The organism is Peptacetobacter hominis (genome assembly GCF_006861675.1).
Taxonomy (GTDB): Bacteria; Bacillota; Clostridia; order Peptostreptococcales; family Peptostreptococcaceae; genus Peptacetobacter; species Peptacetobacter hominis.
Genome location: NZ_SGJB01000001.1, coordinates 1 through 57,671 on the forward strand (window position 1 = coordinate 1; position 57,671 = coordinate 57,671).

Consider the following 57,671-nt stretch of genomic DNA (forward strand, 5'->3'; position numbering starts at 1 on the left):
GTGGCGGATCGACATACGCTTTTAAGCGTAGCTGGAAGTTGAGCCTTATAGGCGTCAAATGAAGAACCCCCAGTTTTACTGGGGGGTTCCTTTTTCTATTGGAAAATAATAAACAAAAGCTGCCGTAAAATACGGTAAAGGTATTTATACGACAGCTGTATATACATATTATTTTAAGTTAAGATTTTTTGCAAAGTTTACACCGAATTCGAAGCAATCCTCGAAAGTCTCTTCTGATGGGAAGAATTTCTTTTTAAGTGGATCTATAGGCATTTTAAATCCTACAGCTTTTGCGTTTGCTTCAGCTATTGTTATACCTTCACCACTCCATCCGTAAGAACCGAATATACCAGCTATCTTACCGGCATTTGCTATAGGGTCTATAACAGAGAAGAAATCCCACATAGGTTTAACCATTGCTTTATTTATTGTTGGAGAACCAAGAAGAACTCCTTTTGAAGAAACAAGAGCATCGTGAACATCATGTAGAGATGTTTTTTCAAGATCATATTTATGAACTTCAACACCTTCAGACTCAAGACCTTTAACTATCTCATCACACATAGCAAGTGTGTTTCCGTAAGCTGAAAGATAGAATATAGAAACTTTGTCTTTATTTGTACTTTCAACGGCATCCTTAGACCATTTAGTATACATTGATATAATGTGTCCAAGATTTCTATCAAGTATAGGACCATGAGAAGTAAGTATTGTATCGAAATCAAGATTTAATGCAGTTACCTTGTCTATTGCACTAAGAACATGTTTTGCAAATGGTTTTACTATGCAGTCGTAGTAAAGTTTATTTGCTTTATGGTAATCAGCATGATTTATATCGTCAAGTTTAACGCATGCATAGTGAGCTCCGAATGCATCACATGTGAATAGAACTTTGTCATATTCATCATAAGTAAACATTGTATCAACCCAGTGAAGGAAAGGAGCTGGTATGAATTTAAGAGTTCTCTTACCGATGTTAAGAGTTTCTCCATCTGCTATTACATGACATTTAAACTCTCTATTTATCTGACTGTCAAGATAAAGTTTTGCAGCTCTTGTACAGTATATTTCTATATTTGGGTTTAAATCTAAAAGAGCTTTTATACTTCCTGAATGGTCTGGTTCTGTATGATGAACTACAAGATAATCTATATCTTCTATAGCAGTAACCTCTTTAAGATTAGCTATAAACTCATCACAGAATTCTCTTTTAACTGTATCAAAAAGAACAGTTTTTTCGTCCTTTATAAGATATGAGTTGTAAGTTGTTCCAAATTCAGTTTCCATTATTATGTCGAAAACTTTAAGATCTTTGTCTGTTACACCAGTGTAATAAAGATCTTTTTTGATTTCAAAAACGTTTGACATTTATTATTCCCCCTTTGATTTTGTATACATATATTATTATATCATAAATACAATTAGACATTGTTATATTTTATTCATTTAATAAACCTATTTTATTATACCCGAAATACAGATGATTAAACAAAATATATTAAAGATATATGATAATTTTTTCTGATATAAAAACTGATGATATTAAAAAAATAATAGACTTTGGATATAAAAGTGGTAGCTGATATATGATATAATATTTTTTTATGGAAAGAAATTGTATATGTATTGTATAATATATTATAGAATATTATACATTTGTACGAAATCAGCAATAATAATAAATAAAGAAAGAGATTCGGAGGTTAGATATATAAATGGAAAAAATTAATCTGAAGAAAATACTTAAAAAGGTTGAAAAACCTGCCAGATATCTTGGAAATGAAATAAATTCAATACACAAGGATACGAGTAGAGAAGATATTATAAGATATGCTCATTGTTTCCCGGATCTTTATGAGGTTGGAATGAGTCATCTTGGAAGCCATATACTTTACGATGTTATAAACTCTGAAGAAGATGTGTTCTGTGAAAGAGTTTATGCTCCACGGGTTGATATGGAAGAAAAAATGAGAGAAAACAATATACCACTGTTTGGTCTTGAGTCAAGGGAATCTATAAGGGACTTCGATATAGTTGCATTCACACTTCAGTACGAGCTATGCTATACAAATATACTTAATATGCTTGATCTTGCAGGAATACCACTTCTTATGAAAGATAGAAAAGAAGGAGATCCTTTTGTACTTGTAGGTGGTTCCTGTGCATACAACAGTGAACCGATGTCTGATTTTATAGATGCCGCACTTCTTGGTGAAGGAGAGGAAATGAACCTTGAAGTTGTAAGAGAATACAAAGAATGGAAAAAATCAGGTGAACCAAGAGAAAAATTCCTTGAAAGAATAGCAAAGATAGAAGGAGTATATGTACCGTCTTTCTATGATGTTGAATACAATGAAGATCAGACAATAAAATCTGTAAAACCAAACAGAGAATGTGCTGCGGAAAAACCAAGAAAAAGAATAATATCTGATATGAATGAAGTAAGATATCCTGAAAGATTTGTGGTTCCATACATAGATACTGTACACGACAGAATAGTTCTTGAAATATTCAGAGGATGTACAAGAGGATGCAGATTCTGTCAGGCAGGTATGATATACAGACCTATAAGAGAGAAGAACTTTGCAAGACTTAAGGAAATACTTGAAAAACTTGTAAAGACAACTGGATACGACGAGATATCTCTGGTATCACTTAGTACAAGTGATTACAGTGAACTTGCTGAACTTACTGACTACCTTGTAGATGAATACGCATCTAAGAACATAGGAATATCACTTCCATCACTAAGACTTGACAACTTCTCTATGGAGATAGCAAATAAAATACAGAAGGTAAGAAAAAGCGGTCTTACTTTTGCTCCAGAGGCAGGCTCTCAGAGACTTAGAGATGTTATAAATAAAGGTATAACAGAAGATGACCTTAGAAGAGCTTCAAGACAGGCTTTTGAAATGGGATGGAACAGTCTTAAACTTTACTTCATGATAGGACTTCCTACAGAAACTTATGATGATCTTGATGGAATAGCTGATCTTGCATATGAGGTTGTTGATATATACAGAGATGTTCACAATGGCAAGCTAAAAGGAAAATTCGGTGTAACAGTAAGTACATCTACTTTTGTACCTAAGCCATTTACTCCATTCCAGTGGAATCCACAGGACAAAAAAGAAAATGTTGTTGAAAAACAGAAACACCTTGTGAAGAAAATGAGAAATGGAAATATAAAATACAACTATCACGATTCAGATACAAGTCTTATGGAGGCTGTATTTGCAAGAGGAGATAGAAGACTTGGAAAAGTTCTTTTAGATGCACATAAAATGGGTGCAAAATTCGATGGATGGGACGAGTACTTCGACCTTGAAATATGGAAAAAGGCTATGGAAATAAACAACCTTGATATATCATTCTATGCACATAGAACGAGAGATTTTGATGAGGTATTCCCATGGGATCATATAGATGTAGGAGTAAGTAAAAAATTCCTTATAAGAGAAGCAGAAAATGCAGTAAAAGAAGTTGTTACTCCAGACTGCAGAAAAAGATGTAATGGATGTGGAATAAACGTCCACGATATTGGAAGGGGGCTTTGTTAATGAAAATCATCAGAGTAAAATTCAAAAAAGAGGGAGATATGATATATGTATCACACCTTGACCTTCAGAGAACACTACAGAGAGCATTCAGAAGAGCTGAAATACAGCTTTCATACTCTCAGGGATTCAACCCTCATCCTAAAATGAGTTATGGAAATGCTCTTGCACTTGGAACTGAAAGCCAGGGAGAGTATGTGGATATAGAAATAGAAGACGATATAACAGTAGACGAATTTCTTGAAAAAATAAGAAAAGAACTTCCTGCTGGAATAGAATTTGTAAAAGCAAAAGAAATAGATAAAACAGAAAAATCACTTTCTTCAATAATAGAATGGGGTGAATATCTATTTACTATACCTCTGGAGAGAAGACTTTCTAAAGAGTTTGTAAAAGGTAAAGTAATAGAATTTATGTCCAGAAAAGAGATAATAATAACAAAAAGAAACAAAAAAGGAAAACTGGTAGAATCAGATATAAGACCTATGATAAAATCATTTGATTTACTGGATATAGAAGAAAGCAGTATGACATTTAATGCAGTAATAGCAACAGGATCTATACAGAACCTTAATACAAATATATTTATACCTCAGATACTGGATTTATTCGGACTGGAAATGGATCCTCTTGATGTGGATATACTTAGAAGAGACCTTTACTTTGTAGAGGACGGAGAGCTTGTAACTCCTATGTAATATATGGCCTCTGCCGGTTGGCAGGGGCTATTTTGATGTGAAAGAGGTGATAAATTGAAAACTATAATAGTAGAAAGACTAGTGACCTCTGTAAAAACAGTACTTATGGAGGAAAATAGAATAAAGGATATTGTTATAGATAATAATATATCCAAAAGTATTGTTTCAGATATATACAGAGGGAGAGTTGAAAAAGTTTTAAAAGGTATGTCCGCATGTTTTGTAGATATAGGAAGAGAAAAAAACGGATATCTAAAACTGGATAAAGATACAAAAGTAAAAACAGGTGATGATATAATAGTTCAGGTAATAAAAGACGAGGTTGGAGATAAGGGTGCAAGATTATCTACAGAAATAAGTATATCTGGAAGATATGCAGTCTATATACCTTCAAATGATAGAATAACCATATCAAACAGGATCAAGGATGAACAGGAAAGAATGAGATTAAAAAAAGAATTCTATTCTGTATGCGGCGAAAAAAGAGGATATATAATAAGAACGGAAGCGGTTGGATGCAGTGGTGAAGATTTCAGGAAGGATATAGAAAAACTGGAATATGAATACGAAGATGTATTAAAGGAATCAAGAAGAGGAATTGGGCCAAGACTTCTAAAAGGTAAAAGAGATTCTGCGCACAAATATATAACCGACAACATGAATGAAGATGTAGATAAAATAGTTGTAAATAATAGAAATGATTACGAAGCAGTAAAGAAAATAGTTAAAAGAATAAATCCGGAGTATATGAAAAAGGTAGTTCTTGAAGAAAACAGGGATATATTTAATCTTTATGGTGTAGAAAAGGAAATAAAAAAGGCGTTATCAAAAAAAGTATGGTTGAAAAGCGGGGGATACCTGGTAATAGAGAAGACCGAGGCAATGACTATTATAGATGTCAATTCTGGTAAATTTACAGGAATTGGCGATATGGAAGAAACTGCAGTCAAAATAAATCTTGATGCAGCAAATGAGGTTGTATATCAGGTAATGCTTAGGGATATATCGGGTATAATAATAGTTGATTTTGTAGAAATGAAAAGCAGAAAGAATAAGGAAATACTTGTAAAAGAATTAAAAGAGTTGTTCAGTAGAGATAGAAAAAAAACACAGATAACAGGACCTACATCTCTTGGACTTATAGAAATAGCCAGAAGAAGGGACAGAGAGTCGATGGAAAACTATTATCTGAAAAAATGCAGCAGATGTGGAAGTGAAAAAGGAGAAATGTCTGAATATGCAATAATAGATGAAATAGAAAAAGAGATTATGAGAACTACAGAAAATACTGTTTATAGAAACTTTGATGTATATATACACAATACTGTATCAGAGATTATAGAATCTGACTACAGAAATCTGATAGAGGAGATAGAAAAAAAATACTCGGTATCTCTGAAAATAAAAGGAACAAATCTGGGTAATAGACCTGAAATAAGAATTTCTAAATAGTATTATTATAGCAGCAAAAATAAATTTCTTTTTTGCAAAAAAGAAGTTGACACAGATAGAGGTCTCCAGTATAATAAATAAATGTAATGCCGCACAGAGAGGGTCTAAAATTCTCACTTGTGAGATACCTTTAATGGCGAGTTTGTGACCGAGGAGGTGTATTTAATGTACGCTATAGTAAAAACTGGTGGAAAACAGTATAAAGTTTCAGAAGGTGACGTATTATTCGTTGAAAAGTTAGAAGCTAATGCTGGTGACGTAGTTACTTTAAACGAAGTATTAGCTTGTTCTAAAGACGGAGAGCTAGTAGTAGGAAGCCCAGTAGTTGAAGGAGCATCTGTTCAGGCTAAAGTTGTTGAGCAGGGAAAAGCTAAGAAAGTTGTAGTTTTCAAATACAAGGCTAAAAAAGACTACAGAAGAAAGCAGGGACATCGTCAGCCTTACACTAAGATAGTAGTTGAAAAAATAAACGCTTAATTACCATGATTAAGGTCGATTATTTCTACGATGACGAATTTAGACTGAAGGGATTTTCAGTGAAAGGACATGCCGAGTATGCTGAATACGGCAGAGACATAGTATGTGCTGCTGTAACTACACATGCTGTAGGTGTTATAAATTCACTAGATGTACTTCAGAAAGTTGAGTTCGAGCGAGTTATAGCCAAAGAAGGGCATATAGAATGCTGTGTTAAGGATGAATATCTTGATAAGGCACAGTTGCTGCTTGAACATTTTAAATTAGCAATAAGCGAAATCAAAAGGGAATACCCAAAAAATATAAAAATCTTAAAAAATAGGGGGTGACTTCCAAATGTTAAAGATGAATTTACAGTTATTAGCATCTAAGAAAGGGGTAGGTTCTTCAAAGAACGGTAGAGACTCTATATCAAAAAGATTAGGTGTTAAGAGATATGACGGTCAGGTTGTTACTTCTGGAAGTATATTAGTTAGACAGAGAGGAACTAAAATACATCCAGGAAATAATGTTGGAAAAGGTGGAGATGACACTTTATTCGCATTAATAGACGGAACTGTTAAGTTTGAGAGAAAAGACAAGAAAAGAAAAAAAGTTTCTGTATACCCAATAGCTGAGTAATTACAGAATTGAAACGACAGACAAAAGGAGTGTATGAAACACTCCTTTTATTATATCCATGTAAATAATGGTACGGGATAATTTACATGAATAGATAAGAGATATATAATAATGATAATGAATGGGAACGAACGGAAATATTAAAAAGAAGAAGGTGAAAATATGTTTATAGATAAAGCCAGAATATTTGTCAAAGCCGGAAACGGAGGAAATGGAGCTGTATCTTTCAGAAGAGAAAAATACGTTCCAGCGGGTGGTCCAGACGGTGGAGACGGTGGACGAGGAGCCAGTGTAATATTTGAAGTTGATACAGGGCTTAGAACACTTATGGATTTCAAATATAAGAGAAAGTATGCAGCTGAAAACGGTGGAGATGGTTCTAAAAAGAGAAGAGCCGGTAAAAATGGAGAAGATCTTATACTAAAGGTTCCTCAGGGAACAATAGTAAGAGATGAGGCCACTGGTCTTATAATAGCTGACCTTAAAAATGAGGGAGACAGAGCTGTAATAGCAAAAGGTGGATTTGGTGGAAAAGGTAACATGAACTTCGCCAATGCTGTAAGACAGGCTCCTGCATTTGCAAAATCAGGAACTGATGGTGAAGAAAGATGGGTTGTACTTGAGCTTAAAATGATAGCTGACGTAGGACTTCTTGGATTCCCTAATGTTGGAAAATCAACATTCCTTTCAGTTGTTACAAAAGCAAAACCAAAGATAGCAAACTATCACTTCACAACACTTACTCCTAACCTGGGAGTTGTTCAGACAAACTTCGGTGAAAGTTTTGTACTTGCAGATATACCTGGAATAATAGAAGGTGCATCTGAAGGTGTAGGACTTGGACACGAGTTCTTAAGACATGTAGAGAGAACAAAAGTGCTTATACATATAGTCGATATATCAGGCGTTGAGGGAAGAGATCCTCTTGAAGATTTCGACAAGATAAATGACGAGCTTAAACTTTACAATGAAAGACTTGCGACAAGACCACAGGTGGTTGTTGCGAACAAGGCGGATATGCTTTGGGATGAAAGTATATACGAAAACTTCAAAAGTGAACTTGAAGGAAGAGGATACAAGGTATTCAAAATGTCTGCCATAACAAGACAGGGTATAGACGACGTAATAAAATACGTAACTCAGATGCTTGCAGAGGCAGAAGAGATAGAACTTGTTTCTGAAAATGAAATGTACAGACCTGAACTTGATATAAAAGAGGAAGAAGGTCTTCATATAGAGATAGACGAAGATGGAGTATATGTTGTAACAGGAAAATCACTGAGAAGAATAATGTACTCTGTAAACTTCGATGATATGGAATCTCTTCAGTATTTCCAGAAGGCTATGGAAAATCAGGGTGTATTTGATAGACTTAGAGAGATGGGAATAGAAGATGGAGACGTAGTAAGAATATACGAACTTGAATTTGAGTTCTACAACTAGAATAAATAAGGAGGAGAAGAAATGCTAAAAGGAAAACAGAGAGCTTACCTTAGATCTCTTGCAAATACACTTAAACCTACTACACAGATAGGTAAAGAAGGTGTTACAGAAGCTTTTTTAGAGCAGCTTAACGACCAGCTTAGAGCAAGAGAATTGGTAAAGGTTACTATACTTGAAAATGCCGGACTTGATGCAAAAGAAACTGCAAATGCCGTATGTGAGGCTCTTAGAGCTGAGTTCGTACAGGCTATAGGATATAAGTTCACTATATACAAAAAGAACAACGAAAATCCTAAAATACAGTTCCCTGGATATCAGCAGGCAAAAGCAAAATCTAAAAACACAGGAAAGAAAAGACCGACAAAAAAATCTTTCCAGTAATAAAAGAGTCTGTATGCGATAAATATCAGCATACAGACTTTTTATATATGGTGTAAAGGTGATGAATAATGAAAAAGATATTTTTAATAGTTGTTTTATGTTTAGTTTCTATAAATTTTGTGGGAAGCAGCTCTAAATCTGATGAAAACAATAAAAATACTGTATCTGAAAATATAAAAAGTGAAAAAAATGTAGATTACAGTAAATATTTTGATGGAATAAATGGATGTGCAGTATTCTATGATGATAGTAATCGAAGATACGATATATACAATAGAGATATTATAAACGAGCGGGTATCTCCATATTCAACTTTTAAAATAGTTATGTCGTTAATGGGATTGGAAGAAAATATAGTAGATTCCCCGGATACAAAGCTAGGATATGATGGAACGATATATTGGAATGAAAAATGGAATAAGAATATAACATTTGAGGAAGCTTTCAGAGAATCATGTGTATGGTATTATGAAAAGATGATGGATTTCATGGATAAAGAATATGTAAAAAATAAATTGGAAGATCTAAATTATGGCAATTGTGATATAAGTGCGTGGGATAAAAATGGACATAATACATTCTGGCTAGGTTCTTCTCTTAAAATATCTGCAATGGAACAAGTGAAGATACTTGAAAGCATATTTGAGGAGAATAATATATTTGAAAAAGAGGATATCGAAACAGTTAAGAACTTTATGATTACAAAATCAGAAGAAACTTACACCGTTTATGGAAAGACGGGAAGTGCAAGAGATACTGACGCATGGTTTGTCGGATTTGTTGAAAAGAACGATAGAAATATATACTTTGCAGTGAGAATAGACGATGAAAGTCAAAAATTAGCTGGAAGCATAGCTAAACAAATAGCACTTGAAATTATAAAAGAAAATTATAATTAGAAAATAAGGCAACTCGAAATAATCGGGTTGCCTTTAAATTTATATTTTTTATTCAGTAAATCCAAGGCTCGTAGACAATCTATCATATCCGATAATAGTATTTGGGAAGATAGATGTGGCATTTTCTAAAAATCTCTCAGGATCTTCAATAGAGGGACTGAAATGAGTCAGAAGCATCTTTGATACATTTCCTGATGCAGCAAGACAGGCAGCCTCTCTAAATGTCATATGTCTGTTTTTAACAGCTTTTGATATATCAATATCATCTCCATACATTCCCTCACATATAAATAAATCGGCACCAGCTATAAATTCAGGAATTGTTTCAATAGGTCTTGTATCCGTAATCATGGAAATTTTTATTCCTTTTCTCGTCTCTCCAAGAACCATATCCGGAGTATATTTAATATCTCCATCTATAATATGGGTGCCTTTTTGAAGTATGTTCCAGTATTTTTTAGGAACACAGTTTTTCTCGGCTTTTTCTACGCTGAATCTGGGACGTCTTGAAAAATATAAATTATATCCGATGCACTCAGTTGAGTGATAAAGATCTATAGTTTCTATTTCAAGCTGAGCAAGTTCTTTGTTATTCAGGCTGAATCTGCCATCAGGATTTTCTATAATATTAAGCTGATAGGGAAGGTCTATAAGCATTTTTACAGCTTTTATGGCATCCTTTATACCATAAGGACCTATAATTGTAACAGGGGCTTTTCTCTCGCTGTTGCCCATAGTTGAAAGAAGTCCGATAAGTCCGATTATATGGTCTCCATGAGTATGTGTAATACATATCAAATCTATATCTTTAAATCCGCATCTTTTCATCCTCATGGACACCTGTGTGCCCTCACCGCAGTCTATAAGGATTTTTCTTCCGTTAAAGTTTATGAAAACAGATGATAAAAATCTGTTTGGAAGTGGAATATTTCCGCCACATCCCAAAAGAGTCAAATCAATCATAACTACCTCCATATTTAAAATATTTATATAATTCGAAATTGTAACCGATTTGTATTTTCAATTCTCTCTAAAAAGTAATATAATAATTGTAACATCAAAATAGTCTAAAATGACACATTATGGGAAAAATATAATAGAAATATTTTTCAGGCAGATTAGGGGGGAGAATTATGATGAATAAAAAGCTGATTTTATCTATTGCAGTATCTGTTTGCATGTTTATGAACACAGCGGCAATATTTGCAGAGACTGCGACGAATACTGGAAGCAATGTACAGACACAGCAGACTTCTGAAACAAAATCTGATAATGAAACAAAGGACGCAAACAAAGACAGTAATAAATCAACAGAAAAAGAAGAAAATAAAAACTCAGAAAAAAATACTTCGAAAAGGACTGAAGAAGATTCTGATAGAAAAGACTCAGAATATTCACGGGAGGATGTACTTGGAGAGTCTAAAACAGACCTGGAAGGTGGATACAGTCTTGTAGGTGCTAAAGAAAGTAATTATGCAAATCTTATAAACGATGCAGTTCTTTCAAAAACAAAAGCGGATGTATCGCTTATAAATGCAGGTACAATATTAAAATCAATAAAAGCCGGAACAATAAAGTATGAAGATGTTTCATCATCTCTTATGTTTGGAACAATAGTAGTTACAAAGGAACTTACAGGCAAAGAAATAAAAAGTATTCTTGAACAGGGGGCTGAGATATATCCTGAGTCAAATTCAAGATTTATACAACCTGGAAAACTTTCATATACTATAGATCCTAATAAAAAAGCCGGAGAAAGAATAACTTCAATAAAAGTAAACGGAAGTAATATAAATTCTTCAAAAAAATATACTGTAGCGGTTAATGATTATATGCTATCTGATTACAGAGAACTTTCAAATGCAAAAACAGTAAAAGAATATGAATCTCTTGATAAAATAACAGCAGATTATATAAAAGAAAAGAAAACTATAAATTATAAAGCTGATGGAAGAATAAAAGCTGAAAAAATCCAAGCTGCAGATGAATCAAAGATAAAGAAACTTATTTCTGATATAAATGCACTTACATATGATAAGACAGAAAGTAATATAAAAAAGGTGAATGAGGCAGTAAAGGCATACAATGCACTTAGTGATAGCGATCAGAAAAAGATAACAAATGTATCAAGACTAAAAGATATAGTCAAAAAGCTTAACTCAAGTGGAAGTAATGTAAGTAAACCATCATCATCAACTTCAACTTCTTCATCAAAATCATCTACTGCAACTCAGAAATCTCCAAAAACAGGAGATCCATCTATAGCAGTTCCACTTGCAGTATTTGCAGTTTCAGGTATGGGACTTTTTGCGATAAGAAAAAATAACAGATAGAAATTAAATATTCAATAAAAAAGCTTTCGGTTGAAATTATAACCGAAAGCTTTTATTTTATTATCTCATAGTATCCTGTTTTTTTAATCTTAGATAATTGTATATACCAAGAGCAACACATAAAATTGTTATAACGTATTTCATAGAAAAACCTCCAATCAGTAGTTATCAAAATCACATGAATTGAAAAATCTATTCATTACTTTTTTTATAGTATCATATCCAAAACCTTTGTATGAAAGATGCTGATAAAGTTTTCTGTATGCTTTGTCCCTGCTTTCATTTTCAAGTCTCTTCATTCTTTTTTCAGCGAGATACATCGCATTTTCAAATTCGGTATCAGAATCTATATCAGAAACAACATTTTCTATTATATTGCTGTCTATCCCTTTCATATATAAGTTCTGCCTTACTTTGTTTCTTCCAAATTTTGAAAGGTTTATATTATCGTTGGCTATTCTTTCAGCAAGAGATGAATCATCTATCAGTTTATGTTTTTTCAGAAATTCCATTACCTTTTCGACGATGGGTTCATCAAAATTTTTCATAAGTTTTTCATATATTATTTTTTCTGACTGATCAGCTTTTGAAAGTATAGAAAGAGCTTTTTCCTTTGCTTTCAGATACATTTCGGCTTCTAAAATGGAATTCAGTGAATCCTTATCTATTTCCATACCTTTTTTAAGGGAATGGGTAAAGACAAGTTCTGTATATACAGACATAAAATATTCATCATCTACATAAATATTTACTCTATCGCTGTTTCTCTTTTGAGCTTCAATTTTTGTTATAATAGACATTTTTACCATCCTTAAAAAACTATTTAACTAGATTCTAAATGATACCATAGTTATTGTCAAATTAATATAAAAAATATTGACATAAGTTTAATAACAATGTATTATTGTATCAATAGAGTAATACAATGATACATTAATACAAAGGGGGAGAAAATTGATGTTAGAAATGAATAATATATATATAAATTATGGAAAGGCACAGATCTTAAAAGGTGTCAATATAAAAGTCAATAAGGGTGATATATATGGACTTGTAGGGAAAAATGGGGCTGGAAAAACAACAATATTCAAAATTATATTAGGGCTTACTTCTTATGAAGATGGAACATTAAGCATAAATGGAAGTAAAAATCCTGAAGAATTAAAAAATGGAAGAAGAAAGACAGGTTTCTTTATAGGACATAACTTTTTTGAATATATGACTGCCAGAGAGAATCTTGAGTATTACAGAATGATGAAAGGAATAAAAGATAAAAATGAAGTAGATAGAGTACTTAAAATAGTTGATCTTGACAAAACAGATAAAAAGTATTCAAATTTTTCACTGGGTATGAAACAGAGACTTGGAATTGCAAATGCTATACTTGGAAACCCGGAATTTTTAATACTTGATGAACCTACAAATGGGCTTGATCCTCAGGGGATAGCTGACATAAGAAATCTTGTAATAAAATTAAACGAAGAATACGGAATGACAGTTATCATATCATCTCACATACTTGGAGAGCTGGAACATACAGCTAAAAGATTTGGTATTGTGCACAATGGTGTTATAGTAAATGAACTTGAAAGAGAAGATTTAAAAAAGGACAATGATATAGTACAGATAAAAGTTTCTGATAAAGAGAAAGTAGAACGTATATTAAAAGAAAATGGTATAGAAATAATTGAAAGTACAATTGCATCAAAAAGTCTGGAGGATTATTATTTTGAAATGGTAGGAGGTAGCAAAAATGCTTAATTACATAAAAGCCGATATGAAACGTATATTAAAGAAGAAAAATTTCCTGGTGGTAAATATAGTATTTTTATTATTATTTGCGTTAGTGAATCTGTTCACAAGAGGAAATACAAACTCATTGGAAGTATATACATTAAAAGTAGAGATATTCTTAAGTGTATTTGTTTTCATAGAAGGTATGAATATATTCCTTTCAGTGTACAATGATAATTTCAAAGCCAAAAGTATGCAGGTTGAGATCGGAAGAGGAGTAGAAAGAAAAAATGTCGTTATATTAAAATTAATAGAAACAAGTATTATTGCGTTAATAGCATCGATTGTGGTTGTTGTATTTATATCTGCAATGGCATTTATTATGGGACTTTCACCAACTTTCGCTGAAATGAAAGAATGGTTTGTAAGTATAATATTTGCATCGATTAAAATAATAGGATATACAGCAATGGCGTCTATATTTGTATATCATAAACAGAATGCAGTAAACGGTATAATTGCATTTGTACTTCTGGCATCAAATGTAGCATCATCTTTCGCATCAATTGCACTTAGTCAATCTTTTGTGACAAATATATTCGGAAACCTTTCTGATTATTTATTTTCATCAGCTATATCAAGTGTAAGAAGTGAAATAAATATCACTATGACTATAATTGTATTGGCTTATATAGTTATATCTACACTTATATCAATATTAATATTTAATAAAAAAGAGCTTGAGTTCTAATGTTTAATAAGCAATATTTACCGATTTTCAAATATAATACATTTGAAAATCGGTATTTTATATTTAAATTAAAAAATGTCTATATAAATAAATTACCAAAGAAATTCAAGCCAAAATATTTAAGAAATTACGCATAGATGATACAATATATAGTAAGCAACAAAATTGAAAGGAGAATATTTTATGGGAATAGAGGAAGCTGTGGCGGCTGCGTCCAAGAAAAACTCTATAAAAAAGAAACAGCTTTTAGAAGAAAATAAACCACTCAAGATAGGGATACTTGGTGGAACATTCGATCCTATTCACTATGCTCATCTTGCAACGGCTGAATTTATAAGAGATAAATACAAAATAGATAAAATTCTTTTTATACCAACGGGAAATCCACCACATAAACTGGGGATAAAAACAGATAAATACGATAGATATAATATGGTTCTACTGGCAACACGGAGCAATGATAATTTTATAACTTTGGATTTAGAGGTTGAGAGACATAAGAGTACATATACAGTAGATACTTTAAAAGATTTAAAGAAAATTTATCCTAAAGCAGAGTTGTATTTTATAACTGGTGCAGATGCAATTTGTGAAGTTGAAACATGGAAGGATGTAGAGGACAATTTCAGACTTGCGACATTTATAGCGGCTACAAGACCAGGGATAAGTCTTTTAAAGGCTCAGGAGAAGATAGAGCAGCTTGAAAAAAGATATGGTACGAAGATAATAAGCGTATATGTTCCGTCTCTTGATATATCATCGACATATATAAGGGAACAATTAGAAGATGGAAAAACAGTGAAATATCTTATACCAGAAGAAGTTGATCTATACCTAAAAGAAAACAATTTATATAGAATGGAGCATGGGGATGAAATTTAATGATATATGCGAAAGACTAAAAGTTCTTCTTACAGAAAAAAGATACATTCATTCTGTAAACGTAGCAAATTGTGCAAAGGAAATGGCAAAATTATATGGAGCTGATGAGGAAAAAGCATACATTGCTGGTATGGTTCATGACTGCGCAAAATATTTTAACAAGGAAAAGAGAGACTATTACGTTGATAAATATCATATAGAAATGGATGATATGGAAAAAAGAAGCGGTGCTTTGGCACACAGTGTAATAGGGGCATATGTTACTAAATATATATTTGAAATAGACGATGAAGAGATATTGGGAGCTGTAAGATATCATACTACAGGTAATGTAAATATGAGCCTTATGGAGAAAATAATATATCTTGCAGACGTAATAGAAGTAGGAAGAGATTATCCGGGTGTGGATGAACTTAGAGAACTTGTATATTCAGGAAAACTGGATGAGGCTCTTTTAAAATCATTTGACAATACGATATCTCTTATGATAAAAAAGGGAAATACAATACATCCTCGTTCAGTTGCTGCCAGAAACTTTATAATAGAAGAGATGCAGAAAAAATAATAATTTTGTATTAAAAATATACTTATGTGATATAATAAAAATCATATACTTTATGGGAGGTAAAAAATGACAGTAGAATTAACTGTAGAGCAGATGGTAAAACATATACATCATGCAATTGATGATAAACTTGGAAAAGATACAATAATACTTAATATAGGGAAACTTTCAAGCCTTGCAGATTATTTTGTAATAACTTCAGGATCTTCAGCAAGACAGGTTAAGGCAATAGCAGACAGTGTTGAAGATGAAATGACAAAATTTGACCTTGAACCAAGAGGAAAAGAAGGTACTGATACTCAGGAATGGGTACTTCTTGATTACGGCGATATAATAGTGCATGTATTCAGCGAGGACAGCAGAGATTTCTATAATCTTGAAAAACTTTGGAGAGATGCTCCAATAGTTGATGTAGATACATTATAATTAATATTTATTGATATTGACACATTATGTCAAACATGATAGAATATCGGTATTGACAGATAAATTCTAAATATTAAAAAAATTTAAAAGAGATTTGAATAGACTGGAGTATTAAGAAAAGAAACTTTTACAGAGAGCCGGGTTGCTGGAAGCCGGTATAGGGACTTTTCCGAACTTGCCGGATGAATTCTATTCAGCTGTGGTTGGCATATAAACCGTCTAAGAGAGATTTTTATAAATCTAATTAGGGTGGTACCGCGAGAGATATCCTCGTCCCTAAACGTTTGTTTAGGCGACGAGGTTTTTTTATTTTTATAATCATATAGAAAAATCCTGAGACAGGATAACAAGCTTTTATAAGGAATTATCATAAAATAAAAAGATGGAGGTATAATATGAGCGTATATGATTTCAAAGCCATTGAGAAAAAATGGCAGGACACATGGAGAGAAAAAGGTCAGTACAAGATGGATACTAGACAGACTGAAAAACCAAACTACTATACACTAGAAATGTTCCCTTATCCATCAGGGAAAATACATATGGGTCACGTAAGAAACTATTCTATAGGTGACGTTGTTGCAAGATTCAAGAAAATGGAAGGATATAACGTACTTCATCCAATGGGATGGGACTCATTCGGTCTTCCAGCAGAAAATGCAGCTATAAAAAATGGAATACATCCTCATAAATGGACAATGTCAAACATAGAGGATATGAAACAGCAGTTCAATCTTCTTGGATTAAGCTATGACTGGGATAAAGAGGTTGCAACTTCAACTCCAGAATACTACAAGTTTACTCAGGAAATATTCCTGAAATTCCTTGAGGCAGGACTTGCATACAAGAAAAAATCATATGTAAACTGGTGTCCATCATGCGAGACAGTTCTTGCAAATGAGCAGGTAGTACAGGGTGAATGTGAAAGATGTGGAGCAACTGTAATAAAGAAAGATCTTGAGCAATGGTATTTCAAGACTACAGCATTTGCAGAAGAGCTTCTTAACGGACTTGATACACTAGATGGATGGCCTGAAAAAGTAAAAACAATGCAGAGAAACTGGATAGGAAAGAGTACTGGTGCAAACCTTACTTTCCAGATAGATGGTTCAGATGAGACTATAACAGTTTATACAACAAGACCTGATACTGCATATGGAGTTACATTTATGGTTCTTGCTCCAGAAAGCGAACTTGTAAAAGAACTTGTTGCAGGAACTGAGTACGAGGCTCCTGTAGATGAATTCCTTCTAAAAATGCACAAGATGACAGAAATAGAAAGAACTGCTACAGACCTTGAAAAAGAAGGTATGTTTATAGGAAAATATGTAATAAACCCTGTAAACGGAAGAAAAGTGCCTATATGGATAGCAAACTATGTTTTAGCTGACTACGGTACAGGTGCTGTAATGGCTGTTCCAGCTCACGATGAAAGAGATGAGGACTTTGCTAAGAAATACAACCTTGAAATAATACCTGTAATAGATGAAGATGGTATAATGATAAACTCTGAAGAGTTCAACGGAATGCCTTCTAAAGAAGCTTTCGATAAAATAATAGATAAGATGGAAGAAGAAGGAAAAGGAAAGAGAACTGTAAACTACAGATTAAGAGACTGGCTTGTATCAAGACAGAGATACTGGGGATGTCCTATACCAGTTGTTTATTGTGATGACTGTGGAATAGTTCCAGAAAAAAAAGAAAATCTTCCAGTACTTCTTCCAACAGATGTTGAGTTTACAGGTAAGGGAGAATCTCCACTTACAACTTCAAAAACATTCTGTGAGACAGTTTGTCCAAAATGTGGAAAACCAGCTAGAAGAGAAGTAGATACAATGGATACATTCGTGGATTCATCTTGGTACTTCCTAAGATATACAGACAATAAAAATACAGAAAAACCATTTGACAGCGAAATAGCAAACAGATGGCATCCGGTAGATCAGTATATAGGTGGTGTAGAACACGCTATAATGCATCTTCTATATGCAAGATGGTTTGTAAAAGCATTCAAGAGTCTTGGAATGGTAGATTTTGATGAGCCATTCAAAAACCTTCTTACTCAGGGAATGGTTCTTAAAGAAGGATCTAAGATGAGTAAATCAAAAGGAAACATAGTATCTCCTCTTAAGATAATAGAAGAATACGGTGCAGATACTGCAAGACTTTTCATACTTTTCGCAGCTCCACCAGAAAGAGACCTTGACTGGTCAGATCAGGGAGTTGAAGGATGCTTCAAGTTCCTTAACAGGGTATACAGACTTGTAGATGAACTTGCAGATGTTGCAAAATCTTCAAATGGAGAATTTGGAAAACTTACATCAGCAGATAAGGATATGAGATTTGCTATACATACATCACTTAAGAAAGTAACTGGAGATTTAAGTGAAAAATTCGGATTCAATACATCAATAGCTTCTCTTATGGAACTTATAAATGAGATGTACAAATATAAAGAGCTTGAAAACAGAAATGATGCTGTAATAAAAGAAGGTATAGAAACAATAGTAACTATACTTGCTCCATTTGCTCCTCACCTTGGTGAAGAATTATGGCAGATGATAGGAAAAGAAGGTAGTGTATTTGATATAAGCTGGCCTAAATACGATGAAAAAGCTCTTGTAAAAGATGAGATAGAAGTAGTCGTACAGATAAACGGAAAAGTTAAAGGAAGAATGAATATACCTGCTGAAATATCAAGAGAAGATATGCAGGCTGCGGCAATGGAAGATGAAAAAATAAAAGCCCTTGTAGAAGGTAAAGAAATTGTTAAAGTTATCGCAGTTCCTAAAAAACTTATAAATATAGTTGTAAAATAGTCTCGGAGGTATTACTATATAAGTTGAGACTGGAAAAGAGGTGGAATTTTTCCACCTCTTTTATATTCATGAAAATATATAAAAACAGTCTATAAATACTTTGATACAGGTAATGATTTCGAGGAGGAATTTTATGGATTTGACGAACAGGGTACTTGAATTCGCATCTGATGTGGGAGTTCTCCTTCTTCAGAGTGGAGGTGAAACATATAGAGTTGAAGAAACAATAGAAAGAATATGCGAGGCATATAATATAAAAAAGGCAGGTGTATTTGCAACACCTACAGCTGTTATAGTTTCGGCAACCGTGGATGGAGATATAAAATCAGTTGTAAAAAGGATAAAGAGCAGAAAAACTGATTTAAACAAAGTATATGAGATAAACTCTCTTTCAAGAAGAATAGTACGGGATAAAATAACAATAGATGAAAGTGAAAAAAGATTAAAAGAGATAGAAGATGGTGAGTTTTATTCTGATAGAAAAATAATTTTCTTTTCCGGTGTGGCAACAGCAGTTCTTACCGTTTTGTTTGGCGGAACATTAGCTGATATGGCTGCAAGTTTTTTGATTGGCTGTATGGTAAGATGTATAATATTTGCACTGGGTAAACTTTCACTAAATGATTTTTTTATAAATATGATTTCTGCAGGAGCAATAGCATCAGCTGCTATAATATTTAAGGAAACTGAAATAATAAAAAGTATAGACAAGGTCATTATGGGATCTATAATGTTACTTGTTCCAGGACTTCCTTTGACAAATGCCATAAGGGATATACTTGATGGAGAACTTCTTTCCGGTGGAATGAAAATAGAAGAGGTTGCGATAATCGGAGTTGCAGTTACAATCGGAATGTGTTTTGTTCTTAATCTTTATATAAAATATGGAGGTGCATAATGAGACTTATAATAGAAATACTTATGTGTATGATAGCTGCGTACAGTTTTGGCGTTATTTTCAATATAAAGGGAAAATTTCTGAATATATCTGCTGTAGGTGGCGGGATAGCATGGCTTTCATATAAGATGATGATAGTGTCTGGCGCTGGAAATGGTATATCTTTTTTTGTCGCGACTATATGCTTTGGTATATATGTAGAACTTTGTGCAAGAATATATAGTGCTCCTTCGACAATGATGAGTGTATGTGCAATGATTATTCTTGTTCCTGGATATGGGGTTTATAATACTCTTTATGGATTTATGACGAATAATTATACAGAGGCTGTAAAAAATGGAATAGATACCCTTTTAATAGCAGGTGCAATATCTCTCGGACTTGTCTTTATAACTACAATATTCCGAAATAAAAGAGTTAATAAAATTATACACAAGGTTCTTTATAAATATAGAACAATAGAACATTTTATTGAAAAGAATAGATAATTACTATGCAAAATCAAATATTTATTTGGACAAAGACACCAATGATTAATTTCTAAATATCAGGTGTCTTTTTGTGTATAAAAAATAATTTTGAATAAATATGACTAAAAAAGAATGAAAATGACCTTATATAATTGACCGTATTTTCCTGTATTGATATACTGAAATTATAAAATAATACCACATATTTTTATTTAAAAATTAATAAAAATATATGCAGGGGGGAAATTATGGCTAGAATAAATATAGATGGAGCGCAGAATGTGGAGGTAAGTAAAAAGATTCCATGCGAAAAAACTCCACTTGAGCAGCTTGAAATAATGGAAAAATATACTGAAATGCATAAGAAATATAAAGATGCAGATAAATCTAAAAGAGAAATAGAGTGTATAAAGACTATATTTCCAGTGCTTTTTAGAAGTATAGAAGATACAGACCTTATAGCAGGAAGACTTGATTTTCTTCCAATAGGTTTTGGAAGTGTTACAAGTATAGGGGGAGTTGGACATTATTGTGTATTTCATAAACTGAGAAAGTTCAAAAACCTTCTTGAAACTGAAGAACAGAAAAAAAGAGTTGATGAACTTTATGATTATTGGCAGGACAACGATGTAAAAGCTATCTATTGTCAGGATGTGTTAAATGATACAACTACAGGTAGATTTATAGACTGCAGATATCCGTTTATGGCTACTGCGAGACTTAGTGGAATGATGTTAAACTATAGAAAACTTATGAATAATGGTATAAACGGACTTATAGAAATCATAGAAAATCAGGAAAAAAATGAATTTCTGGAAGCATCTGTAGAAGCGTTAAATCTATTAAAAGATGTTATAGAAAGACAGAAGGAACTTGTTTTAGAAGCTAAGAAAAAAGCATCTACAGAGGATAGACAAAAAGACCTTGAACTTATGTATGAGGATCTTGATTATATAAAAGAAAACAAGCCGGAGACATTTCACCAGGCACTTCAGCTTTTCTGGATATATGCTCTATGTGCTGGAGTCATAAACTACGGACGTATGGATATAGTTCTTGGTCCGTATTTAAAAAGAGATATAGAAAGAGGAACTATAACTGAAGAAGATGCATACAGATACATGAAATCTCTTTGGACAATGATAGAAAACAGAAGAACAACAGTAAACGGAAGAATAATAGTCGGTGGATATGGAAGAGAAGATGAAGAAGCGTGTGATATGTTTGCTAGAATCTGTCTAAAGGTATGTAGAGATACCAGATATGTGGAACCTCAGTTTACACTTAGATTCAATAAAAATACTCCCAAAGATATAATGGATATGGCATATGACTGTATAGCAGACGGAGCTACATATCCGACACTTTACAATGACGATGTAAATGTACCTGCTGTAGAATACGGAATGAGGGTAGATAGAAAAACAGCAGAACAGTATGTTCCTTTTGGATGTGGAGAGTTTGTAATACAGGGAAAAAGTGTAGGAACTCCAAATACTCTTTTAAATCTGGTCAAGATAATGCAGATTTCTATGAACAATGGATACGATCCGATGGACGGAATATACAAAGCCGGAAATGTGGAGTTAAAAAAACTATCAGATATAAAAACATTTGATGAACTTTACGAGCAGTATAAGAAAGTTCTGGATTTTTATTTTGATTTGAGTGTCGATGCACAGATGTACAGTTATGAGGTTATGAACAGAGAAGTATCATTTATATTCAATTCTATACTTATGGACGACTGTATAGGAAGAAGAAAGGCACTATTAGATGGTGGAGTTGAAATCCTGGGTGGAACAAATGAGACTTATGGAAATATAAATGCATCAGATGCGCTTTTTACGATTAAAAAGCTGGTATTTGACGAAAAGAAATATACGCTTGAAGAAATGAACAATGCCGCTTTATCAAACTTTGAAGGATATGAAGATATGCTTTCTGATATACTCGACGTTCCGAAATATGGAAATGATGATAGAGAATGCGATGAAATGGCAAACGACCTTTATGAATACGTGGCAAATGGAATAAGAGACAGAGGTATAGAAAAAAATATGGGATACTATCTGATTGTTATTTCAAACAACCAGACTAATACCGACTGGGGACACGAGACAGATGCATCTTTAGATGGAAGAAAAAAGGGAGTGTATATGAACCCCGCAAATAATCCACAGGGAGGAGCTGCAAAGAGTGGTCCAACTGCGGTATTAAACTCTCTATCAAGATTTGATGCAAAGTATCACGGTGGAAGCGTTCAGAATATAAAATTTACACCTAGAATGATGAAAGAAGACAAAGAAAAAGTAAAAATACTTTTCGATACTTACTTTAGAAAAGGAGGATGCCAGCTGATGGTTACTGTAGTCGATCACGGTGTACTCGAAGATGCACAGAAACATCCTGAAAATTATCCTGACCTGATAGTCAGAGTTGCAGGATATAGTGCTGTATTTGTAAATCTTACACCTGATATACAGGAAGAACTGCTGAGCAGAGCGCTTTATGATTAATGTATTTAATATAGAAAAATTTGCAATTCACGACGGCCCGGGAATTAGAACAACTGTATTTTTGAAGGGGTGTCCTCTTCATTGTCCGTGGTGTTCAAATCCGGAGTCATTGTCTTTGAAGCCGGTATTTATGCATGATGAGAGAAAATGTACTCTTTGCGGAAGATGTATGGAAAAATGCGAAAGTAATGCTATAAGTATATCCAGTAGTATAGAAAATTATGAGAGAAATAACAAAACAAAAGAATTATTTGTTCATGACACAGATAAATGCATTCTATGCGGAAAATGTGAAAAAGCATGTTTGAATAAAGCTATATCTATTTATGGAAAGTATATGGAGATAGAAGAAATAGTGGATGAGGTTATGAAGGATATAGATTACTACGAAAGCAGTGGTGGAGGTGTTACTATATCAGGTGGGGAGCCGTTTATACAGTTTGATGAATTTATGGAATTAATAAAAATATTAAAGAAAAAAGGCCTTCATGTAGCAGTGGAAACAACAGGTAATTATTCAAAAGAAAAACTTAAAAAAGCCGAGCCGTATATAGATTTATTTCTATTCGATATAAAGCATATTGATGAAGAAAAACTGAAGAGTTTTACAGGAGCGGATAAAAATACTGTAGTAGCAAATCTAAAAGAGATACCTGTAGAAAAATTAATTATGAGGGTCCCTGTTATACCTGGATTTAATTCATCTGAAAAAGATATAAAGGATATAATAGAATTTGGACATAAAAATAATGTAAAAATCATAAATCTTCTTCCATTTCATCCTTTTGGAACTATAAAATGGCAGCAGATGGGAAAAGTATATCAATATGAAAATATACCTATCATGAATAAATCAGAACTTGAAAAATATAAAGAATATGGAAAATCTATGGGGATAGATATAAAAATAGGTGGATAAGGAGGTGTATATATGCTTACAAAAGAAAGACAGTATAGAATAATAGCTATGATAAATGAAAAGTCATTTGTTACTGTAAAAGAACTTATGGCATATTTCGGAGTTTCCAGGTCTTCTATAATGAGGGACCTTATAGAACTAGAGAATCAGAACCTTATAAAAAGAGAAAGAGGGGGTGCATCGGCAGTTGATATAGATATGCCGACTGTAACATCTTTCAATGAAAAATCTGTAGAATCAAAGGAGGCTTTGAATAAAGAAGAAAAAATCGCTGTATGCAGAGAAGCAGCAAAGCATATATCAGATGGTGACTGTATATTTATAGATTCGGGAACTACGCCTGTTTATCTTCTTGACTATATATCGGATAAGAATATAAAAATTGTAACTCCAAGTACATATCTTGTATCGAAAATATCAGAGGATTTTAAAGGTGAAGTATACCTTTTGGGCGGAGAGTTCAGGAAAAAATACGATATGTCCTATGGGCCTCTTACTCTTGAAATGATAAAGTTTTTTAATTTTACTCATGCTTTTTTCAGTGCGAATGGAGTAAATATAAAAAATGGAGAAGTTTATATTTTTGATATGAATATAGGGGCAATAAAACGAGCGGTTATGGAGAGAACAAAAGAGAACTATTTACTTGTAGATAGTTCAAAACTTGAAATAAAAGCATTATATACATGGGCATATTCTAATGAATTTAATAACGTATATGTAAATGAACCAAATTATAACTGTGAATTTCCAAAAAATTATTGTGTATGCAGAGTATAAACAAAATATTAATACAGGTTTGAAATATAAAAAAGACCTTCTGAATTTCAGAAGGTCTTTTATTTATTAGCAGTATATTCCTTTTTCGAAAAGGTCTGTTATTGTATCGTAATCATCAGTCATACCAAGTGCAAGCATAAGTTTTATTCTTGCTTTCTGTCCTGGAAGATCCCCACCAAAGATACATCCAAGGTTTCTAAGATCTCTACCTGAACCATGGTATCCATAACTGTCAAATACTCTACCTGAATGACATCTTGAAACTATTACCACAGGTATATCTTTTGCTCTTGCATATTCAACACCAGATAGCATTTCAGGAGGTATATTACCTCTACCCATAGCTTCTATTACAATACCTTTATATCCAGTATCAGCAGCATATTTTATAAAATCACTGTTTTCTCCGGCACATGCCTTGAATATTGCAACCTTAGGCTCTATTTTTTCTGTCTTAAGTATTCTTCTGTTGTTTACTATATCTCTAAGAAGAACAAGCTCGTTGCAGTCTATATATCCAAGAGGTCCGCCTGTAAGAGACTTGAATGTGTTAAGAGCAAGAGTGTTTGTTTTAGTTGCTTCAGAAGCAAGTAAAACTTCGTTGTTAAGAACAACAAGAACTCCTTTTCCCATTGCATCTTTAGATACAGCAGTACATACCGCTGCAGAAAGGTTACTTGAACCATCATATCCAAGCTCTGAGCTACTTCTCATAGCACCTGTAACTATTACAGGTTTTATATTGTCTATTGTAAGGTCAAGAAAATATGCTGTTTCCTCTAAGCTGTCAGTACCGTGTGTTATTATAACACCAGTTATATCTTCTCTTGCAAGAAGATTTTCAACGTATTTTTTTAGTTCCATCATTCTGAATGGAGTCATGTGAGGTCCTGGTATTTCAGCGAAATTCATAACCTCTATATCTGCAACTTTATCTATATTTGTAACCATAGATAATATCTGCTCACCTGATAAAGTTGGAATTGCAGCACCTACTTTATCATCAACAGTCATTGAAATAGTACCGCCTGTAAAAACTATAGCGACTTTCTTTTTGTTAGACATAATATTCGTCCCTTCCTTAAATAAAATATAATCCACTTAGTGATTATAACAAATATTGAACATAAAAAACAGACAAATTACTGTTTTTTCCATAAAGAAACATAGCTTTCAAGAATTTCTTTTATAGCATTACCGATATTTATATAGTATTCATCTTCAAGGTTTGCAAGAGAAACTCTTATTGACCACTTAGGAGCGGCAAAACCGTTTCCTCCAAGAAGTACAACAGCATACTCTTTTGCAAGTCTGTATAGAATATCTGAAGGATTTATTGTTTTATGAAGGAAGTCAACAAAATCCTTACCGTGATTAATCATACCCCATTCATCTATATCAAACTGGAAGTAGTATGATGCACTGTTGTCAAGATTAGGATAATCTATATCAAGAGCTTCAAACAGGAATTTCTGTCTTCTTCTGCATATGCTCATGTTAAGCTTTTTATAGGCATCAACTTTATCTATAAGTGCAAATGCTGAGAAAAATGCCATCTGAACCTGCTGTGGAGTAGAAAGTCCTGCTGTATGGTTAAGAGCAACAAGTCTACTGTCTGCAACAACTCTTTCCATGAAAGAAAGTGCAGATGGATTAAGTGACATATCGCTGTATCTCTTGTCAACTGATTTTTTTAATTCTCCCTTAAGCTCTTTTATTTTCTTATCAAATACGTTTTTCTCGTGAACCGCGAATGTTCCAAGTCTCCAACCTGTTACACCGAAGTATTTTGAATATGAATAAACACCGATAGTATTGTATGGAAGTTTTGCCATAAGTGATGAGAAGTTATTTACAAAAGTTCCATATACATCGTCTGATATAATCATAAGATCGTTGTTGTATGTTTTAACTATATCGATAAGATTATTACAAGTTTCAGAGTCCATTCCTATAGATGCCGGATTGTTTGGGTTTACAACGAAAAGAGCTTTTATGTTTTTATCTTTAAGTTTTTCAAGCTCTTTTCTTGAATACTGCCATGTGTGAACACCTTTTGAATCGACAGTATCAGAATTTATATTTACAACTTCAAAATTGTATCTTGGAAGATGAGGTATCTCAAGATAAGGAGTAAATATAGGAGTCATTATAGCTATTTTATCTCCTCTTCTAAGAAGCTCATTTGCCATAAGTGAATCAAATATATAACACATAGCAGCAGTTGCACCTTCAACCGCAAATACCTGTATATCCCCGCACTCATCATCTGTGTTATATTTCATTTCCTGAACAAGATAGTCATGAACTATTTTTTCTATATGAGGAAGCATTCTATCTGGAAGTGGGTAGTTATCACCTATAATACCATCAGCAAGCTCAAATACAAAATCATCCGCATCAAAATCCATCTCATTTATACCATATGATATTATGCTTTTGGCAAGATATGCTCCCGGCATATCTTCGTGTTTTTCTATATATTTAAAGAATCTGTCTGCAATTCCTTTTTTCTGAGGCATGCCAGAAAGATTTCCAAGATCCCAGTTAAGTCTTGTTTCTGTAACAGCGAAATGTCCAAAAGTGAAAAATGCCTCTCTTACAGAAGAACATGTCCAGTTTGGATTACCTCTACCTGCATCAAGAAGTGGTATATTTTTTTCTTCACATGTCTGATTTGCAATTTCTATAAGTTCATTTTTGAACTCAAAAGGACTAAGCCTGTTATACATTATTTCTATTTCTTCGCGTGTGTAGTTTATCATTTTAAATCCCCTTTTTTTAATTTTTATATTAAGCTTATATTTACGTTATAAGCAAATTTCCATTATTTATCTTTAATTATAAATAAAAAAGTAAAAAAGTAAAGTGTAAAAAATAAAGATAAAGAAAAAAGCGTATATTAAAATAAAGAATAATGAAAAATGAAATTTATAATTTAAAAATCAAAATTTGCTATAGATGAGAATATATAAAAAAATAATGTGTAATATGCATATGACTAAAAAATAAAAACATTTTTATTTGTTGCTTTTTCTGTTGAAAAGATATACAATTATAAATGAAATTATAGAAATACAATCGATAGGAGTGAGTTTAAATGGCTAAAGTTACATTAGAAGATGTAAAAAAAGCAAGAGAAACTATAAAGGACATAGTTAAGAAAACAGACGTACTTGAGAGTACAAAGTTAAGTGAAAAAACAGGTGCACATGTATACTATAAATGTGAAAACCTACAGAAAACAGGTTCTTTTAAAGTAAGAGGTGCCTGCAACAAGATAGCAAGCCTTACTGATGAGGAAAAGGCAAACGGTGTCATAGCTGCATCTGCAGGAAACCATGCTCAGGGAGTTGCTCTTGGAGCAAAACTTACAGGAATAAAAGCAACTATAGCAATGCCTGCAACAGCACCACTTGCAAAAGTAAGTGCTACAAAGAGCTATGGAGCGGAAGTTGTACTTAATGGTACAGTATACGATGATGCATATGCAAAAGCTGTAGAAGTTCAGAAAGAAACTGGAGCTACATTCCTTCATCCATTTGATGATGAATATGTAATAGCAGGTCAGGGTACACTTGCGCTAGAATTCTTTGAACAGCTTGATAATAAAGTTGACACAGTACTTTGTCCAATCGGTGGAGGAGGAATACTTGCTGGTGTTTCAGTAGTTGCAAAAGCACTTAATCCTTCATGTAAAGTAATAGGTGTACAGACTGCAAATATACCTTCAATGAAAGCATCTTTTGATAAAGGGGAACTTACATCTGCATTTAATGCACCAACAATAGCAGATGGTATAGCTGTTAAAACTCCTGGAAATATAACATTTGATATAATAAAAGAGTTAGTTGATGAAGTAGTAGTTGTTGAAGAAGATGAAATAGCAGAAGCTATATTATTCATGATGGAAAGCCAGAAAATAGTATCAGAAGGAGCTGGTGCAGTTTCTACAGCAGCTTTACTTAGCGGAAAATACACTCCAGCAGCAGGAGAAAACGTTGTATGTGTAGTTTCTGGAGGAAACGTTGATATAAACACATTATACAGAATGATAGGTGTTGCTTTAGCTAAAGAAGGAAGAAGGGTTACATTCAGAGTTTCAATGAATGATAAACCAGGTAACTTCACAAAAGTTACAAATATAATAAGTGATGCCGGAGCCAATATACTTTCTGTAAATCAGGGAAGTTTTGCATCAGGAGACAGCCTTACAACTCAGAGTGCAGAATTTGTTCTTGAAACATTAGATTTTGAACATATAGAAAGAATAAAATCAAGCTTAAAAGAAGAAGGTTTCTGCGTAAAAGAAATATAATAATAATTAAATAGTTAAAAAAAATTGTAAGATAATAAATAAACAGTTATAATATAATTAGAGTATTAAATAATACTATAAAATTTCAGGAGGGATTACAGATGAAACACGAAGTAATACACACTAACAATGCTCCTGCAGCATTAGGACCATATTCTCAGGCTATAAAAGCAGGAAATCTTTTATTCTTATCAGGACAGGTTCCACTAGATCCAGAAACAATGACAGTTGTTGAAGGTGGAATAAAAGAGCAGGCTACAAGATCTTTAACTAATATAAAAAATGTATTAGCTGAAGCTGGTGCAGATTTCTCTAATGTAGTTAAAACTACAGTTTTCATAAAAGATATGAACGAATTCAATGACTTAAACGAAGTTTACGCTGAGTTCTTCGGTGAAAACAAACCTGCAAGATCTTGCGTAGAAGTTGCTAGACTTCCAAAAGATGTTAAAGTTGAGATAGAGTTAATAGCTGTATTATAATAATATACAGATTAAAGAGTCTCCATTTGGAGACTCTTTTTTTATTTCAAAATCAAAGAAAAGTGATATAAAGTTATATATTTTTATTTATAAAAGTGCAATAAAAATCAAAATGTCAAAAAATGCACTTTAAGATGCATAAGTTGCTATTTTTTTATTATATAATACTATAATATAATTTAATTACGATAAATAAATCGTTTGCACGAAGAGGAGATGAAAGTATGAGAGTATTGAAGATTATAAAAGAAATGCAAAATGCAAGCCAATACTTATCAATGGAATATTTTATAAAAAAACTTTCCATATCTAAAAGAACCGTGCAGAAAGAAATGTCATATCTGGTTACTATAAGTAAAAATAATGGTTTTTCAATAGTACAGAAGAGGGGAAAAGGATACCTTCTTCAGATAGAAGATAATTCAAAATTTGAATCTTTTGTATATGAGCTTGAAAAAACAGTAATGAGAGAAATAAGTGCTGAAAATATAGCAGCATATATTTCAATAAATTCAAATTATACTACTATGGATGAAATAGCGGAATACTTTGATTGCAGTAAAAGTCAAGTGAGAAAATTCAAGGAAGATCTTGAACAATATATAGATTCTTATGGAATGACAGTAGAAAGAAAAGCTCACTACGGAATAAAGATAAAAGAAGATTTTGAAAGAAGAAAAGCATTAATATCAGATCTTTATATAAGAGGCAATGAAATCATAAGAAAAAGAATAGACAATATTGTTGAAGAATCATTTTCTGATATAAAAAAAGAAATACTTCTATATATAAAGAATAATGATTATATAGTAAACGATATAGAGCTTGAAAAAGTATTTGCATATGTAAGAACATCGATATATATTTCACTTAAAATGAAAACGCCTAAAAATAGTGAATCTATTTTCTGTGTGGCAGATAAAATTCAAGAGATATATGAAACCGGTATAACAAAGGACAATGCTGTTAGACTGGAGGAACTTATAAAAGATGTATCAAGAAAGAAAAATGCAGGTACAAATAATATAACCGAAGATCTTAAAAATGATATGGACAGATTCTTTGAACTTATAGATAAGGAGTACAACACATCTTTTGGAGAGGATGAGGATTTTAAAAGATTGCTTACAAGCCACGTATCACTTCTTATAGAGAGGCTTAGATCAAAGATATCTTATACAAATGGAATAATAGAAGAAATACTAATAAGATATCCTATGATATTCAATATAGCTATAAGATTCTGTGACATGATTCAAAGAAAATATGATGTAGAAATAACAGAGGGCGAAGTTGGATTTGTAGCTACTCATTTCTGCGTACATATGGAAAAGGAAATGTATTTGAGATACAGCAAAATGAATAGAATAGCAATTGCCTGTTCATCAGGAGGTGGAAGTGCATATCTTCTAAAAATGAAAATAAAAACTTTATTTAGAAATGCTGATGTTGAAACATTTTCATTCTACAATATATCAGATATAGAAAATTTTAAGCCAGATGTTATTTTTTCTATAAAGGAATTAAAAATAAATATAGATGTTCCAGTGATAATTATAAAGGAAATACTTGATGACCAGGATATTTTAAATATAAGAAAATTACTTATGTTTGATGATATAAATGATCAGGTTTCGATAGAAGAAACACCATCAATTTTTATAAAACAGCTATTTGATGAAAAGTATTTCAGTATAGAGTATAAAGAAGACGACTATATAAAAATACTGGAAGATATGGCAGATAAAATTGAAGTGAATGGAATAGGTGGAACAGGATACAAAAATTATGTACTTGAAAGAGAAGAATACATGCCGACTGTATATATGAATGGAGTTTCTATTCCGCATCCTATGAAGATGTCAGCAATTAAGAATCTGGTATCAATAAAGATTCTGAAGAATAAAGTGGTTTATGATGGAAAAGATGTAAAGATAATATTTATGGTATCTCTAAGAAAAGAAAATTATGAACTTCAAAAGGAGATAACAAAAGGTTTATACGAAATAATGAAAGATATAGAAAAAGTAAAGGCTATTTCAGAAGCTGAAAGTTATAAACAGTTTATAGCTTTGATAGAGCCCATGATATAGGAGGGAGCTATGGATAAAAAATTTTTAGGAGAACTTTGTGAAATAGATTCAATAGCAACATATGAAGGTTCTGTAAGAAAAAAACTTAAAGAAAAACATATTAATGCAGATAGTGTAGAGTATGATGGTATAGGAAGTCAGATATTCAACTATAAAGGCAAAGGACCAAAAGTTATGTTTGCAGCTCATATGGATGAGGTTGGATTTATGGTGAGAAATATAACTGACATAGGAATGTTGGATGTTATACCAATTGGCGGAGTAAAAGATAGTGCAAAACAGTTTCAGAAGGTAACAGTTACAACAGAAGAAGGAAAAAAAATAAAAGGCCTTATGAACTCTAAAATGGATGGAGAAAAAGCAGTTTCTACATATGTAGATCTTGGTCTTGAAAATGCGGAGCAGGTAAAAAATCTTGGTATAGAGATAGGAAATATGGTTACATTTTCAAGTAAATCTGAATGGTTGAGTGAAGATATACTAATGGCTAAAGCTCTGGACGATAGAATAGGAAATTTTGTTTTGGCAGAGGTTGCACAAAGATTATCAGAAGTGGAACACGAATGTGATTTATATCTTTGCAATACTGTACAGGAAGAGGTTGGGACAAGAGGAGGAAAATGCTCAGCAGATATTATAAATCCAGATATATTTTTCGCAGTAGATGTTGCATGTGCTCCAGATCTTGAGAGAGGAAGTTCAAATCATAGAAAAATGGGCAAAGGTTTTATGATACTTCACTATGACAAGACAATGATTCCAAATAGAAAATTACTGAAATACTTAAAATCAATAGCGAATAAACACAATATAGAATTCCAAAGTGATATGTTTGGAGGTGGAGGAACTGATGCAGGAAATGCTCATATGATAAATGGGGGAAGACCTGCAGCAGTACTTGGAATACCACTTAGATACTGTCATGGAAGTTATTCTATGGTTAGTATGACAGATGTTGAATTACTTGTAGAGTTTATTATTGAAATAATAAAAGATATAGATAATGAAACAATAAAAGAAATAACCGATTTTGAATAATTGAAAAGGTTTTATTTTGAAAGGAGAAGAAAAATGAACGAATTAGAACAGAAAATAGTAGGGATAATATCTTCAGCAGGAGATAGTAAAGCCAAAGCTTTTGAAGCACTGAAAAAAGTAAAAGAGAAAGACTTCAAAGCAGCAAGAGAGCTTATGGAAGAATCAAAAAAAATCGACATAGAAGCTCATAGAATACAGACAGAACTTATAGTTGCAGAAATGAATGGTGGAGAAAATAAACCAGAGATGAGTTTATTAATGGTTCATGCACAGGATCACTACATGACATCGCGGTTAGCGAGGGACATGGTAGAGGTACTAATAGATATATTTGATACAGAGGAGGAAAAATAATATGAGAATAGTATTATGTTGTGCAGGTGGTTTTTCAACAACTATGTTAATGGAAAACATGAAAAAAACAGTAAAGGAAAGTGCAAAGCTTAACGAGTCAGATTTTGACTTTATAGCTATACCAGTGGAAATGCTTCCACAGGAAGTAGAAAATTGTGACGTGCTTGTTGTAGGTCCTCAGATAGCTCACAAAATAGACACTATAACACCTATACTTGAACCACACGGTATACCATACACTATAATAGACCGTGACACTTATGGAAAAATGGATGGTGCAACAGCACTAAAAATGGCTCTGATAGCTCACAGAAAAGCTAATATGAAATAATATAAATATATAAAAAAATAGTATACCCTATAAATAATATCCCAGGGTATACCAAAGAAATATTAAATAAAAATATCTTAAAATAATTATAACACAGATTCAGGAGGGAGTTAATCAACATGTTTAAAAAAATAGAAGCTTTTTTAAACAAGCACCTTGTTCCGTTTGCTCATAAAGTTGACAAGCAAAAACATCTGAGTGCTGTAAAAAAATCGATGGTAGCAATGACACCGCTTATAATGATAGGGAGTTTATGTCTTATACCAGAAGCAATACCAAACCTTATAGGTCAGAACAATCCTATATCACAGTTTATAATAAATAACCTTGATACTATATATCTTCCATTTACATACGGAATGGGAATGATGAGTTTATATGTTGCAGCAGCAATAGCTTACAATCTTGGAAATTCATATAATATGAATATACCGGGATGTCTTTCAATGGGTATAATAGCGTTTTTACTTGTAACTTTATATAATGATCCTGAAACAGGTGCATTATCAACAACATATTTAAGTACTAAAGGTCTTTCAATGGGTATAATAGCACCAATGTTAGCAGTTGAACTTTATAGATGGTGTCTTAAGAAGAAGTTTACTATAAAAATGCCAGAAGGTGTTCCTGATTTCGTATCAAGCTCATTTGAGATGATACCGGTATCTCTTATAGTTATAGGTTCATTCCTTGCATTTAGATTATTCACACTTAATGTATTGAATTGTATGCCACCAGAAATACTGACTCCAATACTTGCACCATTAATAGGTTCTATGGATAATCCATTTGGATTCTTATTCCTTCAGTTCCTATCATGCTTATTATTCTTCTTTGGAATACATCCATCAGTATTAAGTCCTATAACAAGTCCTATATCAAATCAGTTCCTTGCTGAAAACCAGGCAGCTCATATGATGGGACAGGCGTTACCACATTTCTATACAGGTGGAATGATATCTCCTTTTGCTAACTTTACAGGAACAGGTGTTACTGTAGGTTTAGTTATATGGTGTTTAAGATCTAGATCAAAAGCTCAGAAATCAGTGGGAAGAGTATCATTAGTACCAACATTATTTGGAATAAATGAACCAATATTATTTGGTGCACCAATAGTTCTTAACCCTATATTCTTTATACCATATGTTTTTGGTGGAGCTATATTAGGATCTATCCCAGCATTCATGATGCATTACGGATTACTTAACAAATCATGGTTCTCTCCACCATATGTAGGAGTGTTCCTTGAAGGTTTCCTTGCTACAGGTGACTGGATGGCAATAGTTGCAAACCTTATACAGCTTGTGGGATCTATATTAATATGGTATCCATTCTTCAAATTATTTGAAAAAGAAGAGCTTAAGAAAGAAAAAGAAACTAAGGAATCATCAAGTGCAATAAGTGCAGAAGACGAAGCTTTATTAGATGATCTTGATCTTGATTTCTAATAAATAAAAAGGACGGGCTTTGCCTGTCCTTTTTCATATAATTAAATATATGGAGAGAGACTATGAGAAATATAGATAGAATTAGAATACATGCAAATAAAGAAACAGCAATACTTATAAAATCAAAACCAATGAAAAAATATATTGAAACTATATCAGGTGGTGCAATAGACGTTCTTATAACTTCAGAAAAAGATTATCTTATACTTGATGGAAGATATATACTTGAAGCTGAAAATTATAAAAAAGACTACATTGTTATAGAAAATACTCCAGCTCAGACAGGAAAACCAAATTTTGATGTGATTGAAAATATATGCATAGAAAAAGGAATATTAAATTTAAAAATAGAGTCTGAAGCGTATACACCAGTTGAGTATCTTAAAATGTGCGGCGGAAGGTTGAATATATTGCCTTTCGATGACGAAATAAGAAAAATAAAAATGATAAAATCAGAAGAAGAAATTAAAATAATGAAAGAAGCATGCGAAATTACAGACAAGGTGTTTAATAATGTATTAAAACATATAAAATTGGGGATGACAGAAAATGAATTGAGTGGATGGGTTCATTATTATTCGATGAAATACGGAGCTGAGGGTATGTCATTTTCTCCAGTTATATCTTCTGGTGAAAGAACAGCATATCCACATGCAAGACCAACAGAAAGAAAAATATGCAGGAATGAACCTGTAATGATTGATTTTGGAATAATTTACAAAGGATATCAAACAGATATTACAAGGACTGTATTTACAGGTAAGCCGTCTGAAATAATGATGGAAATATACAATATAGTTAAAATGGCTCAGCAAGCTGGATTAAACGCTATAAAAGCTGGTAATTTGGCTAAAGATGCAGATACTGCAGCGAGAAATATTATAGAAAAATATGGATATGGCAAATATTTTGATCATGGACTTGGTCATGGAATTGGTACGGATAATAGTACAGAGCTTCCAAAATTAAATCAGAAAAGTAAAGAAATTTTAGAAAAAGGAATGATTATGTCGTGTGAACCAGGAATATATATACCTGGTATGGGAGGAGTAAGGATAGAGGATACTGTATGTATAATAAAAGATAAAGGTATATCCTTAAATAATATAACAAAAGACATGATAATACTGGAGGTATAAAAATGAAATATAATTTTGATGTAATAAATGATAGAAAAGGCACATATTGCACACAGTGGGATTATATACAGGATAGATTTGGGGAAAAAGATTTACTTCCTTTTTCTATATCTGATACAGACTTTATAATACCATATGAAGTTACAGATAAACTCAAAGAACTTCTTGAAAAACCTATATACGGTTACACTAGATGGAACCACGATGATTTTAAAGGAAGTATAGCAGGGTATTTCAAAAGAAGATTTAATACAGATGTAAAAAATGAATGGGTAATATATAGTCCAAGTGTTATGTATTCGGTATCTCTTCTTTTCAGACTTCTTTCTACAGAAGGAGATACAGTACTTACATTTAATCCTATGTATGATGCTTTTTTCAATGTTATCATGGAGAATGGGAGAAATCTTAAAAAAGTTGACTTAATTGAAAATGAAGGAAAGTTCAGTATAAATTTTGATGAGCTTGAGAGGGAATTAAAAAATTCTCAAATAATGCTTTTATGTTCTCCTCATAATCCAACTGGAAAAGTGTACACAGAAGAAGAATTATATAAAATAATAGAACTTTGTAAAAAATATAGTGTAAAGATAATATCAGATGAGATACATATGGATATGGTAATTGGAGATAGAAAACACAATCCGATAGTAAAGTGGATTAATGAATATGATAAGCTGTATCTTGTTTCATCAGGATCAAAAACTTTCAATTATCCATCTCTTATCTGTTCTTATGCAATAATACCGGATGTTGATATAAGAGAAGCTTTCGTAGCACATATGAGAAGAAAGGATTTTCTTAATTCGGTAAGTTTTATGGGAATGTATGCAACTATGACATCGTACAATAAATGTGATGATTATGTAGATACTCTTGTAGAATATATAAGAAATAATATGGAAATTGTAGAAAAATTTATAGAAGAAAATATACCTGAATTATCATTTAAAAAACCAGATGGAACATATCTTGCATGGATAGATTGTAGAAATCTTCCATATACAAGTGATGAGTTACAGGATGCTCTTATACATTGTGGAAAGGTCGGTATAATGAAAGGGGAAACATATGGTTCAGATAAATATTTGAGAATGAACTGTGGTTGTCCAAAAGAAAAACTGATAGATGGTCTTGAAAGATTGAAACGTAGTATAGAATATCTTAAAAATAATAAATAAAAAATACAAAAACAGGAGATTAAAAATCAATCTCCTGTTTTTGCATATATATAAAATAATGAATGGTAGGCTATGCTATCTGGAAAACTTCCATAAGTTCAGAGTTTCTTTCTTTAAGAGAAGAAGAATCTCCTTTTCTCATAGTTAAAGAATAACGTTTTCCATCGATATAGAAAACAACTATTTTTTCATTTCCGAAATTATATTCTCTATATCTATCAAAAGTAGTACTTCCAAGATCAAGAAGTTCTTTTGAACTTATGCTGTCGTAGTCAAGTTTATAACTCTTGTCAGCTTTGAATATAAGTCCAAGAGGAGTAGTAGCTTCACCCTCATTGAATATTTCCTGTCTTTCGCTAACCATATTCATCTGGTAATCGCTAAGTTTTACCGGAACGAAACTTCCGTCTTCAGATACATAAAGATTTCCAAGGGTATCCTGTGCAGCTACAGGAGTAACGTCAGCTTTTGGAACATCGATTATTTTATCAAAATGAACATACTGTCCTGAATTTTCTATATATCCTTCGTTTCTTATTTCAAGGAATCCATCTATTTTTCCAAGGCAGAAAGAAGCGATAGAATCTTTTACAAACTTATTATTAAAAGGAAGTAATGTAACAGTATCTTCGTTTTCATTTATAACTATAGCGTAATCTAATCCATAAAAATCTTCATTTTCCATTCTTAAAAAATTGTACTGAACAACTGTTCCGTTCAAATAAATCATCTCCTTAAAAGTTATTTGTTACTACGCTTATAATAATACCACATAAATAATAAATATGCTACAATAAATATAAAAATAACAATAAAAAATGTAACTTTTTTGTCTGAATAGGTAGTCAAAACATATTAAGAGCTATTAAACAACAAAAAAGTATACACTAATTAATCATAAATATTGATTAAATAATATTTGAAAATAATGACAAACTGGTCATATTATTGTAATTTGATAATGACATATGATATAATTAAGGGTATTTAATATTATTTTAATTGGAGGTATTCAGGTGAGTATGATACATAAATATTCTATGAACGGATATAACATAGTACTTGATGTAAATAGTGGATCTGTTCATGTTATAGATGAAGTTACATTTAAAGTACTTGATTATTATAAAGAGAGTACTTTAGAAGAAGCGATAAACTCTCTAAAAGGAGAATTCAGTGAAGAAGAAGTAAAAGAGGCTTGGAACGAAATATCAGAACTTGAAAAAGAGGGACTTCTATATACAGAAGACAATTATCAGTTCCATCCTGCGTTTGTACACAGAGAACCGGTTGTAAAGGCATTATGTCTTAATGTTGCACATGATTGTAACCTTAAATGTAAGTACTGCTTTGCAAAACAGGGAAATTTCGGAGGAAATCCAGAACTTATGAGTTTTGAGGTTGGAAAGAGAGCTTTAGACTTCCTTGTTACACATTCAGGAAACAGAAGAAATCTTGATATAGACTTCTTTGGTGGAGAACCGTTAATGGATTTTGAAGTTGTAAAACAGCTTGTAGAGTACGGTAGAAAAATAGAAAAAGACTACAATAAAAATATGAGATTTACAATAACAACAAATGGTATGTTGTTAAATGATGAGATAATAGATTATATAAATGAAAATATGCACAATGTCGTTTTAAGTCTTGATGGAAGAAAAGAAATAAATGACAACATGAGACCTACTATAAACGACAAGGGAAGTTACGATATAATAGTTCCTAAAATGCAGAAACTTGTAGAAAAAAGACCTAAGGATAAGTACTACTATGTAAGAGGAACATTTACAAGAGATAACCTTGATTTCTCAAAAGACATACTTCACTTTAGAGATTTAGGATTTGAGCTTACTTCAGTTGAGCCGGTTGTAGATGATGAATCAAATCCATTTGCGCTTAGAGAAGAAGATCTTCCAAAAATATTTGATGAATATGAAAAATTTGCTGCTGAGCTTGCTGAAAGACAGCTTAAGGGAGATAAGTTTAAATTCTTCCACTTTATAGTAGACCTTAATCAGGGACCATGTGTTATAAAGAGAATAACTGGTTGTGGAGCAGGTAACGAATATCTTTCTATAACACCAAACGGAGATATATATCCATGTCATCAGTTTGTTGGTCAGAAAGAGTATATAATGGGCAATATAATGGACGATGAGATACACTTCCCTGAGAAGCTTCAGGAGATGTTCAGAAATGCTCACGTATATAACAAAGAAGAATGTAAAACTTGCTGGAATAAATTCTACTGTTCAGGTGGATGCCACGCTAATGCATTAAACTTCAATGGAGATATAAATAAGCCATATCATCTTGGATGTGAGATGCAGAGAAAGCGTACAGAATGTGCAATAATGATACAGGCAAAACTTATGATGGAAGGCGAAGATAAATAATGATAAGAGATTTTGAAGGTATAAAACCTGAAATACATGAAAGTGTATATGTATCTGAATCAGCCGAAATAATAGGAAAAGTATCAATAGGAGAAAATTCAAGTGTATGGTATACAAGTGTAATCAGAGGAGACGATGAGTACATAAAAATAGGAAAAAATACCAATATACAGGATGGAACTGTAATACATGGAGAATTAAAAACAGAAATAGGCGACAATGTTACAATAGGACATAGAGCAATTGTACATGGAGCAAAAGTAGGAAACAATTCGCTTATTGGAATGGGTGCTATACTTCTTGATGGTGCAGAAATAGGAGAATTTTCAATAGTAGGAGCTGGAGCTCTTGTGACATCTGGCAAAAAGTTTCCAGATGGCATGCTTATAATAGGAAGTCCTGCAAAAGCTGTAAGAGAACTTACAGATGAAGAAAAAAAAGGACTTTTGAAAAGTGCCGACATGTATGTAGAGACAGCTGAAAAACATAAAAATATATAGTAATGTAAAAATGCCACATAAAGTCTGGTTATGCTTTATGTGGCATTTTTTTCTATCGGCTGTTATGATAAAGTATTATAATATAAATATATAATACAAAGAAATGGTGGTTTTTATGAGAATAAGTTATAGACACATAAAAAGATACAGAGAAATAGCACAGGTCATGATAAAATATGGCTTTAGTTTTATAATAGAAAGAATAAATAAGGATAATGGAAGCAAAGTGGATATAGACTCTACAGAGCCGGTGGACGATATAAAAAAGATGACTTCCGGAGAAAGATTGAGATATGCCCTTCAGGAATTGGGTCCAACATATGTGAAAATGGGCCAGATTCTCAGTACAAGAAGAGATCTTCTCGATAAGGATATGATAGAAGAGCTTGAAAAATTAAGGGATGATGTAAGTTTCTTTGAAACAGAAACGGCAATGAAGATAATAGAAGATGAGATAAAAATGCCGGTTGACGAAATATTTGAATCTATAAGCAGTGAACCGATAGCTGCAGCTTCGATAGGTCAGGTATATGAGGCAACACTTAAAACAGGCGAATCTGTCATTGTGAAGGTTCAGAGACCTGGTATAGAAAATACTATAAAATCGGATCTTGAAATATTGAAAAGAGTTTCGGATTCCGCCCAGGATGTTGTTGCGGATTATAATATAAATTTAAAAGATGTTATAGAGGAACTTTCTACACAGCTATTAAGAGAACTTGACTACAATTATGAAGCGATAAATGCTGTAAAAATGAAAAAGATGTTTCAATATAGTGAGCATGTATATATACCGGAAATATATATGGAGTATACGACAAAAAGAGTGCTCGTAATGGAAAAAATAAATGGAGTAAAAGTCAGCGATATAGAAACAATAAAAGAAAAAGGATGGGATCCTGTAAAAATAGCAGATATAGGTGTTAAATCATTTATTATGCAGGTTCTTACGCATGGTTTTTTCCATGCAGACCCACACCCGGGAAATATTTTTGTTATAGATAAAGAAAAAATAGCATATATAGATTTTGGAATGATAGGAATAATAGATAAAAAAACATTGAAGCATCTTAATCAGTTTGCAATTGCGTGTATAAATAAGGATGTAGATAGAATAGCATATGTACTTTATGAAATGGATTCCATAGATGAAAATACAGATATGGAAAGTTTCAGGCAGGAAATAATGTATATGATTCACTACTATTATGATGTTCCAATAGAAAAAATAAGCTTTGGAAGTATAATAGGAGAGGTATTTTCATTTTTTAGAAAATATAGAGTAAAAATGCCTTCACAGCTTGTTACACTTGCAAAAACGATAATAACACTTGAAGGAACAGGAAGGATGATTAATCCAGGATTTTCAGTAAAAGGTATAAGTAGGGAATTTGCAAAAAACTACTACAAGGAAAGTCTCAATCCTAAAAACATTGCAAAAGAGAAAAAACAGGAAGCTGAAGAGATGTTTCACGACTTTAAAAGCATGCCGAAGCAGATAAAGGGTGTGCTTAGAGTTCTTGAAAAAAACAATCTTAAAATAACCATAGAAGATGTAAAGATGAGAAGAATAGAAGATTGTCTGAAGGAAATGACTACACAAATGTCTATGTCACTGGTTCTTGCAGCTCTTATAGTAGGTTCGTCTCTTATAATAGCATCTCCAAACCTTGAGAGCAGTCGGACTATAAAAATAATGTCGTTTTTTGGATTTTTCACATCATTTATTGTGGGTATACTTCTTGTAATAGATATAATAAGAACGAGAATAAGTAAAAAATAGATACTTAATAAATAGACAGGAGGAAGATAAGTGAAGAAATGGACACTTTTGCATAAAGGAAATATAGAAGAATCAGAAAAAAAATCTGTATCAAAAGAAGTTTATCAGATACTTAAAAACAGAGGAATAACGGATGATGAAGATATAGAAATATTCACAAACCCATCTCTTGAGTATTTAAGAGATCCTTTTATCATGAAAGATATGAAAAAAGCAGTAAATCGTATAGAAAAAGCTGTGGAAAATAGGGAAAGAATATGGATATATGGTGATTATGATGTGGACGGGGTATCATCGACTTCTATATTTATAATATATTTCAGGTCTATAGGATACGATGTAAGATACTATATTCCAAATAGGCTTGAAGAAGGTTATGGTATAAACAAAGAAGCTATAGATTATATTGAATCAGAAGGTGCAGATCTTATAATAAGTGTAGACTGTGGTATAACTTCTGTGGAGGAGGCAAAATACTGCAGAGAGAAAAAGATAGACCTTATAATAACAGATCACCACGAGTGTCAGAGCGAAATACCGGATGCATATGCTGTTATAAATCCGAAACAGGAGGATTGCGATTATCCTTTTGATATGTTGTGTGGATGTGGAGTGGCATTCAAAATAATACAGGCACTTACTCCGCCGGAGATTTTCAGGGATACTGTGTATGATTATATTGAAATAGCGACAATGGCGACAATATGCGATGTGGTTCCGCTGGTGGATGAGAATAGAATAATAGTGAAAAATGGACTTAAAAGTATTAAAAACTGCAGAAATGTAGGGCTTGATGCACTTATAGATGTATGTGGTGTTGACAAGGAAAAAATAGGTTCATCTCATATAGGATTCAGTATAGGACCAAGAATAAATGCATCTGGAAGACTTGGTTTTTCAGGTCTTGGAGTAGAACTTTTTACAGAAACAGATAGAGAGAAAGCTATAAAAAAAGCGATGCAGCTTGATGCTAAAAATGATGAAAGACAGATCATAGAATCAAAGATATACCACGATGCCGAGGAGGAAATAAAAAGAAATCCATCATATCTGGATGATAGAGTTCTTGTAATTGCTCATGAAGGATGGCAGCATGGTGTAATAGGAATTGTGGCATCGAAACTTACAGAAAAATACTATAAGCCGACAATTCTTTTATGTATAGAAGATGGAGAGGCTACTGGTTCAGCAAGATCTATAAAAGGTTTCAGTATATTTGATGCACTTATGAACTCATCGGAACTTCTTAATAAATTCGGTGGACATGAACAGGCTGCAGGCCTTAGCCTTTCGGTTGAAAATATTGACGAGCTTAGAAAAAAAATAAATAGTTTTGCTGATTATAATCTATCTGAAGAGGATATGATAGAAGAAATAAAGGCTGAATTTGAAATATGTGAAGAATCGGCAAACTTTAAACTTATAGAAGAACTTCATATGCTAGAACCTTTTGGGGTAAGTAATCCTACGCCGAGATTTATGCTGAGAGATTGTCTTGTAAATGAAATCAGATATATGGGCAAAAATAGACAGCACATAAAAATAATAATAGAAAAAAACAACAGATTTGAATGTATAGGATTTAATGCTGCACATCTTGCAGATGGAATAACAATTGGTGACAGAGTAGATATTATTTTCCAGCTTGATGAGAATACATACATGGGAAACAGAAAGGTTCAATTCATAATAAAGGATATAAGACTTGCATATCCATCATCAGTATCGTCAAATATTGAAGCTGTTAATCTTATGATGAACATTATACCTAAAGACAATAAGAACTTATATATAAATAGAAATTATGATATCAGAATTTCAAAGGAAGATGTATCTGGAAATATAGAAGAGAATATACTCAGTCTATTTAATAAGAATACACTTGTTATAGCAAATACAATAAATGGATATTTTAGAGCAAAATCTGATATTTCAATAATCAATGAAGATTATTCTGTATATTTTAACTGCCTGAATACTGAAAAAACAGAAGATGAAATACATCTTATATTTGCTCCAAATATTGATAAAATCGATATAAAAAGATATAATAATATTATTCTTTATGATTATCTTTATAATGAGGGTGATTACGCGGATTTATATTCAAAAAAATCAGAGAAATGCAGAATTATAAAAAATTACAGCGAGCTTGACCTGGTATATCTTAAAAATATAATTGATAATATTGTACCAGATAGAGATGAATTTGTAGTGGTATACAGATATGTATATAAAATGAAATCTCTAAGCATAAGGCTTGATGACATAAAGGCTGTTTTCAGAATGACTCCATTAAAAGTTATTGCGGCATTGAGAGTATTTGCAGAACTTGGACTTGTCGATTTTGAAATGAGCTGCGACAGTAAATTCATAAAAGCAGTTTCAAGGCCTAAACCTGATACAAAACTCGATTTGAATAAAAGCGAGATCCTGACAAATCTAAAGATGCTTAGACGGGATTCATACGAATTTTATAAATTTTAAAAGGAGGCCTTATTATGGATTTAAAAGAAAAAATAAGAAACGTACAGGACTTTCCAAAGCCTGGAATAGGATTTAAGGATATAACAACTCTTCTTAAAGACAAGGACGCTTTCAAAGAAATGGTTGACATTATGGCAGATAACCTTAAAGATCTTGATGTAGATGTTATAGTAGGACCTGAAGCAAGAGGATTTCTTACAGGTGCTCCAGTAGCATACGCAGTAGGAGCAGGATTTGTTCCTATAAGAAAGCCTGGAAAACTTCCTGCAGAAACAGAAAGCTATGAATATGAACTTGAATACGGAACAGACAAGATAGAAATACATAAAGATGCGATTGAAAAGGGACAAAAAGTAGCAATAATAGACGACCTTCTTGCAACAGGAGGTACTATGGAGGCTGCAGTAAAACTTATTGAAAAACTTGGCGGTGAAGTTGTTTCAATACAGTTCCTTATAGAGCTTGAATTCCTTAATGGAAGAGAAAAATTTGACGGATATAATGTGGAATCAATTATAAAATATTAATACTAGGTAAGGGTATTAATATTATACAGATTTAAATGATAGAATAAGGTGGTTTTATGCACGATAAAGGGTTACATGAGAATGAAAAGATAAAGGAATTTAATAGGAATGAAAAAGTAAAGGAAATCTTTGCCGATGACAGCGCGGAATCGGATGCAGACTTAATAAATATACTCGAAAAAGTAAAATCATATGCACCAAACAGCGATCTTGATATGATTGTAAAGGCATATAAACTTGCAAAATACGCTCACGAAGGACAGTTCAGAAAATCAGGCGAACCTTATTTTATACATCCTATAGCTGTTGCAAATATACTTTGTGACATGCAGCTTGATATAGAAACTATAGCAGGCGGACTTCTTCACGATGTAGTTGAAGATACAGAATTTACATATGAAGATATAAAAAGAATATTCAACAAGGAAGTTGCAGACCTTGTAGATGGAGTTACAAAACTTGGTAAAATAAAATACCGTTCAAAAGAGGAAACCCAGTCAGAAAATCTTAGAAAGATGTTTCTTGCTATGGCAAAGGATATAAGGGTTATACTTATAAAACTTGCGGACAGACTTCACAACATGAGGACTCTTAACTATATGGATCCGGAAAAAGCAAAATACAAGGCTACGGAGACTCTTGAAATATATGGCGGAATAGCTCATAGACTTGGTATATCAAAAATTAAATGGGAACTTGAAGATCTTGCTCTAAGATATATAGACCATGATGGATACTATGAACTTGTAGAAAAAGTTTCTATGAAGAGAAGTCAGAGAGAGGCTTATATAGATAAGATAGTAACATGTCTTAAAGAAAAATTTGATGAAATGGATATACCATGCGATGTATATGGAAGACCAAAGCATTTCTATAGTATATATAGAAAAATGAAGAAAAAACACAAGACCTTTGAGGAAATATTTGACCTTACAGCTGTAAGGATACTTGTGGATACAGTTAAGGATTGTTATGCAGTGCTTGGTGTGGTTCATACATTATGGAAACCAATCCCTGGAAGATTCAAAGATTATATAGCAATGCCTAAACCTAATATGTATCAGTCTCTTCATACAACAGTTGTAGGACCTGATGGAGAAGCTGTTGAAATACAGATAAGAACTCATGAAATGCACAATATAGCTGAATATGGTATAGCAGCGCACTGGAAATATAAAGAAGGAATCTCAAACTCAAAAGAAGACAAAATAGAGGAGAAACTTCAGTGGCTTAGACAGATGATGGAATGGGAGCGGGACCTTAAAGATCCTCACGAATTTATGGATGCCCTTAAGGAGGATGTATTTTCAAGCCAGGTTTATGTATTTACACCTCAGGGCGATGTAATAGAGCTTCCAGCTGGATCATCTCCAATAGATTTTGCATACAGAGTACATACCAATATAGGTAATAAATGTGTCGGTGCAAAAGTCGATGGAAGGATGGTTCCTCTTGACTACAGACTTCAGAATGGTAACATAGTTGAAGTTCTGACTGCATCAAACTCTCCAGGACCTAGCAGAGACTGGCTTAATATAGTAAAAACTCCTAATGCAAAGAGTAGAATAAGACAGTTCTTTAAAAAGGAAAGAAGAGAAGAAAATATAGAAAGAGGAAATGCAATTCTTGAAAAAGAATTTAAAAAACACGGTATACCTACAACAAAGGATCCTATTGTAGACAAAAATATGCTTATAATAGCCAAGAAATTCAATCAGCCTAATATAGAAGACCTTGTAGCGACTGTAGGATATGGTGGAATAATGGCATCTCAGGTTGTTACTAAGCTTAAAGAACTTTATACAAGAGAAATAAGACAGGCTATGAAAGAGAAGAAAGCCAGTCTTCCTGAAGATATCGAAAAGCACAATATAAGTGATACAGAATACAGCAAAAAGAGAAAGAAAGTTCCTTCAAAAGGAGTAATTGTCGAAGGACTTGATAATATACTTGTAAGATTTGCTAAATGCTGTAATCCGCTTCCTGGAGATGATATAGTGGGATATATAACAAAAGGAAGAGGAGTCGCTGTTCATAGAGCAGACTGTGTAAATGTACATAATACAAATGATGAATTCTTCAAAAAAAGAATGATAAAAGTATCCTGGGCAAACAGTGACAATCAGGATGAAACATTTGAGGCAGAAGTTCAGATAAAGGCTGTAGATAGAAGAGGTATAGTAAACGAAATAACTCATATAGTTGCAAATGAAAAGCTTAGTCTGAATGGAATAAATGCAAGAAAAGGAAAAGACTCTGAAGTTACAATAAATCTGCTTATAGAAGTAGGTGGTACAGAGCAGCTTAACTACATAATGAAAAAAATAAAAGCTGTTCCAGGAGTTGAAAGTATATACAGAATGAGCAATTAATTACATCGATAGGAGGAGACTATGAGAGCTGTTGTTCAGAGAGTATCCCATGCAAAAGTCACTGTAGATGGAAATGTAACAGGACAGATAGAAAAAGGACTTCTTGTTCTTATAGGAGTAACTCATGGGGATACTTCAAAAGATGTTGATTATATAGTAGATAAGACAATAAATCTTAGAATATTCGAAGATGATAATGGAAAGATGAATCTTTCGCTTAAAGATATAGGAGGAGAGCTGCTTGCGGTATCTCAGTTTACACTTTATGGAGACTGCAGAAAGGGAAGAAGACCAGGATTTACCGATGCTGCAGATCCAAAGGAAGCGAATAGACTTTATCTTGAGTTTATAGAAAAAGCAAGAAAAAATGATGTGCATACAGAAACAGGAATATTTGGGGCAGATATGAAAGTTGAGCTTCTGAATGATGGACCTGTTACTATGCTTCTTGAATCAGACAAATCTTTTTAGGAGGATATATCTATGGAATTAAAGAGAATCAATGATTTTTATACATCTACAAATGTTTATATAATATCAGATGAAGATACAAAGCAGGCTGCTGTTGTCGATCCAGGTGGCAGTCCTGATGAAGTAATAGAATATCTTAAAGAAGAGGGACTTGATTTAAGATACATAATACTTACTCACGGTCATGCAGATCATATAGGATATGTAAAAAATATAAAAGAATATAAGGATGTTCCTATAGTTGCTCATAAAGATGAGAAGGATATGCTTAATGATGCATCAAAAAATCTCAGCGATAGAATGAGATGTGGAAAAACAGAATTTGATGCGGATATATATGTTGATGACAAGGATAAACTTGAGCTTGGAAATACAAAATTATCTTTTATACATACTCCTGGGCATACAGAGGGAGGAATGTGTATAAGAGTTGAAAATAGTCTTATAACAGGAGATACTCTTTTCAGAGGTAGTATGGGAAGATGTGATCTTTATGGTGGAGACGAAAATAAAATGAAAAAGTCTCTTAAAAAAATAAAAAAATATGAAAATGAGCTTGCAGTATATCCTGGTCATGGAGATGCTTCAACTCTTGGACATGAAAAGGAAACAAATCCTTATCTTTCTTCAAAATATATAGGAAACTAGAATAACCACTATAGGGATTTTTCCCTATAGTGAAGTTTTGTTAAGGAGAAAAGGATGATAAAGGTTATTTTAGAAGGTCATGATTATGAATATGAAGTATCAGAACTTATAAAACTTTTTACATCTGATTTTGAATATACTTCAGAAGATGAAAATAGTGACGATACATTAATAAAAAATAGAGTATTTATTGAAAATAAAAACATAATATCAGAGACAAGTGTGTATTCAAATGGAGATACGAAAGAGTATACTCAGTCAAAAGAAATTTATAAAGTATATGATAAATCTTATATGGAGCTTATAGGAGAACTTGAAGAAAAGAACGATAGAGAACATCTGCTTGAAATAAAAAAATCAGCAAAATGGGCGATAAAGAAAAGTCTTTTTCAGGCACTTAAAGGTTTAATGCCGGAAAGTTATGTCCCATGGGGAGATCTTACAGGAATAAAACCTGTAAAAATTGTTCATAACCTTATGAGCGATGGTATGACTGACGAAGAAATACTTGAGTATCTCAAAGAAGAACATTTTATAACTGATGAAAAGGCAAGTCTTGCACTTGAAATAGCAAATAGGGAGAGAAGTTTTATATATCCGACAGACTCAGGAAAAATTTCTCTATATGTGAGTATCCCGTTTTGCCCTACAAGATGTTATTACTGCTCATTCCCTTCAAATTCTACAGAGAAATACGGAAATCTTAGAAGAAAATACGTGGAAAGACTTCTTGATGAAGCCAGAGGGACTGCTGAGATAATAAATAATAAAAAATGGGAGATAGAGACGTTCTATATAGGTGGGGGAACTCCAACAGCACTTGAGGCTGAAGATATAGACTATATGATTGAAAATCTGAAAAAGATATTCAATCTTGAAAATATAAAGGAATTTACTGTTGAAGCAGGAAGACCGGATACAATAACAGAAGAAAAACTTCTTGTTCTAAAAAAACACGGTGTAGACAGAATAAGTATAAATCCTCAGACTATGAACGATTCCACACTTGAAAAAATAGGAAGAAGACATAGTGTAGAAGACATAAAAGAGTGTTTTAAGATGGCTAGAAGACTGGGATTTGACAACATAAATATGGATATAATCCTCGGACTTGTAGATGAGGATGTTGAAATGGTAAAAAATACTCTTGAAGAGATAAAAAAACTTTCTCCAGAGAGTTTAACAGTGCATACACTTGCCATAAAAAGAGCATCAAGACTTAATATGGATATGGATGCTTATAAGGATACCCTTACCAAATATCAGGAAATGATAAAAATGATAGACATATCTATGAAATACGCAAGAGATATGAAAATGAATCCGTACTACATGTATAGACAGAAAATGATGCTTGGAAACCTTGAAAATGTAGGATATGCAAAAGAGGGTTACGAGTGTATATACAATATGCAGATGATGGAGGAAAAACAGACTAATATAGCTATAGGAGCCGGTGCTATATCGAAGTTTGTATATCTTGATGAAAACAGAATAGAGAGAGTAGACGATGTAAAAAATATTGAAATATATCTCGAAAGAGTAGAGGATATGATAGATAAGAAAAAAAGGGAGGTAGAAAAGAATGCTTACTAAAGCACCAAGAGGAACAAAGGATATAACTCCTAAAGAATCATACAAATGGAATTATCTTGAAAATAAATTCAGAGAAATATGTGCCCTTTATGGATACAGAGAAATGAGAACACCTATATTTGAACACACAGAACTTTTCAAAAGAGGTGTTGGTGATACAACTGATATAGTTCAGAAGGAAATGTATTCATTTACAGACAAGGGAGATAGAGATATAACTCTTAAGCCAGAGGGAACAGCAGGAGCAGTTAGAGCATTTATAGAAAATAAACTGTATGCTGATACTCAGCCGACAAAACTTTTCTATATAACTCCATGTTTCAGATATGAAAGACCACAGGCGGGAAGACAGAGACAGTTCCATCAGTTTGGGATAGAGGCGCTTGGAAGTGACAGCCCTTCTATGGACGCTGAAGCTATATCACTTGCAATGCAGTTTTTCAGAGAACTTGGTCTGAAAGATCTTAAAGTAAGTATAAACTCTGTAGGATGTCCTGTATGTAGACGGGAATACAACAAAAAGCTTAGAGAGTATCTTGATTCTAAGTCAGAAGTTCTTTGCGATATGTGTAATGAAAGAAAAGAAAAAAATCCAATGAGAGTAATAGACTGCAAGAATCCTAACTGTAAAGAAGCTATAAAGGATATACCTTATATGGCGGATAATCTTTGCGATGACTGCAAGGCTCATTTTGAGGAATTAAAAGTATATCTTGATGAAATGCAGATACCATACGAAGTTGACAAGACTATAGTAAGAGGTCTTGACTACTACAAAAAGACAGCATTCGAGATAATAGCTGAAAACATAGGAGCTCAGAGTACTGTATGTGGTGGAGGAAGATACGATGGTCTTGTTGAGGATCTTGGTGGACCAAAAGGAACCAGTGGAATAGGATTTGCACTTGGAGTTGAAAGACTTCTTCTTACACTTGAAGATGCAGGTATAGAGATAAAAGATGAGACTTCAACAGATATATTCATAGTTACTATAGGGGACAAGGCTAAAGTTAAGAGCTTCAGTTTACTTAAAGAGCTTAGAGATGAGCATATAAGCGCTGATAAAGATCATCTTTCAAGAAGTGTAAAGGCTCAGTTCAAATACTCTGACAAGATAAATGCAAGATTTACAATAGTAATCGGAGATGATGAAATAGACAACAATGAGGCAACTCTTAAGGATATGAAGACTTCAGAGCAGCACGCAGTTAAACTTGATGAACTTGTAAAAGAGATAAGAGAAAGATTATAATGATACTCGGGAACAGTTACAACACTGTTCCTTTTTTTATGTGTATATTGATGCTACAATTATACAAACAAAAATTTATCCAGAGAGGTGAAGTTATGCTAAAACGTTTCACAGAAGTAGAAGGAAAATATATAGAAAAAATAATAGGACAGGAAAGATATGCATTTTCAACATCAGACTATGTTGAATTCTATGAAATGCTTGAGATGGCAAATAGAGGTGGATACCAGGGGAATGTTATAAAGTTCTTTGATTTTGAAACTGGTAATGTATATACACCTTTTGAAAAAAAGAGAAATATAATATACGGAAATCCGGTATATACAGATGGATATTATTATTTTCTTCAGGGTGATTATGATAAAGGAGTACTAACGCTGTATAGATATATACCGGGTGAAATACTAGAGAAAGAAACAGAGCTGAATATAGACGATGTAAACTTATATAACTTACATATTATGGGAACTAAAGTTTATGTCATAAGTAACAGTGAAAAGTTTGAATGTTATTATCCTGAGAAGATATCTTTTTCTGTTGGAGATAATGAATCAGCCATGTTTATAGAGGATGACAAGATATATTTTGAAAAGTGGATTGAAGAAGGATATGATGATGAAAATAATTGTATTACAGACGACTATAACTTTTATCATGTAGTGGTTGTCAGAGATTTTTATGGAAATGTTATTTCAGAAGAGGTTGGAAATCTTTACCAATCTCAGGATGGAAACTGGTGGATATCATAATAGGTTATAGATATTGCACAATAAACGTGCGAAACAGCAATATATAAGTGATAGAATACCTATATATAAAACAGTATAATAATATATATAGGAGGGATGGATATGAATCTTGGAGCAAATCTTTCAGATGCCAGAAGGAAAAAAGGTCTATCACAGGAGCAGGTTGCAGAAAAACTGGGGGTAAGCAGGCAGACGATATCGAAATGGGAGACAGATGAAACTCTTCCGGATATAAAACAGGCAAAGAGATTATCTTCCATATATGGACTAACACTTGATGAGCTTATTGAATTTGATGTAGATATAAAAGAAATTGAAGAATCTATAGAAAAATTATCCGAAGAAAAAAGCAAAAAAGTGGATTGGACGAAAATGTGGGGTAAAAAATATCCTGTTCTTGTTACATATCAGGATATAGTTGATACAACTGAATACAAAAAAGTGATACAGGAACAGCTTGATAAACTAAAAAAAGATTATGGATATAATGATCTTGACGCAATGCTTGTATTTAAAGATATACTATCAAAAGTATGGAATAAAAAAATAATTATGAAATAAAAATAATGGAGCAGTTTTATTTTCTGCTCCATTATTTTTATATTATTCAAGTTCAAATGCACCTGTATAAAGTCTGTAGTATACGCCCTTCTGTTTTATAAGTTCATCATGAGGACCTCTTTCTATAATTCTACCCTGATCAAGAACCATAATCTCATCAGAGTTTCTAACAGTAGAAAGTCTGTGGGCTATTACAAATACGGTTCTTCCCTTCATAAGGTTGTCCATACCTTTCTGAACTATAGATTCAGTTCTTGTATCTATAGAAGAAGTGGCTTCATCCAGAATCATAACAGGTGGATCGGCAACTGCAGCACGAGCTATTGATATAAGCTGTCTCTGTCCCTGAGAAAGTCCTGAGGCATTATGAGTAAGAACTGTATCATATCCATCTGGAAGTGATTTTATAAAGCTGTGAGCATTTGTAAGTTTTGCTGCAGCGATACATTCCTCATCAGTTGCATCAAGTCTTCCGTATCTTATGTTTTCCATTATAGTACCTGTAAATAGATTGACATCCTGAAGAACAACTCCGAGTGAACGTCTAAGATCAGGTTTCTTGATTTTATTTATGTTTATACCGTCGTATCTTATTTTACCGTCGGCAATATCGTAGAATCTGTTTACTAGGTTTGTTATAGTAGTTTTACCAGCTCCCGTAGCACCGACAAAAGCTATTTTTTCACCTGCTGTGGCACCTAGCTCTATATTATGAAGAACTATTTTTTCATCTGTATATCCAAAATCAACGTCTCTGAATTCTATATTTCCTTTTAGAGGTTCGTATGTTAGAGTTCCATCGTGATGAGGATGTTTCCATGCCCAGATTCCATTCTTGTCATTAGTTTCAATTGTTTTTCCGTCAGTTCTATCCTCAATTCTTACAAGAGTTACATATCCGTTGTCTTCTTCTATTTCCTCATCTATAAGCTCAAATATACGCTCTGCACCAGCAAGTGCCATTGCCATCATACTACTCTGCTGTGCTATCTGAGATATAGGCATACAGAAAGTTTTAGAAAGATTAAGGAATGCAATTATCATACCTACAGTGATAGAACCAATTCCATTTAGTGCAAGGTATCCACCAGCAGCTGCTATAAGTACATACTGAAGGTTACCAAGCTGCATCATTGCAGGCATAAGTATGTTTGCAAATTTATTGGCATTTGAAGCATCGTCGCATAACTCATCGTTTTTAATATCAAATCCCTCTTTTGATTCTTCTTCATGGCAGAATACTTTTATTACTTTCTGTCCATTGATCATTTCTTCTATATATCCGGTAACATCACCTATTGATTTCTGTTGCTTTATGAAATATTTTGCACTTGATCCACCTATATATCTGGCACAGAATACCATAACAATAGTAACTGCAATAACTATTAAAGTAAGCGGAATACTATTTACAACCATTGCGATGAATATAACCACAACAGATACAACTGCTGATACAAGCTGAGGAAGAGCCTGTGATATAAACTGTCTAAGTGTATCAGTATCGTTTGTATAGTGACTCATTATATCTCCATGAGTATGAGTATCGAAATATCTTATAGGAAGTTTCTGCATGTGTTCAAACATATCATCCCTTATTTCCTTAAGAGTACCCTGAGATATTCTAACCATCATTCTATTGTATATAAGTGTTGAAATTGCTCCTACTGCGTAGATACACGCTATAAGAAAAATCATTCTTAAAAGGCCATCAAAAGACGGATTTATTTCGGTAAGCATAGGAGTTATATAATCATCTATAAGAATCTGAAGAAAAAGAGAACTTGCAACAGTAGCTCCTGTACTTAAAAGTATACATATACATACTGCGGCAAAAGGTCCTTTATGTCTTCCAACTACATATGAAAGAAGTCTTTTTACAGTCCGAAAAATATTTAATTTTTTTCTTTTCATTATTTGTCATCTCCTTTCGTCTGTGATTCATATATTTCTCTGTATATATCATTTGATGAAAGAAGTTCATCGTGAGTACCGATTCCATTTATGTGTCCTTCATCCATTACTATTATCATATCTGCATCTTCAACAGAAGATATACGCTGTGCAATTATAATTTTTGTAGTATCAGGGATTTCCTCTCTGAAAGCTTTTCTTATAAGTGCATCTGTTTTTGTATCGACTGCACTTGTAGAGTCATCTAATATAAGTATTTTAGGTTTTTTTAGAAGAGCTCTTGCAATACAAAGTCTCTGTTTCTGTCCACCTGATACGTTTGTACCACCCTGTTCAATATATGTATCGTATTTATCAGGGAAAGTTTCAATGAAAGAATCAGCCTGAGCAAGACGACATGCGTGAATAAGTTCTTCATCTGAGGCATTTTTATTACCCCATCTAAGGTTTTCTTTTATAGTTCCTGAGAATAACTCATTTTTCTGAAGAACCATTGCGACCTCATTTCTAAGTGTGAAAAGATCATATTCTTTTACATTTTTTCCTGCTATATTAATTTCACCCTCTGTAGCATCAAAAAGTCTTGGGATAAGCTGAACAAGTGAAGATTTACCGCTGCCAGTACCACCGATTATACCTACAGTAGAACCACTCTTTACATTGAAAGATATATTTTTAAGACATTCTTTTTCTACATCATCGACATAACTGAATGAAACATTCTTAAATTCAATATCTCCGTTTTCTACATTGAATATAGGAGAATCGCAGTTTTTAAGAGTAACTTCCTCGTCAAATATTTCAACAATTCTTTCTGCAGATGATCTGGCTATATTTATAAGAACAAGAACCATTGATAACATCATAAGGCAACTAAGTATACTTACTGTGTACGACATCATACTTGAAAGCTCACCTGTAGTCATAGTAGTTGAACCACTCTGAACTATCATCTTTGCACCAAACCATGAAATCAGAACCATACAAAGATAAACACAGAACTGCATAAGAGGCATATTGTATGAAACAAGGAACTCAGCCTTTGTGAAAGTGTTGAATATTCTTTCTGAAACATTGCTGAATTTCTTAACCTCGAAATCTTCTCTTACGAATGATTTGACAACTCTTATACCAGTCAGGTTTTCCTGAACTACAGAGTTAAGATCGTCGTATATTTTAAATACTTTTTCAAAATAAGGGAAAGCTTTACTTATTATAGTGTAAAGTCCTATACCGAGAATCGGTACAGCGATAAGATAAACAAGAGATAGTTTTGCATTTACACTAAAAGCTGCAACCAGTGAGAATATAAGCATAAGTGGTGCACGAACGGCAACCCTTATGATCATCATATAAGCTGTCTGAACGTTTGTTACATCTGTTGTAAGTCTTGTAACAAGACCTGGAGCAGAGAATCTATCTATATTTGCAAAAGAGAAGCTCTGTATTTTGTAGTACATATCCTTTCTTAGATTTTTTGCAAATCCTGCAGAAGCATCTGCACAGAATCCACCGGAAAGAACACCGAAAATCATACCGAATACAACACACAATATAAGTATTGTACCGTATTTTACAACAACATCCTTGTTACCGGCAGATATACCGTTATCTATCATTGAGGCCATAAGCAGTGGAATAAGTATTTCCAGAATTACCTCAAGAGTAACGAAAAACGGTGCAAGAAGTGATGCTTTTTTGTATTCTCTGACTGAACCTAATAATTTCTTTATCATCATTTTTCCTCCTCAAATATAATTAAATTTCATATTTAATATCATTAAAAATATATTAATGATTAATCTAATATTAAAAGTTTATCATTAAATTAAATCAAATAGAATTTCAAAAAAAGCAATGTCATTAGATAAATGCTAATGATAACTTGAAAAAAATCGAGGAAACGTTTATAATTTATAAAACATAAGGAGATGATGAAAATGAACAGCAAACAGCTGGAGTGTTTTATATGTGTGGCCGATAGAATGAATTTTACAAAAGCGGCTGAGGAACTATTTCTGTCAACTCCCACAGTAACACATCATATAAAAACACTTGAGGATGAATTGGGTAAAAAACTATTTATAAGAAATTCGAAATCTGTAAAGTTTACAGAAGAAGGAAAAATATTTTACGGAGATGCAAAAGATATACTCAATAAATTTGATATGGCTCAAAAGAAATTAAACAAAGTAATAAAAGAAGATGCATCATTTATAAAAATAGGTTGTACAAGTTATGCGGAACTTGAAAATATAGAAAATATTCTATCATCTATGAAAAAAAAGTATCCTCGGGTATATCCACAGATATTTGTAAGGGATTATAGAGAACTTAAGGCAATGTTTTTAGACAGACATATTGATGTAATGCTTGTGACAAAAGACATGATAAAAGATATAGAATGTATGTTTAAAAAAGTAAAAAACATGGGTGTTTACGCGGTTATGTCTCCAGGGATAGAGCTTCCTCAAAATGAAAAACTTAAGCTTGAAGATATTAAATACCCTATAATAACATTAAATCCAAGACTGATACCATTTATACAGAAAAACAGATTTAAAGAAAAAGTAGAAAGTTACATACAGAATAATTTTAATATAGTGTGCGATAATGACCGGAGTAGTATCATGCTTGCTAAGGTAGGATATGGAATAGCAATTCTTCCAGAAAATACAATACCGGCTATACATCAGGGACTTATAATAAAAGAAGTAGATGATGATGTAGAAATTGAATATGGTATTGCATATCATCAGGACTACAAAGAAGATTACATAAGATTTTTTATAAATTATTTTAATATTATATAGAATATAATAATTGCCAAAAGATAGATTAATAAAGTTTGAAGCTTTTAATTAAAGGACACAGTGTTTATACTTAATAAAAAATATTATTATATAAATACTGTGTCCTTTTTATATTGTTATAAAATCTGAAGCTGCATAATTATTTCATCGTCATAGTTTCCATTTATACAGATATAATCTTTTCTTATTCCACAAACTTCAAATCCGAATCGTTTATATAGATTGATGGCAGCACTGTTTTCAGAACGCACACTAAGAGTTATATTTTTTATATCCACCGTTTTTGCATAATCTATTGCCTCAGGAATGACAGTTTTTGCAATTCCCATATTCCAGTATTTTTTTCTCACAGTTATTGAAAAATTGGAATTATGAGAAAGTCTTCTCTCAGGTGGAGAAATCATTTCGGCGATGCAACAGATTTCATCATCAATAAATCCGAGTATAATAATAGAAGAATAATTTCTGTTTATAGAAGATATAAACACTTTTTCCTGATAAGGTGATATTTCATATTCGTCAGATGAGAATGAAAGATTTAAACTTTCATCAGAAACTTCCTTGAAAAAAGCAACTATTTCCTCAGCATCTGAT

At 32.7% G+C, this 57,671-nt stretch carries 52 protein-coding genes (1 of these 52 running past the window's edge); 43 read left to right on the forward strand and 9 right to left on the reverse strand.

Annotated elements, in window-relative coordinates:
- Positions 1–168: 168 nt before the first annotated feature.
- Positions 169–1,368: an FprA family A-type flavoprotein gene (locus tag EXD82_RS00005; protein WP_142534867.1), complete on the reverse strand. Its 1,200-nt coding sequence runs from the start codon at positions 1,366–1,368 to the stop codon at positions 169–171.
- A gap of 347 nt (positions 1,369–1,715) precedes the next feature.
- Between EXD82_RS00005 and EXD82_RS00010 the strand changes: the two genes are divergently transcribed.
- The 9 genes from EXD82_RS00010 to EXD82_RS00050 all read left to right on the forward strand — a co-directional run bounded on the left by EXD82_RS00010 (position 1,716) and on the right by EXD82_RS00050 (position 9,528).
- Complete coding sequence (locus tag EXD82_RS00010; protein WP_142534868.1) at positions 1,716–3,560, forward strand: TIGR03960 family B12-binding radical SAM protein; 1,845 nt, start codon at positions 1,716–1,718, stop codon at positions 3,558–3,560.
- Positions 3,560–4,255 carry a TIGR03936 family radical SAM-associated protein gene (locus EXD82_RS00015; RefSeq protein WP_142534869.1) on the forward strand — a complete coding sequence of 232 codons (696 nt, stop codon included), beginning with the start codon at positions 3,560–3,562 and terminating at the stop codon, positions 4,253–4,255. The genes EXD82_RS00010 and EXD82_RS00015 overlap by 1 nt, the downstream gene beginning before the upstream one ends.
- A 54-nt stretch (positions 4,256–4,309) precedes the next feature.
- On the forward strand, positions 4,310–5,707 hold the full coding sequence (locus tag EXD82_RS00020) for an Rne/Rng family ribonuclease (RefSeq protein ID WP_246081973.1): 1,398 nt from the start codon (positions 4,310–4,312) through the stop codon (positions 5,705–5,707).
- Between the two features lie 165 nt (positions 5,708–5,872).
- Complete coding sequence (gene rplU / locus EXD82_RS00025; RefSeq protein ID WP_142534870.1) at positions 5,873–6,184, forward strand: 50S ribosomal protein L21; 312 nt, start codon at positions 5,873–5,875, stop codon at positions 6,182–6,184.
- 5 nt (positions 6,185–6,189) lie between these two features.
- Positions 6,190–6,513 (forward strand): ribosomal-processing cysteine protease Prp, encoded by a 324-nt coding sequence (locus EXD82_RS00030; protein WP_142534871.1) that lies wholly within the window; start codon positions 6,190–6,192, stop codon positions 6,511–6,513.
- A gap of 7 nt (positions 6,514–6,520) precedes the next feature.
- On the forward strand, positions 6,521–6,805 hold the full coding sequence (gene rpmA / locus EXD82_RS00035) for a 50S ribosomal protein L27 (RefSeq protein WP_142534872.1): 285 nt from the start codon (positions 6,521–6,523) through the stop codon (positions 6,803–6,805).
- A gap of 162 nt (positions 6,806–6,967) precedes the next feature.
- Positions 6,968–8,248, forward strand: coding sequence for a GTPase ObgE (gene obgE / locus EXD82_RS00040; protein ID WP_142534873.1), 1,281 nt, complete (start codon positions 6,968–6,970; stop codon positions 8,246–8,248).
- A 21-nt stretch (positions 8,249–8,269) separates the two neighbouring features.
- Positions 8,270–8,629 (forward strand): YhbY family RNA-binding protein, encoded by a 360-nt coding sequence (locus tag EXD82_RS00045; RefSeq protein ID WP_142534874.1) that lies wholly within the window; start codon positions 8,270–8,272, stop codon positions 8,627–8,629.
- Between the two features lie 68 nt (positions 8,630–8,697).
- Positions 8,698–9,528, forward strand: coding sequence for a class D beta-lactamase (locus EXD82_RS00050; protein WP_142534875.1), 831 nt, complete (start codon positions 8,698–8,700; stop codon positions 9,526–9,528).
- Between the two features lie 48 nt (positions 9,529–9,576).
- Here EXD82_RS00050 and EXD82_RS00055 read toward each other — a convergent pair whose 3' ends face one another.
- Positions 9,577–10,491 carry a ribonuclease Z gene (locus tag EXD82_RS00055; RefSeq protein ID WP_142534876.1) on the reverse strand — a complete coding sequence of 305 codons (915 nt, stop codon included), beginning with the start codon at positions 10,489–10,491 and terminating at the stop codon, positions 9,577–9,579.
- 170 nt (positions 10,492–10,661) lie between these two features.
- Between EXD82_RS00055 and EXD82_RS00060 the strand changes: the two genes are divergently transcribed.
- Positions 10,662–11,861, forward strand: a complete 1,200-nt coding sequence (locus EXD82_RS00060) for a 5'-nucleotidase C-terminal domain-containing protein (protein WP_142534877.1) — start codon at positions 10,662–10,664, stop codon at positions 11,859–11,861.
- A gap of 158 nt (positions 11,862–12,019) precedes the next feature.
- On the opposite strand, the gene recX is transcribed toward EXD82_RS00060, so the two are convergent.
- The gene (gene recX / locus EXD82_RS00065; RefSeq protein ID WP_142534878.1) at positions 12,020–12,661 is read right to left on the reverse strand and encodes a recombination regulator RecX; all 642 of its coding nucleotides are present in this window, start codon (positions 12,659–12,661) and stop codon (positions 12,020–12,022) included.
- A 157-nt stretch (positions 12,662–12,818) separates the two neighbouring features.
- Here recX and EXD82_RS00070 point away from each other — a divergent pair, with 157 nt between their 5' ends.
- The 11 genes from EXD82_RS00070 to EXD82_RS00120 all read left to right on the forward strand — a co-directional run bounded on the left by EXD82_RS00070 (position 12,819) and on the right by EXD82_RS00120 (position 24,624).
- On the forward strand, positions 12,819–13,622 hold the full coding sequence (locus tag EXD82_RS00070) for an ATP-binding cassette domain-containing protein (protein WP_142534879.1): 804 nt from the start codon (positions 12,819–12,821) through the stop codon (positions 13,620–13,622).
- Positions 13,615–14,346: an ABC-2 transporter permease gene (locus tag EXD82_RS00075; RefSeq protein WP_142534880.1), complete on the forward strand. Its 732-nt coding sequence runs from the start codon at positions 13,615–13,617 to the stop codon at positions 14,344–14,346. Before EXD82_RS00070 ends, EXD82_RS00075 begins: the two co-directional genes overlap by 8 nt.
- 183 nt (positions 14,347–14,529) lie before the next feature.
- The gene (nadD, locus tag EXD82_RS00080; RefSeq protein ID WP_142534881.1) at positions 14,530–15,228 is read left to right on the forward strand and encodes a nicotinate-nucleotide adenylyltransferase; all 699 of its coding nucleotides are present in this window, start codon (positions 14,530–14,532) and stop codon (positions 15,226–15,228) included.
- On the forward strand, positions 15,218–15,793 hold the full coding sequence (gene yqeK, locus EXD82_RS00085) for a bis(5'-nucleosyl)-tetraphosphatase (symmetrical) YqeK (RefSeq protein WP_142534882.1): 576 nt from the start codon (positions 15,218–15,220) through the stop codon (positions 15,791–15,793). Before nadD ends, yqeK begins: the two co-directional genes overlap by 11 nt.
- 66 nt (positions 15,794–15,859) lie before the next feature.
- Positions 15,860–16,219: a ribosome silencing factor gene (gene rsfS / locus EXD82_RS00090; RefSeq protein ID WP_142534883.1), complete on the forward strand. Its 360-nt coding sequence runs from the start codon at positions 15,860–15,862 to the stop codon at positions 16,217–16,219.
- A 395-nt stretch (positions 16,220–16,614) separates the two neighbouring features.
- Positions 16,615–19,038, forward strand: coding sequence for a leucine--tRNA ligase (leuS, locus tag EXD82_RS00095; protein ID WP_142534884.1), 2,424 nt, complete (start codon positions 16,615–16,617; stop codon positions 19,036–19,038).
- Between the two features lie 133 nt (positions 19,039–19,171).
- Entirely contained in the window at positions 19,172–19,936 is a 765-nt protein-coding gene (locus EXD82_RS00100; protein WP_142534885.1) for a threonine/serine exporter family protein, read from the forward strand.
- Positions 19,936–20,424 (forward strand): threonine/serine exporter family protein, encoded by a 489-nt coding sequence (locus EXD82_RS00105; protein ID WP_142534886.1) that lies wholly within the window; start codon positions 19,936–19,938, stop codon positions 20,422–20,424. Before EXD82_RS00100 ends, EXD82_RS00105 begins: the two co-directional genes overlap by 1 nt.
- Before the next feature lie 230 nt (positions 20,425–20,654).
- Positions 20,655–22,925, forward strand: a complete 2,271-nt coding sequence (locus EXD82_RS00110; protein ID WP_174919113.1) for a pyruvate formate lyase family protein — start codon at positions 20,655–20,657, stop codon at positions 22,923–22,925.
- Positions 22,918–23,844, forward strand: a complete 927-nt coding sequence (locus EXD82_RS00115) for a glycyl-radical enzyme activating protein (protein ID WP_142534888.1) — start codon at positions 22,918–22,920, stop codon at positions 23,842–23,844. The genes EXD82_RS00110 and EXD82_RS00115 overlap by 8 nt, the downstream gene beginning before the upstream one ends.
- Positions 23,845–23,856: 12 nt before the next feature.
- On the forward strand, positions 23,857–24,624 hold the full coding sequence (locus EXD82_RS00120) for a DeoR/GlpR family DNA-binding transcription regulator (RefSeq protein ID WP_142534889.1): 768 nt from the start codon (positions 23,857–23,859) through the stop codon (positions 24,622–24,624).
- 66 nt (positions 24,625–24,690) lie between these two features.
- On the opposite strand, the gene EXD82_RS00125 is transcribed toward EXD82_RS00120, so the two are convergent.
- Positions 24,691–25,689 carry an asparaginase gene (locus tag EXD82_RS00125; RefSeq protein ID WP_142534890.1) on the reverse strand — a complete coding sequence of 333 codons (999 nt, stop codon included), beginning with the start codon at positions 25,687–25,689 and terminating at the stop codon, positions 24,691–24,693.
- 77 nt (positions 25,690–25,766) lie between these two features.
- Entirely contained in the window at positions 25,767–27,389 is a 1,623-nt protein-coding gene (gene aspD / locus EXD82_RS00130; protein ID WP_142534891.1) for an aspartate 4-decarboxylase, read from the reverse strand.
- Positions 27,390–27,724: 335 nt separating this feature from the next.
- Between aspD and ilvA the strand changes: the two genes are divergently transcribed.
- The 9 genes from ilvA to EXD82_RS00180 all read left to right on the forward strand — a co-directional run bounded on the left by ilvA (position 27,725) and on the right by EXD82_RS00180 (position 37,008).
- Positions 27,725–28,942: a threonine ammonia-lyase gene (ilvA, locus tag EXD82_RS00135; RefSeq protein ID WP_142534892.1), complete on the forward strand. Its 1,218-nt coding sequence runs from the start codon at positions 27,725–27,727 to the stop codon at positions 28,940–28,942.
- A 101-nt stretch (positions 28,943–29,043) separates the two neighbouring features.
- Positions 29,044–29,424: a RidA family protein gene (locus EXD82_RS00140; protein ID WP_006440852.1), complete on the forward strand. Its 381-nt coding sequence runs from the start codon at positions 29,044–29,046 to the stop codon at positions 29,422–29,424.
- Positions 29,425–29,648: 224 nt separating this feature from the next.
- A complete protein-coding gene (locus EXD82_RS00145) occupies positions 29,649–31,517 on the forward strand; it encodes a BglG family transcription antiterminator (protein WP_142534893.1) in 1,869 nt (622 codons plus the stop codon).
- 9 nt (positions 31,518–31,526) lie between these two features.
- Complete coding sequence (locus EXD82_RS00150; protein ID WP_142534894.1) at positions 31,527–32,555, forward strand: zinc-binding metallopeptidase family protein; 1,029 nt, start codon at positions 31,527–31,529, stop codon at positions 32,553–32,555.
- Between the two features lie 33 nt (positions 32,556–32,588).
- On the forward strand, positions 32,589–32,909 hold the full coding sequence (locus EXD82_RS00155; protein ID WP_142534895.1) for a PTS lactose/cellobiose transporter subunit IIA: 321 nt from the start codon (positions 32,589–32,591) through the stop codon (positions 32,907–32,909).
- Between the two features lies 1 nt (position 32,910).
- Positions 32,911–33,240 (forward strand): PTS sugar transporter subunit IIB, encoded by a 330-nt coding sequence (locus tag EXD82_RS00160; protein ID WP_142534896.1) that lies wholly within the window; start codon positions 32,911–32,913, stop codon positions 33,238–33,240.
- Positions 33,241–33,359: 119 nt separating this feature from the next.
- On the forward strand, positions 33,360–34,688 hold the full coding sequence (locus EXD82_RS00165) for a PTS sugar transporter subunit IIC (protein WP_142534897.1): 1,329 nt from the start codon (positions 33,360–33,362) through the stop codon (positions 34,686–34,688).
- Between the two features lie 62 nt (positions 34,689–34,750).
- Complete coding sequence (locus tag EXD82_RS00175) at positions 34,751–35,827, forward strand: M24 family metallopeptidase (RefSeq protein WP_142534898.1); 1,077 nt, start codon at positions 34,751–34,753, stop codon at positions 35,825–35,827.
- Positions 35,828–35,829: 2 nt separating this feature from the next.
- Complete coding sequence (locus tag EXD82_RS00180; protein WP_142534899.1) at positions 35,830–37,008, forward strand: MalY/PatB family protein; 1,179 nt, start codon at positions 35,830–35,832, stop codon at positions 37,006–37,008.
- Positions 37,009–37,078: 70 nt separating this feature from the next.
- Here the strand turns inward: EXD82_RS00180 and EXD82_RS00185 are convergent, their stop codons facing one another.
- A complete protein-coding gene (locus EXD82_RS00185) occupies positions 37,079–37,729 on the reverse strand; it encodes a hypothetical protein (protein WP_142534900.1) in 651 nt (216 codons plus the stop codon).
- 295 nt (positions 37,730–38,024) lie between these two features.
- Here EXD82_RS00185 and scfB point away from each other — a divergent pair, with 295 nt between their 5' ends.
- The 12 genes from scfB to EXD82_RS00245 all read left to right on the forward strand — a co-directional run bounded on the left by scfB (position 38,025) and on the right by EXD82_RS00245 (position 52,350).
- Positions 38,025–39,404, forward strand: coding sequence for a thioether cross-link-forming SCIFF peptide maturase (gene scfB, locus EXD82_RS00190; RefSeq protein WP_142534901.1), 1,380 nt, complete (start codon positions 38,025–38,027; stop codon positions 39,402–39,404).
- Positions 39,404–39,904, forward strand: coding sequence for a gamma carbonic anhydrase family protein (locus EXD82_RS00195; RefSeq protein WP_142534902.1), 501 nt, complete (start codon positions 39,404–39,406; stop codon positions 39,902–39,904). The genes scfB and EXD82_RS00195 overlap by 1 nt, the downstream gene beginning before the upstream one ends.
- A 115-nt stretch (positions 39,905–40,019) precedes the next feature.
- Positions 40,020–41,687: an ABC1 kinase family protein gene (locus tag EXD82_RS00200; protein ID WP_142534903.1), complete on the forward strand. Its 1,668-nt coding sequence runs from the start codon at positions 40,020–40,022 to the stop codon at positions 41,685–41,687.
- A 30-nt stretch (positions 41,688–41,717) separates the two neighbouring features.
- Complete coding sequence (gene recJ, locus EXD82_RS00205; RefSeq protein WP_142534904.1) at positions 41,718–44,174, forward strand: single-stranded-DNA-specific exonuclease RecJ; 2,457 nt, start codon at positions 41,718–41,720, stop codon at positions 44,172–44,174.
- Between the two features lie 14 nt (positions 44,175–44,188).
- Positions 44,189–44,701, forward strand: a complete 513-nt coding sequence (locus tag EXD82_RS00210; protein ID WP_142534905.1) for an adenine phosphoribosyltransferase — start codon at positions 44,189–44,191, stop codon at positions 44,699–44,701.
- 56 nt (positions 44,702–44,757) lie between these two features.
- Complete coding sequence (locus tag EXD82_RS00215; protein ID WP_142534906.1) at positions 44,758–47,073, forward strand: RelA/SpoT family protein; 2,316 nt, start codon at positions 44,758–44,760, stop codon at positions 47,071–47,073.
- Between the two features lie 21 nt (positions 47,074–47,094).
- Positions 47,095–47,544 carry a D-aminoacyl-tRNA deacylase gene (gene dtd / locus EXD82_RS00220; protein WP_142534907.1) on the forward strand — a complete coding sequence of 150 codons (450 nt, stop codon included), beginning with the start codon at positions 47,095–47,097 and terminating at the stop codon, positions 47,542–47,544.
- Positions 47,545–47,556: 12 nt separating this feature from the next.
- Positions 47,557–48,192 (forward strand): MBL fold metallo-hydrolase, encoded by a 636-nt coding sequence (locus EXD82_RS00225; RefSeq protein WP_142534908.1) that lies wholly within the window; start codon positions 47,557–47,559, stop codon positions 48,190–48,192.
- A 54-nt stretch (positions 48,193–48,246) separates the two neighbouring features.
- A complete protein-coding gene (gene hemZ / locus EXD82_RS00230) occupies positions 48,247–49,788 on the forward strand; it encodes a coproporphyrinogen dehydrogenase HemZ (RefSeq protein WP_142534909.1) in 1,542 nt (513 codons plus the stop codon).
- The gene (hisS, locus tag EXD82_RS00235; RefSeq protein ID WP_142534910.1) at positions 49,778–51,040 is read left to right on the forward strand and encodes a histidine--tRNA ligase; all 1,263 of its coding nucleotides are present in this window, start codon (positions 49,778–49,780) and stop codon (positions 51,038–51,040) included. The genes hemZ and hisS overlap by 11 nt, the downstream gene beginning before the upstream one ends.
- A 95-nt stretch (positions 51,041–51,135) precedes the next feature.
- Positions 51,136–51,789, forward strand: coding sequence for a hypothetical protein (locus EXD82_RS00240; RefSeq protein ID WP_142534911.1), 654 nt, complete (start codon positions 51,136–51,138; stop codon positions 51,787–51,789).
- A gap of 102 nt (positions 51,790–51,891) precedes the next feature.
- On the forward strand, positions 51,892–52,350 hold the full coding sequence (locus tag EXD82_RS00245) for a helix-turn-helix transcriptional regulator (protein ID WP_142534912.1): 459 nt from the start codon (positions 51,892–51,894) through the stop codon (positions 52,348–52,350).
- Positions 52,351–52,392: 42 nt separating this feature from the next.
- On the opposite strand, the gene EXD82_RS00250 is transcribed toward EXD82_RS00245, so the two are convergent.
- Positions 52,393–54,264: an ABC transporter ATP-binding protein gene (locus tag EXD82_RS00250; protein ID WP_142534913.1), complete on the reverse strand. Its 1,872-nt coding sequence runs from the start codon at positions 54,262–54,264 to the stop codon at positions 52,393–52,395.
- Positions 54,264–56,000, reverse strand: a complete 1,737-nt coding sequence (locus EXD82_RS00255; RefSeq protein ID WP_142534914.1) for an ABC transporter ATP-binding protein — start codon at positions 55,998–56,000, stop codon at positions 54,264–54,266. Before EXD82_RS00255 ends, EXD82_RS00250 begins: the two co-directional genes overlap by 1 nt.
- A 204-nt stretch (positions 56,001–56,204) precedes the next feature.
- Between EXD82_RS00255 and EXD82_RS00260 the strand changes: the two genes are divergently transcribed.
- Positions 56,205–57,077, forward strand: coding sequence for a LysR family transcriptional regulator (locus EXD82_RS00260; RefSeq protein WP_142534915.1), 873 nt, complete (start codon positions 56,205–56,207; stop codon positions 57,075–57,077).
- Between the two features lie 116 nt (positions 57,078–57,193).
- Here the strand turns inward: EXD82_RS00260 and EXD82_RS00265 are convergent, their stop codons facing one another.
- Positions 57,194–57,671 carry the 3' portion of a GNAT family N-acetyltransferase gene (locus tag EXD82_RS00265; protein WP_142534916.1) on the reverse strand. 95 nt of this gene lie beyond the right edge of the window, so only the last 478 of its 573 coding nucleotides appear in the window; its start codon lies beyond the right edge, outside the window — the gene reads right to left on this strand; the stop codon is at positions 57,194–57,196.

Bases quoted from the DNA above. Each gene is read 5' to 3' on its own strand.
- EXD82_RS00005 (WP_142534867.1), bottom strand. From the start codon at position 1,368: ATGTCAAACGTTTTTGAAATCAAAAAAGATCTTTATTACACTGGTGTA.
- EXD82_RS00010 (WP_142534868.1), top strand. From the start codon at position 1,716: ATGGAAAAAATTAATCTGAAGAAAATACTTAAAAAGGTTGAAAAACCT.
- EXD82_RS00015 (WP_142534869.1), top strand. From the start codon at position 3,560: ATGAAAATCATCAGAGTAAAATTCAAAAAAGAGGGAGATATGATATAT.
- rplU (WP_142534870.1), top strand. From the start codon at position 5,873: ATGTACGCTATAGTAAAAACTGGTGGAAAACAGTATAAAGTTTCAGAA.
- EXD82_RS00030 (WP_142534871.1), top strand. From the start codon at position 6,190: ATGATTAAGGTCGATTATTTCTACGATGACGAATTTAGACTGAAGGGA.
- rpmA (WP_142534872.1), top strand. From the start codon at position 6,521: ATGTTAAAGATGAATTTACAGTTATTAGCATCTAAGAAAGGGGTAGGT.
- obgE (WP_142534873.1), top strand. From the start codon at position 6,968: ATGTTTATAGATAAAGCCAGAATATTTGTCAAAGCCGGAAACGGAGGA.
- EXD82_RS00045 (WP_142534874.1), top strand. From the start codon at position 8,270: ATGCTAAAAGGAAAACAGAGAGCTTACCTTAGATCTCTTGCAAATACA.
- EXD82_RS00050 (WP_142534875.1), top strand. From the start codon at position 8,698: ATGAAAAAGATATTTTTAATAGTTGTTTTATGTTTAGTTTCTATAAAT.
- EXD82_RS00055 (WP_142534876.1), bottom strand. From the start codon at position 10,491: ATGATTGATTTGACTCTTTTGGGATGTGGCGGAAATATTCCACTTCCA.
- EXD82_RS00060 (WP_142534877.1), top strand. From the start codon at position 10,662: ATGATGAATAAAAAGCTGATTTTATCTATTGCAGTATCTGTTTGCATG.
- recX (WP_142534878.1), bottom strand. From the start codon at position 12,661: ATGTCTATTATAACAAAAATTGAAGCTCAAAAGAGAAACAGCGATAGA.
- EXD82_RS00070 (WP_142534879.1), top strand. From the start codon at position 12,819: ATGTTAGAAATGAATAATATATATATAAATTATGGAAAGGCACAGATC.
- EXD82_RS00075 (WP_142534880.1), top strand. From the start codon at position 13,615: ATGCTTAATTACATAAAAGCCGATATGAAACGTATATTAAAGAAGAAA.
- nadD (WP_142534881.1), top strand. From the start codon at position 14,530: ATGGGAATAGAGGAAGCTGTGGCGGCTGCGTCCAAGAAAAACTCTATA.
- yqeK (WP_142534882.1), top strand. From the start codon at position 15,218: ATGAAATTTAATGATATATGCGAAAGACTAAAAGTTCTTCTTACAGAA.
- rsfS (WP_142534883.1), top strand. From the start codon at position 15,860: ATGACAGTAGAATTAACTGTAGAGCAGATGGTAAAACATATACATCAT.
- leuS (WP_142534884.1), top strand. From the start codon at position 16,615: ATGAGCGTATATGATTTCAAAGCCATTGAGAAAAAATGGCAGGACACA.
- EXD82_RS00100 (WP_142534885.1), top strand. From the start codon at position 19,172: ATGGATTTGACGAACAGGGTACTTGAATTCGCATCTGATGTGGGAGTT.
- EXD82_RS00105 (WP_142534886.1), top strand. From the start codon at position 19,936: ATGAGACTTATAATAGAAATACTTATGTGTATGATAGCTGCGTACAGT.
- EXD82_RS00110 (WP_174919113.1), top strand. From the start codon at position 20,655: ATGGCTAGAATAAATATAGATGGAGCGCAGAATGTGGAGGTAAGTAAA.
- EXD82_RS00115 (WP_142534888.1), top strand. From the start codon at position 22,918: ATGATTAATGTATTTAATATAGAAAAATTTGCAATTCACGACGGCCCG.
- EXD82_RS00120 (WP_142534889.1), top strand. From the start codon at position 23,857: ATGCTTACAAAAGAAAGACAGTATAGAATAATAGCTATGATAAATGAA.
- EXD82_RS00125 (WP_142534890.1), bottom strand. From the start codon at position 25,689: ATGTCTAACAAAAAGAAAGTCGCTATAGTTTTTACAGGCGGTACTATT.
- aspD (WP_142534891.1), bottom strand. From the start codon at position 27,389: ATGATAAACTACACACGCGAAGAAATAGAAATAATGTATAACAGGCTT.
- ilvA (WP_142534892.1), top strand. From the start codon at position 27,725: ATGGCTAAAGTTACATTAGAAGATGTAAAAAAAGCAAGAGAAACTATA.
- EXD82_RS00140 (WP_006440852.1), top strand. From the start codon at position 29,044: ATGAAACACGAAGTAATACACACTAACAATGCTCCTGCAGCATTAGGA.
- EXD82_RS00145 (WP_142534893.1), top strand. From the start codon at position 29,649: ATGAGAGTATTGAAGATTATAAAAGAAATGCAAAATGCAAGCCAATAC.
- EXD82_RS00150 (WP_142534894.1), top strand. From the start codon at position 31,527: ATGGATAAAAAATTTTTAGGAGAACTTTGTGAAATAGATTCAATAGCA.
- EXD82_RS00155 (WP_142534895.1), top strand. From the start codon at position 32,589: ATGAACGAATTAGAACAGAAAATAGTAGGGATAATATCTTCAGCAGGA.
- EXD82_RS00160 (WP_142534896.1), top strand. From the start codon at position 32,911: ATGAGAATAGTATTATGTTGTGCAGGTGGTTTTTCAACAACTATGTTA.
- EXD82_RS00165 (WP_142534897.1), top strand. From the start codon at position 33,360: ATGTTTAAAAAAATAGAAGCTTTTTTAAACAAGCACCTTGTTCCGTTT.
- EXD82_RS00175 (WP_142534898.1), top strand. From the start codon at position 34,751: ATGAGAAATATAGATAGAATTAGAATACATGCAAATAAAGAAACAGCA.
- EXD82_RS00180 (WP_142534899.1), top strand. From the start codon at position 35,830: ATGAAATATAATTTTGATGTAATAAATGATAGAAAAGGCACATATTGC.
- EXD82_RS00195 (WP_142534902.1), top strand. From the start codon at position 39,404: ATGATAAGAGATTTTGAAGGTATAAAACCTGAAATACATGAAAGTGTA.
- EXD82_RS00200 (WP_142534903.1), top strand. From the start codon at position 40,020: ATGAGAATAAGTTATAGACACATAAAAAGATACAGAGAAATAGCACAG.
- EXD82_RS00210 (WP_142534905.1), top strand. From the start codon at position 44,189: ATGGATTTAAAAGAAAAAATAAGAAACGTACAGGACTTTCCAAAGCCT.
- EXD82_RS00215 (WP_142534906.1), top strand. From the start codon at position 44,758: ATGCACGATAAAGGGTTACATGAGAATGAAAAGATAAAGGAATTTAAT.
- dtd (WP_142534907.1), top strand. From the start codon at position 47,095: ATGAGAGCTGTTGTTCAGAGAGTATCCCATGCAAAAGTCACTGTAGAT.
- EXD82_RS00225 (WP_142534908.1), top strand. From the start codon at position 47,557: ATGGAATTAAAGAGAATCAATGATTTTTATACATCTACAAATGTTTAT.
- hemZ (WP_142534909.1), top strand. From the start codon at position 48,247: ATGATAAAGGTTATTTTAGAAGGTCATGATTATGAATATGAAGTATCA.
- hisS (WP_142534910.1), top strand. From the start codon at position 49,778: ATGCTTACTAAAGCACCAAGAGGAACAAAGGATATAACTCCTAAAGAA.
- EXD82_RS00240 (WP_142534911.1), top strand. From the start codon at position 51,136: ATGCTAAAACGTTTCACAGAAGTAGAAGGAAAATATATAGAAAAAATA.
- EXD82_RS00245 (WP_142534912.1), top strand. From the start codon at position 51,892: ATGAATCTTGGAGCAAATCTTTCAGATGCCAGAAGGAAAAAAGGTCTA.
- EXD82_RS00250 (WP_142534913.1), bottom strand. From the start codon at position 54,264: ATGAAAAGAAAAAAATTAAATATTTTTCGGACTGTAAAAAGACTTCTT.
- EXD82_RS00255 (WP_142534914.1), bottom strand. From the start codon at position 56,000: ATGATAAAGAAATTATTAGGTTCAGTCAGAGAATACAAAAAAGCATCA.
- EXD82_RS00260 (WP_142534915.1), top strand. From the start codon at position 56,205: ATGAACAGCAAACAGCTGGAGTGTTTTATATGTGTGGCCGATAGAATG.